Raw genomic sequence first — 44,994 nt, 5'->3', positions numbered from 1 at the left:
CGACGGCGGCCAATGGGCCCAGTGGTTCACCATGCCGGCCGCTGCGGGCCCAATCGTGTTGGCGCTCAACGCCGGTGACCGCGGGCGCGCCGCGGAGGCCGCCTCACCGCGCGACCTGATGGCCACCGCGCTGCCCGTCGCTCGCCGGCTGTTCGGCGATGTCGCGCCGGTGGGGGTCAAGACGTCGAACTGGAGCGCCGACCCATATGCGCGGGGCGCCTACTCCTTTCACGCTCCCGGCTCGGGCCTCGACGACCGCCGTCGGCTGCAGGATCCGGTCAGCGACCGGCTCTACCTGGCGGGCGAGGCCGTCGGCGTCAACAATCCGGGCACCGTGCACGGCGCCCTGGCCAGCGGCCGCTACGCCGCCGAGCAGCTGATGCACCGGTTGGGCCGCTACCGCTAGGAAGCCAGCCCCCGAAACCGCGCCGACGTGTCCCGCTGCGGTTCGTGTTGCCGGGCCGGGCCCGCAACCAGCCGACGGCGGGCCGTCGTCGCGCCTTCGATGTGCGCAAGGGCCGTGGCGACCGAGTCGGCGATCGGCAGCCCGTGGTCGGTGACGATCCGGGTGAGCCGGCGCAGGGCCGCGCCGCTGACGACGACGGACCGCAGCTGGGCCCGGCGATGCTCCTCGTTGAGGACCAGCAGCGCGCGCAGGCCCGAGCCGGCAAGGAAATCCAGGCCGCTGAGGTCGAGCACCAGCGGGGCCTTCAGCCGCGAGAACCGGCGAACGGCCTCGATGATCAGGTGGACGTTCGATGCGTCGACTTCACCGTCGATGCGCAAGACGGTGGCCACGCTGCGGGCGTGAACATGGATTTGCGCTCCGGCGCAATCGATTTGATAACGGCTGCGCGGTTGGCCGAGCAGCGTGGGCGGATGTGTCTGGGGTGTGCGTAGATCGGGTGAAGCGGTCATGGTTGTGCGCCCTTCAGGCTTGATAGTGAGCAGGGCGAGCGACGACGGTGTCCGAGTGGCGCCCGTAGATAACGGCAGCTGGGGACTCAACCTGACCAAAGCCTACCGGCTATGGCGGCCGCCGGCGCACATCGGCGGCCCGGCCCGCCCGCCGTTCGGCCCCGCAATCGGCGGCCGACCAGGGGTTACACCGACGACACGGGGTGAGAAAAAACAACTTTCGGCGTGTTCGCGTCGCAACCGTGGCGCGAAGGTGACGCGCGATGGACGCGGCGGGCCTGACCTGCGCCTTGTCGGCGCGCCGTTACGACTGCGGGGTCATGTGCCGCAGGGTGGTGTGCGGGCTCTGGCCGTACGTCTGGCGATACAGCACCGCGAACCTGCCGGTGTGCGCGAAGCCCCACCGCTGGGCGATTTCGGTGACGGTGGTGTCGGACGGCGCGCCCGCCAGCAACTCTTGATGGGCGCGGTTGAGGCGCACGCGGCGAATGTATTCCGTTGGCGTGGTGGCGAGCTGGCGGCGGAAGAGGTACTGCACCGCCCTGGGCGTCAGATGAACCTTCGCCGCGACGTCGTTGATGCTGATGTCGGCGGCGGCGTGACGATGGATGAAAGACACTGCTTCCCTGAGCGTTTCGGACAACGTCGGCTCGTCGGCCAGATCCTGCTCGGTGACGTTGGACGGGAAACACTCCAGCAGCGCGCCGGCCAGCAGCGGAGCCAGTCCGGCCACGATCAGCGGCTGATGCGCTGTGTCCGGCCCGGCCAAGGTCCCCGCCACATAGTCCAGCGCCCGGTGCCACGCCCGCACGGCCGCGCGCGAGCGTGGGCGCCAGTCCCGGAAGTGGATCTGCTGGGGTAACGGCGTGCGCCAATCCGCGGCGGCCCGGTGCAGCACGTCCGCGGGGATGCTGACCACATCGAAACGTGACCCGTTGCACTGCAGCACGCACGGCATCCCGTGGGCGACGAGCACCGGGAAGTCCACCGTCGCGAGGGGGCCGCCGGCAATGCTCGTCGACCCCGCGCGGGGCTGGATCACCACGACGCCCTCGGAGGCCGGGATCTCCAGCGCGACGCGCCCCTGAAACGTCACGTCGTCCAGCGTCAGCGAGCCGGCTTCGCAGCGGCGGTGGGCGACGGCCGAACCGCCCATCAGCCCGGTGATGCGCCACCCGGGGGTGTAGACGCCGGCAAAGAATCGCCGCGCGGCCTGCGCGTCGACGGTGCGGAACTGGTCGAACCGAATCGCCGAGCCGGGAACGTGTGCCGGCCGTCCGGCATCGCCGGACAGAGCCGGGGCGCCGGGGTCGGCTTGATCCGCGTCGGGCCGTTGACCGATAGCACCGGCGGCCACACCTGGGCCGGCGCTGTCGGTGATGCTCGTCATGGCGGTCATAGTCTGCGGTCCCCCCACGGCTTTCGCGCTGTGATCATTGCATCACCGGACACCGGATGACTGCAAGCGCGCCGGCGTCCAGCGTGGGGATACCTGCCGGTAGATGTTGAGCGTGTCGAGGGCGATCCGGTCCCACGCATAGCGCGACACGGCGCGACTGCGGCCGGCCGCGCCCATGCTCGCACGTTGAAAGCCTTGCGGGAGAAGGTTTCTCAAAGCTGCGGACAGCCCGACGGACGATTCCGGCGACAGCACCAAGCCGGTGACGTTGTCCACCACGGCGTCTTTGAGCACCCCCACTCCAAACGCCACCACCACCACGCCGCTGGCCATCGCCTGCAGCACCGCTGTCGCGCGCGGTGGCCGTCGCGGCGTGCACGCGACCACGTCGGCGGACCTCAGCAGCGTCGACAGCTCGTCACCGGCGACGGTGCCTGCGAACCGAACGCGGTCGTCGACGCCCAGCCTGGCGGCCAACTGTTGCAGCCGGGCCCGCGCCTCGTCGTGCGCCCGGTTGGTGGCGCCGGTCTCCGCGACTACCAACTCGGTGGCGGGAACCCTGCGAAGAGCGCCGATGGCGATATCGAAGCCGTTGTCCGGCAGCGGGTTCGGCGCCAGGCAGAGGACACGATGCAGGTCGGTACGGGCCAGCGCCGGACCGCTCGAGGTGAATCGCTCGACGTCGACACCGCTCGTCAAAGCCGACACCCGGGCACGGCTGCGGCGCAACCGGGTCAGCGCATCGACGTCATCGGAGCTCTCACCGGTCACCCACCTCGCGCTGCGCGCCAGGAGCGGTTCGATGCGGAGCCGTTCACTCTCCGAAGGCGTGCCCCCGGCCGGATCGGTCCCGTTGGTGGCGGCCAGGCCCGGGAAAGTCTGGACGGTCGGGACGTCCCGCCGCCGGGCGGCCAGCTGCGCGGCCAGACCGCCAAGCCACCCGTAGGCGTGCACGACGTCGGGCGCCTCGGCCGCCCACTGGCCGGCGAGGGAACCCGCCCAGTCGCCGACGTAGGGCAGCACGTCCGAGACCGACTTTGCCGCTCGTGGGCCGACGCCCACCGATACGGTGCGGCCGTCGGTGCTGGTACCCGCAGCTCGGCGGCCATTGTGCCGAACGAATCGGGTGACCTCGTGGCCGCGGGCCGCGAGCGCGGCGGACAGTTGCTGTGGGTCGTCGCCGACGATGTCGTCGCCGCTGACGATCGCGATCCTCACCTTCGAACCCCTTCCGTCGCCCTTGGCGTGGGGGCGTACCCGGCCCGATATGGGCGAAACTCGGCGGCGCGGCCGTTTCGCCTGAGGCGCCGCGGTTTCGCATTGTGGACAACCCTTCGGGGCCCGACCCGAACGGATCGCTCGCGGGACTGTGCCGCAGCCGCCGTTTTGGAAGACTAGACGGGTGGCGAGCGACGCGCACCGGCCCGTCGTCGAGCTGGTGGTCCTGCTGGCGTCGGCGGGGGGCCTGGACGCGCTGTCACGGGTATTGGCGGACCTGCCGGCGGAGTTTCCGGCCGCGGTCGTCGTGCAGCAACACCTCGGCGACCACGACAGCGTGTTGCCGGCGATTCTTCGCCGGCAGAGCGGGCGACCGGTCAGCTGGGCGCGCGACGGGCAGGCCCTGGCGCCGGGACAGGTGGTCATCTGCCCACCGGGAATGCAGCTGGAGCTAACCCCGGACGGCCGCTGCCGCCTGCGCGCCATGAAGAGCCTCGGGGTGCGGCGCTTCGACGTGCTGCTGCGGTCGGTCGCCGAGTCGTACGGGCCACGCAGCGTGGCGGCGGTGTTGTCGGGCTCCGGCCAAGACGCGGCTGCGGGCACGGCGGCGATGAAGCGCGCCGGCGCCCTCGTCCTCGCGGAAAGCCCGGACACCGCCCTGTATTCGTCGATGCCGGTGGCGGCGGCGCGGGCCGGGGCCGACCTGGTGTTGCCGATACACCAGATCGGCCGCATGCTGGCGGGCGTCGTCGAGGGGGCGCCGCTGCCCGCGCAGCAGCCCCGCGACAACGGGCGGGTGTCCTGGGGACCCCCAATTCACGGCTCCGGTGCGGACACGCCGGCGCCGGGGCTGTTGCGCGACGAGGTAGTGAACAACGCGGCAGGTCGCGCCGAACTCGCCGCGTCGCGCGCCGCCGAACTCGGCCGCAGACGACGGGACCTGTCCGCGGGATTCGGCGCCACCGCGGAAACGGTGGAGACGGCGCGGCGCAGGGCCGCCGAGTCGCGGCGCCGCGCACAGCTGGCCCACCAGGCGGCCGAGGAAGCGGCCGCCCGTTGGGGGCAGGCAGGCGGCTAGACCACCACCTCCATCAGCAGCAGCGCGCCGCGGACCGTCTCCTCGCCCGACCGAAACGATGTGCACATGATGCGCACCCGGGTGGGCCGGCCCCGCCGGTTGACGGCGTCGACCTCCGTCTCACCGGAGCTGCTGGCGTCCACGAACGCGTTGCCGATCAGCGGCCGCACGGTTTCCAGCGGCAGCCCGATGTCCAGGTTGGTCAGCCTGTTTCCGATCGTCTCCTCCGAGCGCAGCCCCCACAGCTCCTCGCAGCCGCGGTTCCACAGGATCACCTTCATCTCGCGGTCCACCACCACCATTCCCATGCGAACCGAGTCGATCAGCGAATCCAGGAAGTTCTTCGCGTCGTCCAATTCAAGGCTGCGCTCCCGCAGCATGTCGTTGATGGTGTGCAGCTCGTCGTTGGTGGACTGCAGTTCCTCGTTCATGGTCTCGAGTTCTTCGTTGGTGGACTGCAGTTCCTCGTTCGTGGTCTCGAGTTCCTCCACGGTGGACTGCAGTTCCTCGTTGGTGGTCTCGAGTTCCTCGTTGGTGGACTGCAGTTCCTCGTAGGCCGCTTCCAGCTGGCGGTTGGTCTGGACGACCTTGTCCAGCAGGGCGCGCGTCGCGCTCACGTCGAAGAACACGATCGACACGCCGAGCAGCCCGTTCTCGGCGTCGACGAGCGGGTTGACGTGGATCTCGAACCACACGGTCTCGGCGCCCGGCCGCTGCCATTTGACGTCCTGGATCCGCGCCGACCGGCGCTCCACCTTGGCCTGCTCCAGGTAGGCACGCAGCTCCACCGGACGGTAGGACACCTCGAGGTCGCGCAGGAGCCGGCCGATGTCACGGGCCGAGAGCCCGAACAGGGTCTCGGCCTGTTGATTGATCATCGCAACGGTGTCATCGCCGGTGACCACGATCTGAGCCACCGGACTGGCACGAAAAGCCAAGTCGCGCACCGTCGTCAGGTCCGTCAGGTCGACGTTGCGTTCGTAGAACGCCCCGGCGGGGTCGTAGCGCTCGATGCCGGCGTGGCTGCCGATCGCCTTGCGGAAGATTCGGTGTTTGAGGTTCAGCGGGGTGAACCGATCGCCATGGCTGAGCAGCATCTCGGCGTGCCCGAGGAACAGCGTCCCCTGCGGCGCAAGCGCAAAATGCAAGCGGCTTAAGACGGTTCGCTGCGTCTCGGCGTTGAGGTACATCAGCGTGTTGCGGCACACCAGCAGGTCGACGCGGGAGATGGGCGCGTCCTTGACCAGATCGTTGCGGCCGAAGATCACCGCACGGCGCAAGTCCTTGTGAAAGACGTAGCGGCCGTTGACCTGTTCGAAATAGCGGGACAGCAGGTCGGCCGGCACCGACTCCACGGCCTTGGCATCATAGGACGCGGCGCGCGCCTCGGTCAGCGCGTCCTCGTCGATGTCGGTGGCGTAGATCTTGACCCGTTGCCGGAATGCCTCGGGACCCAGCGCCTCGGCCAGCAGCATGGCCAGCGTGTAGGCCTCCTCGCCGGATGCGCAGCCCGCGCTCCACACCCGGATCGGGTCGCCCGGACCGCGCTCGGCCAGCATCCGCGGAATGACTTCGGCGGCGATGTATTCCCAAGCCTCCGGGTCGCGGAGGAAGGCGGTGACGTTGATCAGGATCGTGTTGAACAGCGCCGCGAATTCGTCGGAACTGGCTTGCAGGAAGTCGAGGTATTCCTCGAAAGTGCTATAGCCCGCCTGGTCCATCCGGTGGCGGACCCGGCGCATCAGGGACGTGCGCTTGTAGCCGGTGAAGTCGAAGCCGCGCGAGTCACGCATGTAGCGCAACAGGGCCTCGAAAGCCTCGTCAGTACTGCCGTCCATCCAAGTCCCGTCCGCCTCGCGCGTGGCCGAAGGAATTGAACATTACTCGCGCTGATCAGAGTTGATTCTCGCGACCGACCAACCCCCAGATCGTCTTGCCCGTCGAGGTCGGGGTGGTGCCCCAGACCCGACACAGGGCGGACACGATGGCCAGGCCTGACACGAGCTCGGCGCCGCGTTCGGCGTCCTCGTGCCGGCCCGGCAACCGGTTGCTGCGATCCTCCACCGCGACGGTGACGGCGTCGTCGAAGCTTTCGACGATCAGCACGGGCGCGCTCGTGGTGTGGTCGAGCACGTTCTCCACGAACACGGTGGCCACCGTGGACGCCACGGGGACCACCTCCCGGCAGTCCCATTCGGTGAGCCAATCGCTGACGATCGTGCGGGCCAGGCCGAGGCTGCCGCGTGAACGCGGAAGCTCGGTGCGGGCCCGACGGCGGACCCGTAACGACTGACTGCGCACAGCGTCCAGCGCCGACTCCCGGGTGGGGTGCACCGGCACGTACCGGGTCACGCCGCCGGCGGCGATCGCCCGCCGCGCGTCCGGTGCCGAGCACACCAGCAGGATCGGGACGTCCGGCCAGACGCTGACGTGCCAGCGCGCGCTGGTGAAGACCGTCCAGGCCGACGCCGTCGGCGCGGAGAGCCGGTTGACATCGACGATCACCGCGCTGGGCTCGTCCAGGGCCGCCTTGATCACCGCGTCCCGGAGAGTCCGATACGTGAAGCTGTCCAGCACGCCCGCGACCATCAGCACCGGCACCTCATCTTGCGCCTCGGTGTCGATGCCGACGGCGGACCGCGGTTCAGCCACCGGCCCCACCCCCACGCGGAGCGGTGTTCGACAACCGGTCGCCGAGGACCTTCAGCGCCCGTTCGGCTTCTTCGGCCAGGTCGGTGTAGTGCCGGTTGAGCAGTCCGGGCTCGGTCCGGTCGGCCCGCGTTCGCGCCAATCGGGCCTTTTCCTGAAGGCTGCGCAAGGCGACCCAGAGCGCGCCCTCGACTTCGGCGCCCCGCGCGGCGAGCAACGCGTCGGCCGTCCAGGCGTGACCGACCTGGCAGCGAAAGTTGCCCTCGCTGACGGAAACCAGGGAGCCATTGCAGTCCGGGCAGGTGAAACCCGAGGGCGCGCCCAACTCCTGGGTGTCGAATTCGGTCGAGAATCGCGACATCATGGCAATGCGATTCTCCAATTCCATTGCGGCGTCAGGCTCCATCTCCGCACCCTCTCGCTCTTGGTGCGACAGTTCTTTGAGCAGGGCGCCGATGTCGCAGGCCGCGGCCTGGTGATCCAGCAGGCCGGCGTCACGCGCGTGGGTCGGCATCGCGGGGAACAGCGCGTCCTCGGCTGACTGGCCGATGGTGATGCCGCCGCGCGAGCGGATCGCGGCCAGGCCCAGCACCCCGTCGTCGAGCACCCCGGAGAGCAAAACGCCTACCGCGCGCGCCGAATGCCAGGGCGACCGACCGAAACAACGCGTTGATCGCGGGCCGGTGCCCAGTCTCGGTGGGTCCCTGCGACAGCAGCACGCGGTGGTCGGCGACCAGCAGGTGGTGGTCGGGGCGGGCGACGTAGATGCATCCCGGTTCGAGCCTCGCGCCGTCTTCGGCCGCGACGGCCGGCAGGGGGCCGGAGCGGTCGACGATCCGGGACAGCGCGCTGGGCGCACCGGCCGGGATGTGCAGGGCCATCACGTAGGCGTAGGGAACGTCGGGCGACAACCCCGCGGCCAGCTTCGACAGCGCTTCCACTCCCCCGGCGGAGGCACCGACTGCCACCACACCGCGCAATTCGCCGTCGTCGCTGATCGCTCCGGTCACCACCCTCGACTACCCGCATCAATGGTAGGTAACCCACGCGGCGAGGGATAGATGCGCGTATCGGCCGGTGCGGGCTTCGCGGGCAGGAGTTTTCACCCCGGTCCGGGCGGGCATCCTGACTTGAGCTCTGGTGATCATGGACAGGAGGATGGATGATGCCGAATTCGTCGATCAAGAACGAGAAGTTGTACAAAGACCTCCGCAAGCAGGGCGACTCGAAGGAGAAGGCCGCCCGCATCTCGAATGCGGCCGCGGCCCGGGGCAAGTCCTCGGTCGGGCGCAAGGGCGGCAAGTCGGGCTCGTATCAGGACTGGACCGTCCCGCAGCTCAAGAAGCGCGCGAAAGAACTTGGCATGTCGGGGTATTCGAGCCTGACGAAGGACAAGCTGGTAGCCAAGCTGCGGAATCACTGACCGTCGCGAGCACAGGTGAGGCCGAGCCGCTCGATCAACACCAGGAATGCCACCGCGTAGTCGTTGTCGGCGGTCTGCGCCCTGATCTGATCCCAGTCCAGCTGTTCGCGCACCGCGCGCACGGCGGGCAGCAGCCTGGCGAAGTCGCAGTAATGCTCGCCCAGGGACCGCAGTTGCTGAATCAGCACCATGGTGGGCGGCAGCACGGGCATCCGGATGGCCAGCACGTCGTGCTGCTCGGCGTGGTCCAGGGTCGACGTTTCGACCCGCACGCCGTTGAGGCGGTGCAGGACGTCGACGACCGTTTCGCCGGCGCGCGCCTTGAACAGCCAGTCCTCCGGCGGCCGTTCGACGGCGAAGCCCGCGTCGCTGAGGGTGCCGACGGCGTCGTCCACGTCCGACTCGGCCACCACCAGGTCCACGTCGTGAGTGGGCTCGGGCGCGCCGTAGGCCCACAGTGCGTAGCTGCCGGCCAACGCGAAACGCGGTCCGTTCTCCTTGAGCGCCGAGGCCGCACCCCGCAGCGCCCCCCGCAGCGGCGTGCTGGACGCGGGCGGGTCGACGTGGGTTCCGTGGGTTGTCGTCTCGTGGGCGGTCATCGTGCCTAGGTGATACCCCGCGGGCGAGGGGCGGAACCTGCGCGGACGCGGCGCCGGGAGGGTAAGCCGTTTAAGTTGCGGCCCTTTGGGCAAATCTTACGGTTATGTCAGCCGCCCGGCTCCATGTGCGTGATGCCGCAGCCGCCCCGATCTCCGCCCACGACCAACGGGCGGAGTCGCCGGTGTGTGGGGGCATCGGCGGCCTTCGCGCCCTGGCCTGCGGCGCGGGTGTCGGCCTCGTCGCGCGGTGTGAGCCCGCGGGCAACCACATCCACCGCGACACCGAATCGTCCGTCATCACGTCGGCGCGAACCCGGGCTCGGGCGCCCCACGGGTTCGCTCACCGCCTCAGGCAACTGGGGAGATCGGTGGCGGGTGATTGCGCGTGACGGCGGGATTGGTCAGGCATTGGCTGGAGTCCGGTCGGCTCGAGCTGCCACTGCCCGCCTCCGGGCGCACCGCCGAACGTTGGCAGCGCCTGGCGTCGCTGGCCGAAGAGAACATCGTGGCGGCCAGGGTCGCCGAAGCCCATGCCGACGCCGTCGCGATCCTGCACGAATTGGGCGGTAAACCACCGGAATCCGGTCAACTGTGGGGCGTCTGGGCCGCCGAGTCCCCGGACGCGGTGTTGACGGCGACCGATGTCAACGGCGCGTTCACCCTGACGGGTACCAAGGTGTGGTGCTCGGGCGCCGGGTTCTGCACCCACGCGCTGGTGACCGCCCGGCTCGAGGACGGAACGCCGGGCCTGTTCGCCGTCCAGGTGACGGATCCGGGCGTCAAACCCCTGCCCAGCACCTGGTGGAACGCGGGAATGGCGGGCAGCGACACCCGGCCCGTGCAGTTCACCAACACCCACGCCGTGGCCGTCGGCGACCCGGGCGACTATGTGAACCGGCCCGGCTTCTGGCACGCGGCGATCGGCGTGGCCGCCTGCTGGCTGGGTGGCGCTCGCAGGGTCGCCGATCCCCTGTATCGTTGCGCCGCAAGCGAATCCGCCGACGCCTACTCGTTGGCTCACCTCGGCGCCGTGGACGCCGCGCTGGCCGCGGGCGACGCGATCCTGGCCGTTGCGGCCACCCAGGTCGATTCCGATCCGTTCGACCGGGCCGGCACCGCGCAGCTGCTGGCCCGGCGCGTCCGCTCGGTCGTGGAACACGCGGTCGACGAAGCCATCACCCGCACCGGCCGCGCGCTGGGGCCCGGCCCGCTCTGCCAGGACGGGCGGCACGCCCAGCGCGTCGCCGACCTGAGCATCTACATTCGGCAAAGCCACGCCGAGCGGGACCTCGCCGAGCTGGGGCGGCTGGCGGGCCGACGGCCCTGAGGCGCGACGTGAGAACCGCATCGACCAGCAACCGCGACCGGTTCGCCGCCAAGCCGCTCACCCACGGCGGCACTCCGGCGCCGTTGTGGCTGGCCGCTTTCGAGCGCGGCCCCGTGCCGCCACTGGACTTGGGCGAGTGCCCACGCCTGATCGTCGTCACCCCCCACCCCGACGACGAAACCCTCGGACTGGGCGCGACGATCGCCCAACTGGTCGCGTCGCGCGTCGACGTCCGGGTGGTCTCGGTCAGCGACGGGGGGACGGCCCAGCCCGGTGCGACGCGATCCGGCCGGATTCGTCTGGCGACCACGCGTCGATACGAATTGCGCAGGGCCAGCGACGTTTTAGGCGTCAGTCCGCCCGTCACGCTGGGCCTGCCCGGCGGCGAGCTGGCCGACCACGAGGACGCGATCACCGAGTCGCTCGTCGACATCCTCGCGACCGCCGGTCCCGACACCTGGTGCGCGGCGACCTGGCGGGGAGACGGGCACCCCGATCATGAGGCGGTGGGACGGGCGGCGGCGGCGGCGTGCGCGCGCACTGGCGTCGCGCTGCTCGAATATCCGATTTGGATGTGGCATTGGGCCGCCCCGGCCGATCCGACGGTGCCGTGGGACCGCGCCCGCTCGCTGCCCGCACCCGGCTGGGCCATCAACCGCAAACGCCTTGCGGCGCAGTGCTATCGGAGCAGGCTGGGACCCAGCCGCGCCGGGCGCGCGACCGTCGTGCCGCCATTCGTCCTGCAGCGACTGCTCGCCGTGGGAGAGGTCGTGTTCCGGTGAGAGATCCTAGGCGGTCGTGACCGCCCACCCGGGAAAGTGGGTAGGAGGACCCTATGCGCGTGGCGACCTTCAACATCCTGCACGGCCGCACCGTAGGTGACGGGGTGGAATTACCGCGGCTGCGCGACTGCGTGCGCCGCCTCGATCCCGACGTCCTGAGCCTGCAAGAGGTCGACTGTGATCAGCCGCGCTCCGACCGCGCCGACCTCACCGCGGTGGCGGCCGAAGCCATGGGGGCCGTCGAGCACCGGTTCGTGGCCGCGATCTCCGGCACCCCGGGGGCGACGTGGATGGCCGCCACAGGTCACGAGCAGCCCGGGACGGCGGCCTACGGAATCGCGCTGCTGTCGCGCTACCCGGTGGCGAGCTGGCAGGTGGTGCGGCTGCCCCGCATTCCGATGCGTTTTCCCATGTACCTGCCCGGGCCCAACCGGGTGATGATCGTCGACGAGGAGCCGCGGGCGGCGGTGATCGCGCAGCTGCACACCCCGATGGGCGGGCTGACGGTGGCCAACACGCACCTGTCGTTCGTGCCGGGCTGGAATCGTCGCCAGCTACGCAGGCTGGTGCACGACCTGCGCGGCTTGCCGGGCCCGCGGCTGCTGACCGGCGACCTGAACATGACCCCCAAGACGGTGCGGCGCTGGTCGGGCATGCGGGCGTTGGCCGCCGCCGCGACCTTCCCCGCGGATGCCCCCGACCGCCAGCTCGATCACATCGTGACCGACGACCGCCGCCTGCGCGGCAGCGCCGTCGAGAGCGAGCCCATGGGGATCTCCGACCATCGACCGCTGGTGGTCGAGCTCGCACACGCGTGAAGCACGGCGCTCAGGCCTGGGGACGCCCCGCCCATCCCATCGCGCTCAGCCGGCGGCGGACCCGCTCGATCTCGCCGACCGAGGGCAGCTCGTCGGTGACCCGCGTGATCGCTACCCCGACGTCAACGTTGGTGATCGGACCACGTTCGAGCGCAGCCAATTTCGTCGCAATGGTGGTGACCTCGTCGTCGGACACCCGTCGCGGCAACAGCGCCAGGAGCGGCGCGTATCCGAGCGCTGGCGCACCGCTCGGGTAACCCGCGCGCAAGAACGCGAGAACGCTCGAGACCCGGCCGGTCAAGCCCATCGTCCACCTCGCTAGTCCACCGCACGCTACACACCGGCGGTCGGTTCTAGCCAGGGATAACCCGGCTCGGCGGTTTGAAACCGCGGCGCGGACACGAAAAAGAGGCCCGGCCCCGAGCGGGACCGGACCCCTTCGCCGGCGACTTACTGGTTTTCCTTCTCGCGCTGCTCGGCGGCCTCCGCACCGGCCCGCGCGGACTCGGCTTCGGCCTCCTTCTTGCCCGCGTCGCGCTGAGCGTCGGCCTTGTCCTGCTGGGCCTGACCCTCCTTGACCACGTCGTCGCGACCGAGCACGGCCCCGCCGACTTCCTTGACCTTGCCCTTCACGCCCTCGACGGTGCCCTGAACGGCTTCCTGCGGCCCGCTCTTGCCATCCCCCATGGATCGACCTCCCTTTGGTTACTGTGCAACTCGCCCCTACGGCGTTCCCGCCGGCCGACCCGCCAAACTCTCGTGTCGGTGTGCGCGCGATCACGGGAGAGCGTTTGCCGCCGAATTGGACAGTTTCAACCGGGATCTGCTGGGTAGTTGCTCAGCGACCAACGAAAGGGGGTGAGGGTTCTGACCACGATCGCCGTAATCGGGGCGACCGGTACGGTCGGATCCCGCGTCGTCGCCAGGCTCAAGGCCCGCGACGTCGGGGTCGTTGAGGTTTCCCGCGCTCACAGCGTCGACCTGCTCGACGGGGAGAGCCTATACCGGGCGCTCAAGGGAGCAGATGTCGCGATCGACGTATCCAATCCCGTGCCGGCCGACGGGCAGCCCACCATCACCCAGGCCCTGATTACCGCCTCCCGCAACGTCATGGGTGTCTGCTCCGCGCGGGGGGTCCAGCGCCTGGTGGTGTCGACGATGGCCTGCATCGACGATCCCGTGTTCGACGGGACCCCGTACTACGAGGCCAAGCGCGCGGCGAAACAGATCCTGCTCGACGGTCCGGTCCCGACCACGGTCGTGAAATCCACTCAGTGGTTCGAGTTCGCCACCGGCGCCGCGGGGCCGGTCAATCGTGACGGGGACGAGGTGATCGTCGAGGACTGGTTGATCCAGCCCATCGCCGCCGACACCGTCGCCGACGTACTCGTCGAGACGGCGCTGGGACAGACGCCTACGCCGCGCAGCATCACCGGTCCGGACGCCATCCGGCTGCCCCAACTGACATCGAAAGTCCTTGACCGGCAAGGTGACAGCCGTTCCGTACGCGTAGTACCGCCGCCCGTTCCCGCGCTCGCCACGGGAGCGTTGCTGGCGTCCGATCAGGCGATCGTCCTCGGTCCCGACGTCGAGACTTGGTTGAGTTCGCTCCCCCCAGCCGGTGCCGACGGTCACGCGAAGGACGGCGGTGACGGCGCGCACGCGTCGGTGGACCGGCCGGATTTCTCCCGCATCTGAGCGGCGTCCCAGGGCCGGGACAGTGCCGATTTCAGGTCACGATTCCGTCACGATGTCGATTACGGTTCCTTAAGAATCACGGTGTGGTCTTAAGAATTCTCAACGTTGCCAACGGGAATTGACCATTCGCTTAGTGAACGATCACGTTCCCTGGCCGTATTGATGGATTTTGCCTTCCGCGTTCGTCGCGAGCGAACCCGGCACCTTTCGACTTCCGCTACTTTGGTTTTCGAGGATCGGGAGCCTCTGTCGAGAACCAATTCGCAATTTCTGTAAGGACACACTGATCATGAAAATCAGCAGTATTGTCGCGCGCCGGCGACTGGCCGGCATCAGTGCCGGCTGCCTGCTCGGGGGGATCACCATGGGCGTCGTCGCACCGTCCGCGGCCGCGGCGCCCGACTGCAGCCCCGGCGGAGTCAACGCCACCGTCTCGTCCGTGCGGGGCTCGGCCGAGCAGTACCTGGCGGCACATCCGGGCGCCAACCAGGTGGTCACGGCCGCCTACGGCCAGCCGCGTCCGGAGGCCGCGGCGAACCTGCGGGGCTACTTCACGGCGCATCCGCAGGAGTACTACGACCTGCGCGGCATCCTGGCGCCGATCGGCGACACCGAACGGCAGTGCAACGTCTCGGCCCTGCCGCCGACCCTGGAGTCGGCCTACCAGGAGTTCATGGCCGGCTGAGCTGCGCCGCGATCCGCCGAACGGCCCGCCACGACGCTGTGGCGGGCCGTTTCGTCGCGACGTGTGAACGGCAACCGCGACGGGTAATTGTCCAGTCAGCGAACGTAACTGGAGGAAAATGATGCGGCTGCGTCGCAGCGTTCTCAACAAGCCGGGCATCGCGCGCAAGCGCCGCGGGAAAGGCTTCGCGTATTACGGGCCCGACGGCGAACTGCTGGCCGACCCGCAAACCCTACAGCGCATCAAGGATCTGGTCATTCCGCCGGCCTGGAAAAACGTGTGGATCTCCCCGCACCCGAACGGACACATTCAGGCCGTCGGCGTCGACGCCGCCGGCCGCCGCCAGTACCTCTACCACAGCGCATGGCAACAGGAACGCGCCGAGGAGAAGTTCGACCGCGTCCTGGAACTGTCCACCCGGTTGCCACAGTGGCGCGCCGTTATCGAAAAAGACCTGACGCGCGGCGGGCTGACCCGCAATCGGGTGCTGGCGCTGGCGTCGCGCCTGCTGGATCGCGGGTATTTCCGCGCCGGCGGAGAGCAGTATGCCGAGGAGAACGAGTCGTACGGCCTGGCGACCCTGCAGTGCGATCACGTAGTGGTCCGGCGCGATGCGGTCCAATTCGACTTTCCCGCCAAGAGCGGTGTGCGCCGCACCGTGGAGATCGAGGATCCCCAGGTGGTCCGCGCGGTGCGCGCGCTGACGCGCCGGCCCGAACGAACCGAACGACTCCTGGTGTGCCGCACCGCGTCCGGCTGGGTCGAGTTGCGGTCCGACGACCTCAATGCCCGATTCAAGGAACTCGTCGGCGACGAATACACCGTCAAGGACCTGCGGACCTGGCACGGAACCGTGCTGGCGGCAACGGCGTTCGCCGACGCGGACCCGGCCGTTTCCCGGCGGGTGGCCAAACGCGTGGAATCCACCGTCATGAAGGAGGTTGCCGAGGAGCTGGGCAACACCCCGGCGGTGGCCCGCGGGTCCTACGTCGACCCGCGCGTGGTGACCGGGTATGAACAGGGGCTCACGATCGCCGCGGCCACGCGGCGCGCCGAACGCGCCCGCGACCCCGACGCCGCCCAGGAGATCCTCGACAAGGCCACGCGCAATCTGATCCGGCGAGTGGCCAAGGGCCACACCGCATCCGGATCGTCCGCGCTGCTCAAGAGCGCGTGACCCGAGCGCGGGCCGAGCTGCCCCTTGCTGCCTGCGGAAAAACGGACGAATAACGGCGCCGATCTTGGGTATGCCCGTCGTGTGGGAAGTGCCCTGGCGGCTCAGTCACGCCAGGTTGCGGTCGAAACAGACGGCCGCGGGCGATCGCAGCAAACCACGCGCCACCGTGTCTCCTGCGTGCCCGGCGTACCTAGCGAACATCACGGAAAACCGTCTGTCTAGGAGGAACATCAATGGCCAAGCAAGAGGTCTCGGACTACCTGTTGGAGCGATTGCGGGCATGGGGCATCGAGCACGTGTTCGCCTACCCCGGTGATGGCATCAACGGGTTACTCGCCGCGTGGGGTCGCGCCGACAACAAGCCCAAATTCATCCAGTCGCGCCACGAGGAGATGAGCGCCTTCGAGGCGGTCGGCTACGCGAAATTCACCGGCCGGGTCGGCGTGTGCGCGGCCACGTCGGGGCCGGGCGCGATCCATCTGCTCAACGGCCTCTACGACGCCAAACTCGACCACGTTCCGGTGGTGGCCATCGTCGGGCAGACCAACCGCACCGCCATGGGCGGCAACTACCAGCAGGAGGTCGACCTGCTGAACCTGTTCAAGGACGTCGCCAGCGACTACGTCCAAATGGTCACCGTCCCAGAGCAATTGCCCAACGTGCTGGATCGCGCGATCCGGATCGCGATGACCCAGCGGGCGCCCACGGCGTTGATCATCCCCAGCGACGTGCAGGAGCTGCCGTACTCGCCGCCAGAGCACGCGTTCAAGATGGTGCCCTCCAGCCTGGGCATCGAATACCCCGAAATCGCCCCCGACGACGCGGCCATCACACGCGCGGCCGAGATCCTCAATGCGGGCAAGAAGGTGGCCATCCTGGCGGGCACCGGTGCGCGCGGAGCGCACGAAGAGCTGGCCCAGGTCGCCGACCTCCTCGGGGCCGGGGCGGCCAAGGCGCTGCTGGGCAAAGACGTGCTGTCGGACGAATTGCCTTGGGTCACCGGCTCTATCGGCCTGCTGGGCACGCGGCCGAGCTACGAGCTGATGCGGGACTGCGACACGCTGCTCACGGTGGGATCCAGCTTCCCCTACACGCAGTTCCTGCCCGATTTCGGGCAGGCCCGCGCGGTGCAGATCGACGTCGACGGCCGGCTCATCGGGATGCGCTACCCCTACGAGGTCAACCTGGTGGCCGACGCGAAAACCGCGCTGCGGGCGCTGATTCCGCACCTGCGCCGCAAGGAGGACCGGTCATGGCGGGAAGGGATCGAGAAGAACGTAGCGCGCTGGTGGGAGACGATGGACATGGAAGCGCACGTCAGCGCCGACCCCATCAACCCGATGCGGCTGTACTCCGAGCTCTCCCCCAAGCTGCCCGACGACGCCATCGTGACGGCCGACTCCGGCTCGGCGGCCAACTGGTATGCCCGCAATCTGCGCTTCCGCGGCAACATGCGGGGTTCGCTGTCCGGCACGCTGGCCACCATGGGACCGGGTGTGCCGTACGCGATCGGCGCCAAATTCGGCCACCCGCGCCGGCCCGTCATCGCGTTCGTCGGCGACGGCGCCATGCAGATGAACGGCATGGCCGAGCTGATCACCATCAAACGGTACTGGCAGGAGTGGGCGGATCCACGGCTGATCATCGCGATCCTGCACAACAACGACCTCAACCAGGTCACCTGGGAGATGCGCGCCATGGCAGGGTCGCCGAAATTTCATGAATCCCAAGCGCTTCCGGATGTCGACTTCGCCGCGTTCGCGGCCAGCCTGGGCCTCAACGCGATGGCCATCAAGGACCCGGATCAGCTCGAGGGCGCGTGGGGCAACGCGTTGTCGGCCGACCGACCCACCGTGCTGGACGTCTTCACCGACCCCGACATGCCGCCCATCCCGCCGCATGCCACCTGGGAGCAGTTCAAGTCGTCCGCCGCCGCGGTGCTCTCCGGCGACGAGGACCGCAGGGGCTTCATCAAGGTCGGCCTGAAGACCAAGGCGCAGGAGTTCATGCCGCACAGGAAGGGATGAGCGTCAGCGGCCGGCGACGATCCCGGCACGCGCGCTGCGCAGGTCGTCGACGAAGAGCCGGTAGGACTCGATGTGCCGGTCGCTGCGATCGCGCAACACCGCCGACGGGTGGACCGTCGCCACCACGACGGGCTCGGGCTCCAGGTCGACCAGGGAGTCCGGTAGCGACACCCGCCGGCCGCGCTGGGCGGAGACCCGAAACGTCGCTCCCAGAAGGGATTGCGCGGCGGTCGCGCCCAGGCAGACGATCACCCGCGGCCGCACGGCCTCGATCTCGGCGATGAGCCACGGCCGGCAGGCCACCACCTCGGTGCGGCCGGGCTTCTGGTGGATCCGTCGCTTGCCGCTCTTGCGGCTGAACTTGAAGTGTTTGACCGCGTTGGTCACGTACGCCAGCCCCGGAGCGATGCCGGCGTCTTCGAGGGCCCGGTCGAGCAGCCGCCCGGCCGGACCGACGAACGGCTCGCCCGCGAGGTCCTCCTGGTCGCCCGGCTGCTCGCCCACCAGCATGATGGGCGCTCCGGGGTCTCCGCGACCGAACACCGTCTGAGTGGCGTCGGCGAAAAGCGGGCAGCCGCGGCAGCATTCGGCCGCCGCCCGCAGCGCCTCCAGCCCGCGTTCGGCGGGCAGGTAACGGTCGGCGCCGGGGGTCTTGGCGGCGGTCATGGTTTTTCCTCAGCGCGGGACGGGGTGTCCCCACTCCCCCTCGAGTGGGGACACCCCGTGAGTCGTGCTAGCCCTTGCCGACGATGGCGTCGCGGGCGCGGTCCAGCATCGCCGCGAACGGTCCGGCGGCGAGGTTGGCCGCCTGCGACTCGACACCGGCGTGCGGGCGGGTCGGCGCGATCGCCTCGGCGAGTTTGGCCGCGCGGCCCATCCGTTCGAGCTCGTCGTCGCTCAGCTCCTGTCCGAGCTTGGAGAACTCGTCGTGCTCCTCGTGCTCGGCGTGCTCGACGACCGCGTCACGCAGTTGCGTCAGCATGCTGGTGAACTCCGCGCTGTCGACGTCGAGCTTCTCCAGCTTCTGCAGGACGGTCTTGGCCTCGTGCTCTTCGTGAAGCCGCTCGTCGACCACCGCGGCGCCGTCGGAGAGCTTCCGCTTGGCGCGCGGGTGCACGATCTCCTCCTCGGCCGTCTCGTGGACGGCCAGCAGTCGCCGGAGTTCGACGAACGCCTTCTCACGTTCTTTCCCCGAAGCCGCCAACGTCTCGGCGAACAACGACTTGATCTGCTGGTGTTGACTGACGAGAAAGTCGACCACATCGGTGGGCGACTTGATGGCGCTCTGAGCCATGGTGTCCTTCCCCTGATTCGGCGCGCGGGCTGTTGCGCGCTTTCTTTCGGCTACCCGAGGAAATCCGCCACCAAACGGGTACGGCCGCCCACCAGCGGGTAGTTCCTCACCAAGTCGCGAAAGGCAACCCGCGAAAGGGAGGACGCCTATGGCCGGCCGTGTCCGCACCCGGGCGGCGATCCTGGGCGCGCTCGTCGTCACGGCGGGGTGCGCCGCGCCCGGCGCATCGTTGGAAAGCGCCCCCGACGTCGTGCTGTGGTCGGTCGCGGCGCCCTTGCGCGCGCCGGTGTGGTCGTATCGCGCGCACGCCCTTGTCGCGCTCACCGCCGATCACCGGCTTGCCGAGGTGAGCGCCGGTGACCACCCGGGCGCCGCCGACACCCGGTTCTCGGCGCCCATGGCGGCCGGACGCAACCTGCAGATCAGCCAGAAAGACGATCGCATCGTGTTCGTGCCGCAGCCCGACCGCGGCCGGGTCGCCGAGGTCGACCTCCAAAGCCTGCGCCAGATCGGCGATTTCGATGCCGGACCCGCCCCGGCGTATCTGTCTGAGGACGCCGGGTTGCGGACGCTGCTGGCGCTGTCGTCGGACGGGAAGTCGGTGACGCCGGTGGACCAATACGGCTTGCGCAAACTGCCCACCGCCGGAATCACCGGTGATCGCGCGGACAGCATCGACGGCGCCAACCGCGGCCGCGAGATCGAATACCACGCCTATGCGCCGTCGGGAATCCGCCATTACCAAGGGTATTCGTCTCCCGCCGAAGAGCGCGGGTCGCTGCCCATGAACGTCGCCGTCTCGGCGGGCGACGGCGCCGCGGTGACCCGCAGCTACGTGGCCGGGCCCGACGACAGCACGCTGTACGCGGTGGACTCGCGCCGCGGCGGTGAGGGCCTGGCGGTGCTGGCCAGCACCCGGCTGCCGTCCCCCATCCGGGAACTGGGCACCGACGACACCCGGCTCTACGCCGCCACCGACCACGAGCTGGTGGTGCTCGAGACCGCCAGCTTCACCGGCTTCCCGACCCGGAGCATCCCCGTCATCCGCGTCATCGGCTACCGGGCCGGACTGCCGCCGGCGGCCCAGTCGGCGGCGCTGTCGGGCATGGCGATCGGGCCGCATCGAGTGTACCTGACCTTGGCCGACAGGCCCTACGTGGTCAGCGTGGCCAAACCGCGCCTGTGATCGGCTACATTGCGGGCAGGTTCGGCCGGTAAGGAGGCGCTGGCGTGACCGACCCGCAGGACCGGTATTGGCAGAACCCGTACACCTACGACCCACTGGGCCGGGTGCCGCCGACCCCGCCGCCGTTGGAACCGCCGCCGCTCCCGCCGCCGGCCCCCGCCCCGCCGTACCGACCGCCCGTCAACGTGCTGGCGACGCTGTCGCTGGTGTTCGCGTTCGTGTTCGCGCCGGTCGGCGCGATCCTGGGACACGCGGGGCTGGCGCAGATCCGCCGCACCGGCGAGCCCGGCCGGGACCGCGCCCGGGCGGGGCTGGCGCTGTCGTACGCGTTCATCGCCGTCGGCGTCGCCGCCCTGGTCGCGTGGGCCACCCTGGGCCCCGCCCCGTCCCCGCAGACCGCCGCGCCCGCGACCACCTCCTCGGGCCCGGTGACCCCCGCCGGCCCGGGTCCGGTCACACCGGACGCCCTGGCGGCGCTGCTGCCGGGCGCCGACGCCCTGAAGAACCTCACGACCGACCAGAACCTCGAGGCGGGCCAGACCTGGAACAACCCGGGCCGTCCGGGCGCGGCGGGGGCCATCGACCGGCCCGAATGCTGGGGCAGCATCGCCCCGGGCACACCGGACGCCTACACCGGCGACGTGGCCGGATACCACGCGGCGGAGTACCGCGACACGCACACCTTCCTCAAGTCGACCCAGGTCATCGAGGCGGTCGTGGCCTTCCGCGACCCGGCTGCGGCGCAGTCGCAGCTCGCGGCGCTGCTGTCGGGATGGCGCCGCTGCAGCGGCCTGACCGTGACGCTGACACCGCCCAGCGGGGAGGCGCTCCCCTTTGCGGTGGGCGCGCCCGCCGATGCGGGCAACGGCATCACCACGCTGGACCTGACACCCCGGGGCCTGCAAATCCGCTCGGCCCGGGCGATCGCGGCCAAGGCCAACGTGATCGTCGACCTGATGGTCTCCTGCAGCGGCACGTCGGACGCCGAGCAGCCGCGGCTGGCCGGGGTGGGCATCGCCACCTACGTGCTGGGCAAGATCCCTGGCTAGGGTGGGCGCATGAAGTATCTCGACGTCGACGGAGTGGGACGGGTCAGCCGGATCGGCTTGGGCACCTGGCAGTTCGGGTCACGGGAATGGGGCTACGGCGAGGGTTACGCCTCGGGCGCCGCGCGTGACATCGTGCGCCGCGCGCTCGCCCTGGGGGTGACGCTGTTCGACACCGCCGAGGTGTACGGGCTGGGCAAGAGCGAGCGGATCCTCGGCGAGGCGCTCGGCGACGAACGCGCCGACGTCGCGGTGGCCAGCAAGATCATGCCGGTCGCGCCGTTCCCGGCGGTGGTCAAGCAGCGCGAGCGCGCCAGCGCGCGACGGCTGGGCCTGGACCGCATCCCGCTCTACCAGATCCACCAGTCCAATCCACTGGTCCCCGACACCGTGATCATGCCGGGCATGCGCGACCTGCTCGAGGGCGGCAAGATCGGCGCGGTCGGCGTCTCCAACTACTCGCTGGAGCGGTGGCGGAAGGCCGACGCCGCGCTCGGCCGGCCGGTCGTCAGCAACCAGGTTCACTTCTCGCTGGCGCACGCGGGGCCGCTGGAGGACCTGGTGCCCTTCGCCGAGCGGGAGAACCGCATCGTGATCGCCTACAGCCCGCTCGAGCAGGGACTGCTCGGCGGCAAATACGGCCTGGACAACCGTCCCGGTGGCGTCCGGGCGCTCAACGCGCTGTTCGGCACGGAGAACCTGCGCCGCGTCGAGCCGCTGTTGCAGACGCTGCGCGACGTGGCGACCACCGTCGGCGCCAAACCGGCTCAGGTGGCGCTGGCCTGGCTGATCAGTTATCCGGGGGTCGTCGCGATCCCCGGCGCGTCCAGCGTCGAGCAGCTCGAATTCAACGTCGCCGCAGCCGACATCGAACTGCCGCCGGACGCCCGTGAGGCGCTCACCGGGGCGGCCCGCGCCTTCCGGCCGGTCTCGGCCGGGCGTTTCCTGACCGACCTGGTCCGGGAGAAGCTGGGCCGCTAGTTTCGCGCCGAGATTGCCGTCAGGGCCGTGGCCAGGCCCTCGAGAACAGCCACCACGGCAATCTCGGCGCGGACGCGCGAACGCGCGGACCCGCGGACGCGCGGACGCGCAGACCCGCAGACCCGCTAGGACTGCGCGGAATCGGCGAACACCGCGGGGCTCGCGGGCGCGCCCCTGGCCACCACCACCGGCATCGAGGTCGCGGCGTTGGTCCGCAGGATGGTGTGCACCACGTCGATGAGGTCCTCGACCGGCATCAGCTTGCCGGGCATGCAGCCGCGGGAGGCCCACAGCGGCACGGCCTTCATCGCGAGGTCCATGTCCCAGCCGATGTTCATTCCCGTGGCCGCGTCCCCTTCGCCACCCGGGCATTCGCCGACGATGAGCGTGGTGAAGCCGATGTCGGGGTGTTCGGCCCGCCACGCGTCGACCATCCGCTCGAGGGCCGCCTTGCTGACGCCGTACGCGCCCAGGCCCGGCCACGGCGGCCCGAACGTGCCGGCGTCGGAGGACAGGTACACCGCCTTGCCCGCCGAGACCGTCAGGTGCGGCACCGCCGCGGCCGTCACCAACGCCGCGCCGACGACGTTGGTGTCGAAGATGCGCCGCCAGGTCGCGGCGTCGGTGTCGACCATGCGGACCAGCGGGCCGACGGCGGGGGTGTAGACGACGTTGTCGATACCGCCCAGGGCGTCGGCGGCGGCGGCGATCGCCGACCGACACGACGCCTCGTCGGTGACGTCGCATTCGATGGCGATCGCGCCCGGGCCGGCGTCCCTGGCCGCCGCCTCGATGCGTTCGCGGCGCCGGGCCAACAGCGCGACCTGATCGCCGCGCTGGGCGAGGCCCACGCCGATGCAGCGACCGAGTCCACTCGAGGCGCCGACCACCACTGTCCTTGACATATTTGCCCTCTCTTGTAACGTGCTGCCGTCGGCAAGAACCTACCGGACATCGCCCGTCACGCGGTGAGGGTTGGGCCACTCAAATCCGGACGACGGTGTTCCGGTCACCTTGCTTGGCCCGATACATGGCCGTGTCCGCCCGGGCCGTGATCGTGTCAACGGACTCGCCGGGCAACGCGAGCGTGGCGCCGATGCTCAGCGTCGTGGACAAGACCTTTCCGGATGTCTGGATGGGTTCGGCGGCACGGCAGCGAATCTTGTCCGCGATCCGGGCGAGCTCGTCGCTGCTGTGGATGTCGGGCAGGAGGACGAGGATCTCGTCACCCCCCATCCGGCCCACCGTGTCCCCCCCGCGCACACTTGCGCGGATCCTGGTGGCGAGGGTGGTGAGCACACCGTCGCCGACGCCGTGGCCCCAGGTGTCGTTGATTTCCTTGAAGCGGTCGACGTCGCAGAAGAGGACCCCGACGTATGTCCCGAGGGGCCGCGGTTTCTGCAGCGCGGCCTCGAGCCGGCTGATGGTCTCGGCCCGATTCATCAGGCCGGTGAGGGTGTCGAACCGTGCCATCCGTTCTAGCCGCCGCTCCGCCTGGACCTGGTCGTCGATGATGCGCACCGCGGCGATCAGACCGTCGGTGTTGCCCTCGTCGTCGACATACGGTTTGCCGTGGCCCTCGACCCAGTGGTACTTGCCGTCGGCGGAGCGCACCCGGAACCGTTGCAGGACCGATTCGCCGCCGGCGACCCTCTGCAGGGCGGCGGTGACCGTCTCGAGATCTTGCGGATGAATGTGCCGGTCGAAATCCGAGCCGGTCCAGCCCTCGGCCGGCCGGCCCAGGGCGGCCTCCACGGACGGCGAAACCCACGCGACCTCGCCGTCCCGCACGTGCACGACGATGTCCACCGCGTTGTCGGCGATGAGGCGGTAGCGCGCCTCAGCGTCGGCGCGTTGCTTGCTGACCAGCTCCTTCTCGATCAGCAGTTTCTGCTCGCGCTGGATGAAGTAGAACGTGATCGCCCCGACGACGGCCGTGCCCAGCATTATCGAAAAGGTCCAGTCCGCGTGCTCGCCCAGATGAAGCCGCAGGAAGAAGGGCCGCGACAGCGCGACGACGACCGGAAGGGCGGCCAGCAGAACCGCCAACCGCAGCAGCGTCTTCTTGTCGGGTCGGGCGAGCAGCCAGGCGACCGGAGACCGGTCGGGACGTGCCAGCGTCGTCGCGGCGGCGAGCAGCAGCAGGGCCACGGCCGTCATGAGCGCCTGGCCGGTCGACGGCGAGAAGCCCACCAGCGCCAACGCGCCGAACAGGTAGGCCCCGACCGTGACGGACGGGATAAGCGCGCCGGCCACCATGCACGCGGGCCAGACCACGCGGGTACCGCGATCCACGCGAATCAGCGCCGCGGCCGCCGCCAGGGGCAGGACCGACGACGTCGTCTGCGCGCTGGGACGCCCCGGCCACGTCTGTTGCGACGTGCGTATCGCGTCGGAGAACCACACCAGGTCCAGGCCGGTCGACGGCCCACCGACCACGTACTCCACGGTGGTGATGGCTGCAAAGGCACCCACCACCAGGGCGAAGCCCCGCCCGGCCCAGACCCGCCCGCGCGACGGGCGGCCCGACTGCAACAGGATCGCCGCAGCCAGCCCTAGCAGCCACAACGCCGTCCACGGCATCATCTGCGGCCAGGCCGGATCGATCCGGGTCAGCCAGTCGATGCCGGCCGCCCAGCCCACCCACGTCATGGCCGCAAGGGCAAATACCACCAGCAGGGCGATCCGCCTGCACCAGGCCACGTCGTTCAGGCACGCGTCGGGGCTCGACCTTTCCATCGGCTGCCCCTTCCTCCCCCCACCGGCGGCGCAACCGACAGTGTGCGGGAAGGGGCGTCCGGCGGCGGAGGGCACAAGGTAACCAACCTGTGGGCGAAAGGTCACCGATGGTGCACGATCGCCGGCCGCACCGCCGGTGCGGGTCAGCCTCCGTCGGGCGCCTGCAAGACCACGGCGGTGTGCGCGTCCACGGTGAAGGTGCCTCCCCCGGGCACTTCCTCCGCGGGCGTCTCCTCGTCGGGCCCGGTGAACACCACGAGCTGCCATGCGGCGCCGAATTCCTTTGGCGGCAGTGTGAATTCGATCGCCTCGTAATGGGCGTTGAAACACAACAGGAACGAGTCGTCGAGCACCCGTTGCCCCCGGGGGTCCCGGTCGGGGATGCCGTGCCCGTTGAGGAACACCGCGACGGATTTCGCAAACCCCGCGCCCCAGTCCTCCTCGGTCATCTCGGTGCCCTCCGGGGTGAACCAGGCGATGTCGGGCAGCCCGTCCTGGCCGCGGCGGCCCAGCGGCTTGCCGGAAAAGAAGCGGCGCCTGCGGAAGACCGGGTGGTTGGCGCGCAGCGCCGATACCACCCGGGTGAACTCCAGCAGGCCGTTGTCGGCATTCGCCCAGTCGATCCAGGTGAGCTCGTTGTCCTGGCAGTAGCCGTTGTTGTTGCCGTTCTGGGTGCGGCCCAGCTCGTCGCCGTGGCAGATCATCGGCACACCCTGCGACAGCAGCAGCGTGGTGAGGAAGTTGCGCTGCTGGCGGGCCCGCAGGGCGTTGACGCCCTCGTCGTCGGTGGGACCCTCCGCGCCGCAGTTCCATGACCGGTTGTGGCTTTCGCCGTCGTTGTTGTCCTCGCCGTTGGCCTCGTTGTGCTTTTCGTTGTAGGACACCAGGTCGCGCAGCGTGAAGCCGTCGTGGGCGATGACGAAGTTGATCGAGGCGACCGGCCGGCGCGCGGTGTGCTCGTACAGGTCGGCGGACCCGGTCAGCCGGTAGGCGAACTCGTCGAGCGTGGACGGCTCCCCGCGCCAGAAGTCGCGGACGGCGTCGCGGTACTTGCCGTTCCATTCCGTCCACTGCGGCGGGAAGTTGCCGACCTGGTATCCGCCCGGCCCGACGTCCCAGGGTTCGGCGATCAGCTTGACCTGACTGACTGTCGGATCCTGTTGCACGAGTTCGAAAAACGCCGCGAGGCGATCCACGTCGTAGAACTCTCGGGCCAGCGTCGCCGCCAGGTCGAACCGGAAGCCGTCGACGTGCATCTCGAGCACCCAGTAGCGCAGCGAGTCCATGATCAGCTGCAGCGCGTGCGGGTGCCCGACGTTGAGGCTGTTGCCCGTGCCGGTGTAGTCCATGTAGTAGCGCTTGTCGTCGTCGACCAGCCGGTAGTAGGCGGCGTTGTCGATCCCCCGCATCGACAGTGTCGGGCCCATGTGGTTGCCCTCGGCGGTGTGGTTGTAGACGACGTCGAGGATGACCTCGATCCCGGCCTCGTGCAGGGCCCGCACCATCGCCTTGAACTCCTGCACCTGCCCGCCGGGAGAGGTGGCGCTGGAGTACTTGAAGTCGGGCGCGAAGAACCCGATCGTGTTGTAGCCCCAGTAATTCGAGAGGCCTTTGTCGACCAGGGTGGAGTCGTTGGCGAAATGGTGCACCGGCATCAGCTCGATGGCGGTGACCCCGAGGCTCTTGAGGTGCTCGATGATCACCGGGTGGGCCACGCCGGCGTACGTGCCACGCAGCTGCTCGGGGATGTCCGGGTGGGTCTGCGTCAGGCCCTTGACGTGCGCCTCGTAGATGACCGTGTCGGCGTACTGGTGGTCCGGCGGCCGGTCGTTGCCCCAGTCGAAGTAGGGGTTGATCACCACCGACTTCGGCATGAAGGCGGCGGAGTCGTCGTCGTTGCGGCTGTCCGGGTCGCCAAAGTTGTAGCTGAACAGGGCCTGGTCCCACTCGAACGAGCCGTCGATGGCCTTCGAGTAGGGGTCCACCAGCAGCTTGTTCGGGTTGCACCGCAGACCGTTCTGCGGATCGTACGGTCCGTGGATGCGGTAGCCGTAACGTTGGCCGGGCTCGATGTTGGGGATGTAGGCGTGCCAGACGAATCCGTCGACCTCGGGCAGTGTGACCCGGCTCTCGGTGCCGTCGGCGTCGAACAGGCACAACTCCACCCGTTCGGCCACTTCGCTGAACACGGCGAAATTGGTGCCCGCACCGTCGTAGGTCGCGCCCAGGGGATAGGCCCGGCCCGGCCACACCTCTCCGGTGGGCGTGGGGGCGGGCGTTTCTGCGGAGGTCATGGCGCAATCAATACCCTACCCGCGGCACCCCCAAACGGCCGCTCGGAAGGGGTTGCACCCCAAGGTTTTTCACGGCTTGAGGATGACCTTGACCGCCCCGTCCTGCTTCTTCTGGAAGATCTCGTACGCGTGCGGGGCCGCGTCGAGCGGCAGCACGTGGGAGGCGAAGGTGTCGAGACCGAGGGGGTCGTCGTCGGTGAGCAGCGGCATGATGTCGTCAACCCACCTCTTCACGTTCGCCTGGCCCATCCGCAGCGTCACCTGCTTGTCGAACAGGGTGAGCATCGGCAGCGGGTCCGCCATCCCGCCGTACACCCCGATCAGCGATATCGTGCCGCCGCGACGCACGATATCGATGGCGGAATACAGCGCACTGAGCCGGTCCACCCCGGCGGTCTGCATGAGCCGCTTGGCGAAGACGTCCGGCAGCATTCCGGTGGCCTGCTGGGCCAGCCGGGCCGCCGGGGAACCGTGCGCTTCCATGCCCACCGCGTCGATGACCGAGTCGGAGCCCCGCCCGTCGGTCAGGTCCCGGATCGCGTCGCCCAGCGAGGAATCCAGGCGCCCCAGGTCGATGGTGTGGATGCCGCGTTGCGCGGCGCGTCCCAGGCGTTCGGCCACCAGGTCGACGGCGAACACCCGGTAGCCCAGATGATGTGCGATGCGCGCGGCCATGTCGCCGATGGGCCCCAGGCCGAGCACGGTCACCGTGCCGCCGTCCGGGATGTCGGCGTAGGCCACCGCCTGCCACGCGGTGGGCAGCACGTCGGACAGGTAGACGAATCGCGAATCCGGCGGTCCCACAGGGACTTTGATGTGGGTGAACTGCGCCTGAGGGACGCGCAGCAGCTCGGCTTGGCCGCCGGGGATTTCGCCGTAGAGCTCCGAGTAGCCGAACAGTGCCGCGCCCATGCCCTGCTCGCGCACCTGGGTCGTCTCGCATTGGGTGTAGAGCTGGTGGTCGCACATGTAGCAACTGCCACAAGAGATTTGGAACGGGATGACGACCCGGTCCCCGACCCGCAGGTCGCCCGCTTCGTCGCCGACCTCCCGCACGATTCCCATGGGTTCGTGCCCCAGGATGTCTCCGGGCTTCATGAACGCCCCGAGGATCTCATACAGATGCAGATCTGATCCGCAGATATTGGTCGACGTGACCTCGATGATGGCGTCGGTGGGCCTCTCGATCTTGGGGTCGGGCACCGATTCCACCCGCACGTCGCGCTTGCCGTGCCACGTAACAGCTTTCATGTGGATGGCACATACCCGTCTGGGCAGGCGCGAAACTCCGGCCCATGCGGCCCGCTAGTCGTGACAGCGTTTGAGTGGATGTTCGCTCTCGATGAGTCCCCGGGCGATGTCGATGAGCCTGGTGTTGGACTGTTGCGAGAGCCGGGTGAGCAGTTCGAACGCCTCGATGGCATCGAGGTTGAAGCGCTCCATGATGATTCCCTTGGCCTGACCGATCATGTCCCGCGATGCCAGTGCGCTGCGGAACTGGTCCTGGCGGCGCAGCATCGACCACGCCAGCGCGATGTGCGTGGCGTAAACGGCGCCGAGCTCCAGCGAGTCGTCGGGAAACGCGTGCGGGGCGTCGGCGTAGAAGTTGAGCGCGGCCATGCTGCCACGGTCGACGAACAACTCGTAGGACAGGATGGATCGAATCGGGGTCTGCTCCAGCGCGTGCCGCCGATAGCGCGGCCACCGCTCCTCTTCGCTGAGGTCCTCGACGTGCATCACGTGGTGACGCCAGGCGGCCTCCACACACGGCCCCTCCGCGTATCGGTTCTGGATCTCGTCCAACAGGACCGGGTAACGGTGCGTGGCGGCCACATTGGTGACGGACTTGCTGCGCTCGGCGAGGGTGATCCCGGCGTACTGCGAGCCCGCCACGTGCAGAACGCCGTTGCCGATGAGCTCGTTCAACCCCGCCGCGGTATCGATTTCCCGGCGTTCGAGGTTGGACACCATCTCGGCGAGCTGGGCGACGACCACCGCACTGCCGTTGTGCATAGCATCCCCCTTCGCAGGCCCCCCGGGCGACCGCTCTGGGGGCGTATGTGGGCACGCTTCGTTTCGAGAGCCAAGCCTCGCGTGTTCGATCGTTGGAAATGTGAGTTCGGTGTGTCAACCCACCAAGCGAAGTCTATAAGCCAATTAGCGAAGCGCAAGCTCCAAGCGCCGATCGCCCGAGCTGCGTCCGACGCCACCATTGCATACGCGGAATACGCTGGTAATGAACGTTTTTCGCGACCATCACCCAGTTCGCCCGCCACCGCCGTCGGCCTCGACGTGCCGGTCGCGCGATCCCGCGGGGGCATCAACCGGTGGGCGGTGTCGCTGGCCTACCTGACCGACGCGCTGTTCGCGGCCAGCGAGGGCATCCCGATGCCCAAGACCGGCTCAGCGCCGGTCAGCCTTCGGCCGACTGCTGGGCCTTCGCGTAGGCCAGCTGCAGGAAGTCGGCGCCGGCCAGCACCGTGAAGACGCCCGCGATCAGGCGGGTGAATCGCGGCGCGAACACCAGGCCGATCGCGAAGCCGGTCGCCACCCACATGTCCAGGCAGAATGGACAGGTCAGCAGCTCCCCCAGGCTGTGCCGGAGCGGGCTTTCGTCGCGGACCTCCTCCATGACCTCCGCCGGCCCGCCGGTGCCCGCGTAGCGCGTGAACGGCGCGCGCAACGGGCTGGTCACCGCGTCCTTGGTCAGGGTCCGGGAGAGCTTGTGGGTGCCCAGGGTGATCGTGACCAGGTCCTGGATTCGCCAGCGACTCGGTAGCGTGCGCCCGCTGAGCAGCGCGGCGGCGGTCGCGACGGCCACCACGACGCCGTAGATCGCCAGCACCGCCACGTAGCCGCCCAGCGGCCGGGGCGCCTCGCCGCGATACGCGTCCGCTTCGCGCCGTGCGCCGTCGACCACCTGGGCCTTGGCCTCCGCCACGTCTCCCATTGCATCTCCTTCAACTCAGGGGCACAGCAGGCTGGGTACCCGGTGGCGGTGGGCGCAATCGGCGGACCGCGGGGCCGGTCAGGCGCCCTGATCGCCGGAGGCGGCGCCGGTGAACTTCGTGCCCCTGACGGCCTTGCGCAGCGTCCGGTTGGTGGACCGCAGGTCGGTGTTGGCCGCCGAGAGCGACGCGTTGTGGTCCTCGAGGTCGAGGATGCGGGCGATCCCGGCCAGGTTGACGCCGGCGTCGACGAGCTCACTGATGCGCTTGAGCCGGGCCAGGTCGGCGGCGCTGTAGCGCCGGGTACCGCCGTTGCTGCGCGCCGGCGTGACCAGCCCGTGGCGTTCGTAGAGGCGCAACGACTGCACCGCGATGCCCGAAAGCTCGGCGGCCACCGAGATGCCGTACACGCCGTGATCGGGCGCCGGGGCGCCGGAATCGCCGCGTTGGTCGGTCATCACGCGTCTCCTCGAAGCTGGCTGGCTCGGAAAATTTATTTATCACACTTGCACCATTGTGTCGACAGTGCTATATAAAATCTATGTCATTAGACATAGGTAATTGCCGCACCACAGCCTAGATTGGAGTGAGAGGTGACCACCATGCTGATGCGTAGCGACCCCTTCCGTGACCTCGACCGGTTTACCCAGCAGGCGTTCGGCACGGCCGCCCGGCCGGCGGTGATGCCGATGGACGCCTGGCGCCAGGGCGAGGAGTTCGTCGTCGAGTTCGACCTCCCGGGCATCAAGGTCGACTCACTCGACATCGACATCGAGCGCAACGTGGTGACCGTGCGCGCCGAGCGGCCCGGCCTGGACCCCAACCGCGAGATGCTGGCCACCGAGCGGCCGCGCGGGGTGTTCAGTCGGCAACTGGTCCTCGGTGAGAACCTCGATACCGACAAGATCGAGGCGTCCTACCGCGAAGGCGTTCTGCGACTGCGCATTCCGGTCGCCGAACGGGCCAAGCCGCGCAAGATCACCGTCGAGCACGGCGGCGCGCAGACGGCCATCGACGACAACGCCAAGCAGCACGAGGTCATCAACGCCTGACCGGGGCGGGCGGCGGCCCGGGTCCGTGCCGGGCGCACCGGCCGCCGCCCCACCCCGGCTCGACTGCCCCTAAGGGAGACCAGGTGCGACATGAAGTGGGAACTCGACGGCCAAACGGCTGACGTCGAACGGGCGTTGGCCGGCGGTGCCGCACAACCGGCCGGCTGGTTTCGCTTCTACTTCGCCGACCAGCGCTGGGAGTGGTCGGAGCAGGTCCAACGGATGCACGGGTACGAGCCCGGCACCGTCACCCCCACCACCGAACTGGTGCTCTCGCACAAGCATCCGGACGATCGCGGGCAGGTCGCGGCCACCATCGATCAGATCGTCAACACCCGCCAGGCGTTCAGCACCCGCCATCGCATCATCGACACCGCCGGCAACGTGCGCCAGGTCGTCGTGGTGGGCGACCGATTCTTCGACGACGACGGCGACGTCGTCGGAACGCAGGGCTTCTATATCGACGTCTCACCGGGGGCGGGACAGGCGAACGAGGAGCTTGTCAGCGCCAGGCTGGCCGAGATCAGCGAGAACCGGGCCGGCATCGAACAGGCCAAGGGCATGCTGATGCTGGTCTACGGCATCGGCGAAAGCGCGGCCTTCGAGTTGCTCAAATGGCTTTCGCAGGAAGCGAATATCAAGCTGCGGCCGCTCGCCGAGCAGATCGCCCAAGACTTCCGCGGCGCCGGCCTGCCCCCCAACACCCAAGCGCAGTTCGACCACCTGATGCTCACCGCGCATCAACGCATCGCCCGCGCCGACGGGTCATGACGACTTGCGGTGCCGGCCACGGGCGGCGGCGACGAGATGGCCCATGCCCTTCTCGATGCCGGCGGCGAGGGTATCGATGTCCGGGGCGGTGTCGTAGTCGGCGGTGATGCCGAAGACGAAGGTGTCGGCGTAGCTGAGCATCGCGATGCCGGTGCGCACCTGCAGCGCGATCGGCGGAATCGGCAGCAGCTCCAGCACCCGGCGGCCCATCAGCCGCTGCCGGCCGCGCGGCCCGGGCACGTTGGTCGCCAACGCGACCACCGCCCGCTGGGGCAACCGCGAGAGCAACCGAATCGCCCACGCGGACAACGCAAACGGGGTGCGATTGGCCGCCACCACCACCGCGCTGCCGCCCTCGCTCTGGCCACTCGCCTTGGCGCGGGCAAGTCGGTCGTGCACGAGCTTGAGCTGCTGCAGTGGATCGGGCTCGTCGACCGGCAGCAACGGCAGCATCGCCGAGACGCGGTTGCCCGCGACATGGAAATGGTCGACCGCACGCACCGAGACGGGAACCAGGGTGCGCAGGGAATCCGGGCCGGGCTGCTCCCCGCGCGCCAGCAAGACGGCCCGATAGCTGTGCGTGATCGCGGCCAGCGCAACGTCGTTCAGCGTGACGTCGAATGCCCGGGCGACCTTGTTCATGTCGGCCAAACCGACGCGTGCGGCACTGTACCGCCGCAGCGTGGTGACCGACCCGTGCAGTGACGACTCCGGGGCGGGGTGCAGCAGACCGGCCGCCAGCTCGGCCACCCCGATCGCCGCGTGTTCGGCCGCGGCCACCGCGCCGAACGCGCTTCGACCGAGGCCGCCGACCCAGCTCAAGGGGTTGAGGCTGACCTTCGGCGCGTCAGAAGGCGCGGGCTTTTTCGCGGCGCCGACGTCGGCGGCAAAGGTGTCCCCGTCGCCCTCGTCGCTGAACTTCGCCAACAGCTGGGTCGTCGCGATGCCGTCGGCGATGCAGTGGTGAATCTTGGTCAGCACCGCCCACCGGCCCTTGCTGAGCCCCTCGATGATCCAGCATTCCCACAGCGGGCGCTCCCGATCGAGCCGGTGTTCCATCAGCGTGGCGATCATCTCGAACAGCTCCGCGTCGCCGCCGGGGTGCGGCAGCGCGACCCGGTGCAGGTGGCGCGCGAGGTCGAAGCGGGGGTCGTCCACCCATTCCGGCGGCCGCAGGTCGAGCGGGTGGGTGCGCAGGACCTGCCGGCAGCGCGGGATCGTCTCGACCCGTTTGGCGAACGACGCGGCGAACTCTTTGTACGTCGGGGCCGGTCCCTCCACGATCGACACCCCGCCCACCGCCAGGCTGACGTGGGGATCGGAGTCTTCGACCTCCAGGAAACCGGCGTCCAGGGCGGTCAATTGCTCCATGGTGCTACCTTCCGCGCCGCAATGCCCTGCTGGCAGGGCCGTAAGTCCCCAACTACTGAGGTCAAACGGCGGCTGTGGCGGCGCGCCCCCGGCCATATCGTGAGGGGGTGACGGGAAAGCAATTGAGCAGCGAGGCAGATGCTTTCGCCGCCTCGTCCCGCACCGACCTGACCGCACTGCCCGACCCTCTGCACGGGCGCCACGCACGGGCCCGGTCCGCGAACGCCGCCCGATCGACGTCGATCTGCTGCCGCATCTACGACGCGTATTGATGCCCCCCCGGAGGAAGAACACCATGAGCGATTTCACCTACGTCCGCTTCTTCGAAGAGATCGGCATCTCCGACGTCCCGCTGGTCGGCGGGAAGAATGCCTCGCTGGGCGAGATGTTCCAGAAGCTGACCGGACAGGGCGTACGGGTCCCGCATGGGTTCGCGATCACTGCCGAGGCCTACCGGCACGTGCTGGACAGCGCCGGCGCGTGGGACGCGCTGCACGCCGCGCTCGACGACCTGGACCCCGACGACGTCACCGCGCTGGCACGCAGGGGCAAGCGGGCCCGCGAAATCGTCTACGGCGCAGGGCTTCCCCCGGAGCTCGCCGCCGAGATCACGGCGGCCTACCGTCAGCTTCAGGAGGAATACGGCGAAGACGTCAGCCTGGCCGTGCGCAGCTCGGCGACCGCCGAGGACCTGCCGACAGCCAGCTTCGCCGGCCAGCAGGAGACCTTCCTCAACATCAAGGGCACCGAAAGCCTGCTGGACGCCTGCCGCCGGTGTTTCGCCAGCCTGTTCACCGACCGGGCCATCCACTACCGGATCGACCAGGACTTCGACCACTTCAAGGTGGCGCTGTCGATCGGCGTCATGAAGATGGTGCGCTCCGACCTCGCCTCGTCGGGCGTGATGTTCACCCTGGACACCGAATCCGGCTTCCACGACGTCGTATTCATCACCGGCGCCTACGGGCTCGGCGAGAACGTGGTCCAGGGCGCCGTCGACCCCGACGAGTTCTACGTCCACAAGCCGACGTATCAGGCCGGCCACCGGGCGGTGCTGCGCCGGCTGATCGGGGACAAGGCGGTCAAGATGATCTTCGTCGAGGGCGAGACGAAGAACACCACCCGCAACATCCCCACGCCGAGGGCCGACCGGGCCCGGTTCTGCGTCACCGACGACGACGTCCTCGAGCTCGCCGGCTACGCCCTCGCCATCGAGGGCCACTACGGGCGGCCGATGGACATCGAATGGGCCAAGGACGGTCTCGACGGGCGGCTCTACATCGTCCAGGCGCGCCCCGAGACCGCGGCTTCCCAGCGCAGCCAGACGGTGATCGAAAGCTACGTGCTCGAGGGCAAGGGTGCCGAACGCAAGGAGGTACTGGCCGAGGGCCGCTCGGTCGGCGAGAAGGTCGCCACGGGCATCGCCAGGCGGATGGACAACCTCGGAAAGCTGTCGGAGTTCCAGCCCGGCGACGTGCTGGTCGCCGACGTCACCACGCCCGACTGGGAACCCATCATGAAGATCGCCGCGGCCATCGTCACCAACCGCGGCGGGCGCACCTGCCACGCGGCGATCATCGCCCGCGAGCTCGGCATCCCCGCCGTCGTCGGCGCGGGTGACGCCACCACGCGCGTTCCCGACGGCGAGGTGGTCACGGTGTCGTGCGTGGAGGGCGACACCGGCCGGGTTTACCGCGGCGAGTTGAACTTTCGCGTCGATCGCACCGAGGTGTCCGACCAGGAGCGCCCGCACACCGAGATCATGCTCAACCTCGGCAACCCGGATCTGGCGTTCAAGACGTCGTTTCTGCCGAACGACGGCGTGGGGCTGGCCCGGATGGAGTTCATCATCAACGAGTACATCCGGGTGCACCCGCTGGCGCTGCTCCACCCCGACCGGGTGAACGATCCCGAGGCCCGGCGGACCATCGAAACGCTGACGTACGCCTATTCCGACGGCGCCGAATTCTTCGTGGAGCGCCTGTCGGAAGGGATCGGCACCATCGCCGCCGCCTTCTGGCCCAAGCCCGTCGTCGTGCGGATGTCGGACTTCAAGACCAACGAGTACGCCAGCCTGGTCGGCGGTAGCGACTTCGAGGCCACCGAGAGCAACCCGATGATCGGCTTCCGTGGCGCGTCGCGCTATGCGCACCCTGCCTACGCCGAGGGATTCGCGCTGGAGTGCCGGGCGATGAAGCGGGTGCGCGAACAGATGGGGCTGACCAACGTCGTGCTGATGTTGCCGTTCGTGCGCCGGGTGGCCGAGGCGGACCTCGTCCTGGCGGAGATGGCCAAGCACGGTCTGCGCCGAGGTGAGAACGGGCTCAAGGTGTACGCGATGTGCGAGATCCCCAACAACGTCATCCTCATCGACGAGTTCGCCAAGCGCTTCGACGGGTTCTCCATCGGGTCCAACGACCTCACCCAGCTGACCCTCGGCGTCGATCGAGACAGCGAGATCGTGGCCTTCGACTACGACGAACGCGACGAGGGCGTCAAGGAGCTGATCCGCCTGGCCGTGGAGGGCTGCCGCCGCAACGGGATTCACTCCGGGTTGTGCGGTCAGGCGCCGTCGGACTACCCCGACATGGCCGAGTTCCTGGTTCGCTGCGGCATCGACTCGATCAGCCTGAACCCCGACGTGGTGGTCAAGACCACCCGGCAGATCCTGGACCTCGAGCGTGCGGTGCAACTGCAGTGATCGAGGGTGACTGAGCGCAATTTCGCTTGACGTGGTTGTGGGCTATCGCCCCGTGACCCGGGGTGGCTGGCGATAGAGGGCGGCGCCGGCGACGACGTCGGCCCCGGCCGCGACGAACAGGACCCGCGCGCCAGCCGGCAACCGCTCGGCCCGCTGCCCGAACGCGGCGACCAGGGCGGCGGTATGCATGCGTTCGTCGTCGGCGACGCTGATCGCCTCGACCGGCACGCCCAGCCGGGCGCCCAGCGCCGTGCGGTATCCGGGCCGGGCGGGGGCGGCGACGATCGCGTCGAGGTCGGACAACCGCACCGACTGCTCGGCAAGGCACGCCGACACCGCCCGCCCGGCCGCCGCGGCGAACCGCTCGTCCATCGCCGCCGACTCGGAAAAGCGCAGAACGTTGCGAGAATCGGCGAAACCAACTGTGGCGCTGAAGGTTTCGTCGCCGACTTCGCTCGGGTCGTTCACCCAGGAGACGCGGCTGAGGCCGTAGTCGTCGTCGGACCAGCCACACAGCATCGCCGCGCCGGCGGCAGAGAACCCGAAGTGCTCGCTCATCCCGTGCCCGGGATCGGCGTCGCTGGCGACCACCAGCGCGCGCCGGATGGCGCGGCTGCGCATGAACCCGTCGACGATCTGCAGCGCCGTCAGCAGCCCGCACGTGCCGTTGGCGATGTCGAAGGAGAAGGTGCCGTGGGCTCCGGCGTGCGGGTCCTCGGGGTTGGCGCCGATGTCGTCCTGGATCAGCGCGGCGAGCGCCGGCTCACCGAGGTTGCGGTCGCGGTAAATGCCGGCGTTGACGACGAGGTCGAGGTCTTTAGCCTCGCATCCGGCCCGCTTCAGGCAGTCCTTGGCGGCGACGACGGCCAGGTGCAACGCGCTGTGGCGTCCCCGCAGCCGCGGATGCGAGACGTCGATCCGATCAATCACCGTGCCCATAGCGGCTCACCACATCCTCGTCCAGGGTCATCAAGACCACACCGATCTCCAACCCGGAGGCCAACGCCAGCAACGCGATTCGCTCACCGGGTCTGATCCGCCCGGCCTCGAGTTCCTCGACGAGCGCCACCGTGTGGGTCGTGGAGGCGGTGTTTCCGTAGCGGTCGACGGTGATCACCGCGTCGTGGCGCGGGCTGTCGCCGAACACCTCCGACATCCGGGCCATTCCCTTGCGGATGGCGCGCGCGGACGTCTGGTGGGTGATGACGTGGTCGATGTCGTGGATCGAAAGACCGACGGTGTCAAGCACTTCGCTCAACAGCAGCGGGGTGTTCGCGATCGCGGCCTTCTGGATGGCGCGGGAGTTGGTGAACATCCGCGCGCCCGGGTCGTCCCCCTGCGGATACGCCAGGCAGAGCCGGCTGTAGTCGGCGACGGTGGTGAAGCCCGCCAGGGCGATGCCGGCCGAACCGGCCGGCGCCCGCTCGAGCAGCAGCGCCGCGCCGGCATCGCCCAGGGTCAGGCAGGCCAGCTCCTTGCTCATGATGTTGCGAATGTGCCGGGCGGCGTTGTTGCTGAGCTGCGAGATGTACTCGCCGCTGACGACGAGCCCGCGCTCGACGACACCCTGACGGATCCAGTTGTTCAAAATCGTTACGCCCGTGAGCATTCCGGCGCACGCGTTGGACACGTCGAACGTCATCGCGTTCACCGCCCCGATCCCGCGCGCCACGGCGCTGCTCATGGTGGGCTCGAGCCACTGGGTCAGCCCGTCGCGGAACTTGGTGATGCTGCAGCTGATCACCACGTCCAGCGCCGCCGGATCCTGCTGCGCGGTGGCCAGGCAGTTCAGCGCCGCCGAGCTGGCCAGGGTGTAGGAATCCTCGTCGCCCACCGACACCCGCCGTTCGCGGATCCCGGTCAGCCGTTCCAGGTCGATGTGGGTGCGGTGGCGGGTGGACGCCATGAGCTCGTCGGTCGTCAGGTGGGTTCCGGGCAGATGCCGGCCCGCGGCCGCGACCCGCGCCACGAAGGGGGCCTCACCGCCCTTCCCCGTTGTTTCCATCACCAGCCAGTGCCGAGTCATCGATGGCACCTCCTTGGCTTCGTCCTTGCCGTAGTCCTGGGCATGTCCGGTCACCCACGCATCTGGAGGACTTCGGTCACCGGACGCCGGGAGGTGGGTTTCTCGTGCGGGTCCTTGGCCGGTGACCGGCCGACCCGGATCAGCAGCTGCGGCTGGCCGGAGCCACCGGTGATCTGCCTGATGATGTCGCGGCTCAGCGACATCTCCGTCATGTGGGTCAGCGTGCAGGTGGCCATGCCGGCCAACGTGCATTCGAGCAGCACCGCCGACAGCGCCTCACCGCAGCGCAGCACTTCGGCCGGCGCATCGTCGTGATGGGTGGACAGGACCACGATCTTGGAGTGGTCCGCCTCGATCGCGGCGCGGCGGCGGCCCCCGCCCGCCGGCGGGAACACGCGGGCGATGTCGACGCGTGCGGCCTCGGAACTGGACAGCAGGGCGCTTTCGGGCACGTGGTCGGCGTTCGCTTCGAAGGGCGACGTCCACCAACGCAATTCGGTCAGGTAGGACGTATCGCTTCGGCGCAACTGCTCGGTGAGCCGCGACGCCTCAGCCAGCCTCGGCCGCTCGTCGTCGTCGACCACGTCCAGCGACACGTCGTACGGGGTCACCGCGCGGCTCAGAACCGAATGCAGCGTGGGCCAGGCGGTCGGTGCGCCCAGGGGCAGCCGGTCGGTGCGGCGGCGAAGGATCGCGTCGGCCCGCTGCCGGCATTGCGCCGTCACGTTCTCCGCGGGCAGAAAGCCCACACTCGCGAGGTGATCCGGTCTGCCCGCGGTGGGAAAACGTTCGGTGACGCTTTCCCAGCCCGCGGCGGCCATGGCGACCCGCAGGTGGTCGAGGACGGCGCCGCAGCTCAGGATCAGCTCCCGGCCGGTGTGGTCCGTGGCGTGCATCGCGTGGCGCGGGTCGGCCCACAGGTGCAGCCTCGTGCCGTCGGCCACCCACTGCCAGGGCTGGCTGTTGTGCAGCGAAGGCGCGCGGCACGCGAGCGCCACCGCGTCCCGGATGACCTGCTCGGTCGGCACTTTCGCGTCCATCTCCACCATTTCGTCGACTTCGGTAAGGCAAACTGTATGCCCGTGTGGCGGGTGCGGGCAGGGCCGTTGGTCCCCGGCGGCCGGGACGTTGGCACCTCCTGAGGGCTGTTACGTCGCGCACACCCAGAGGTCGTGCGCCTCGCGAGCGACGAGGTCCGGGTGCCGCGACGTGTCGATCCGGTGCGCGCCGTCCCAGTCGGAGTGCCCGGCGGCCAGGGCGGCGGCGATCTCCGGGGTCACCTCCGAATTGCCCGCGGGCCTGGTCCTGATCCGGTCGGCCGCCACGTCGGCGGTCGCCGAGCACACGAATTCGACCAGCGCCGAATGCGTCTCGGTGGCCAGCCGGTGAGCCGCCTCCCGCGTCCGCGGGGCGCGCCAGGTGCCATCGAGGATCACCGAGTGCCCCTCGCCCAGCAACTGCCGCGCGCGGCGGAGGGTGGTCTCGTAGACCACCGCGACCTGGTCGGGACTATAGAGCCCGGCGTTCAGCACGCCGGGCTCACCGGCGATGGCGCCCGAGTCCCGAAGCTCCCGGCGCACGTCGTCGGTGGAAATAAGCTGCGCCCCAAACGATTCGGCCAGGCCGCGGGCCACGGTGGACTTTCCGGTGCCCGGGTTGCCGCCGACGAGCGCAAGCCGAACGGTGCCGCTCTGCAGGTGCCGGGTGGCGATGGCCAGGTGGTGGGCGGCGTCGTCGGACGCGCCCGGGCTGCCCTGCCAAACCCGGACGCAGTCCACCTTCGCGCGCACCACGGCCCGGTAGGCGATGTAGAAGTCGGACAGCGCCGGCGGCGTCGCCCGGCCCGCATGCGCGGCGTAGCGTTGCAGGAAGTAGTCGGCGAAGTCCTTGCGGCCCAGGAACTCCAGGTCCATCGCGAGGAAGGCGGCGTCGTCGATGCAATCCACGTAACGCAGTTCGTCGTCGAACTCCAGGCAGTCCAGCAGCGCCGGTTTTCCGTCGACCCAGAAGATGTCGTCGGCGAGCAGGTCGCCGTGCCCGTCGACGATGCACCCCTCGCGGATGCGCCGCGCGAACAGCGGCGCGCGCCCGGCGACGAACTGGGCCAGCAGGCGCTGCACGCGAGCTACCTCATTTTCAGCTATACCCGAAATCGGTTGGTTCGCATACCGTTCCAGTTCGGACAGGTTCTCCCGCCAGCGCCCCTCGATCGCGGCGGCCTCGCCCTGGGCGTCGATCCGCTCGCCGCGCTCGGCGCGTTCGTGGAAGCGGGCCAACACGGCCGCGACCGCGTCCAGCACGCGGTGCACGGACTCTCCGGTGTCGTGGGCCACCAGGTACGCGAGGCGGTCCTCGTCGCGGTAGCGCCGCATGACCACCACCGGCTCGGCCGGCCCGCCGAGCGGGTCGATGAGGTGGGCGACGCCGAGGTAGCTCTCGGGCGAGAGCCGGCTGTTGAGTTCGACCTCCCGGCGGCAGGCGTGCTCGCGCTGCTGCGGCGCGCGGAAGTCGAGAAAGTCGGTCAGCACCGGCTTCTTGGCCTTGTATGCGCGGTCGCCGGCGAGAATGACGACGCCCGTGTGGGTTTCGTGCAGATCCAGATACGGCACGGCGGCGGCGCGACCCTAGGACGGCCGCGCGACGATCACCGGCATCCGGACCGAGTGGACGACGGCGTTGCTGACCGAGCCCAGCAACATGCCGGACAGGCCACCGCGGCCGTGACTGCCCACGACGACGAGTTGGGCCGATTCCGATTGCTCGATGAGCTGGCGGGCCGGGCGGTCGGCGACGACGACCCGTTGCACGGTGACGTCGGGATAGCGTTCCTGCCAGCCGGCCAATTGCTCGGCCAGGCTCCGTTCGGCTTCGCCCCGCACCGCCGACCAATCCACCCCGGGCAGTTCGAAGACGTCGACGTCGCTCCATGCGTGCAGCGCCGTCAGCTGGACACCGCGACGCGACGCTTCGTCGAACGCGACGCCCACCGCGGCCTCCGAGGCGGGTGAGCCGTCGACGCCCACGAGCACCGGGGCCTGCTGCGGATGCTCCATGAGCGGGTCTTCGTCGCGGATCACCGCGACCGGGCAGCGCGCGCTGCGCACCACGCTGCCGCTCACCGAGCCCAACAACAGCCTGCCCAGCGCCCCGCGGCCGTTGCTGCCCACGACGACCATCTCGGCCTCTTTGGACATCTCGACCAGGGTGGGCACCGGGGGCGCGCACCTGAGCTCGCTGCGGACGTCGACCTTGCGGTCGGTGGTGACGGCCTCCTCGGCGATCTTGACGGCCTGCTCAAGGACCTCGCGGCCTTGCTCCTCCTGCCACACCGCCACCCCGGTCGACAAGGGCAGGGCCGGATACATCGGCACGGTGGCGTTCACCATGTGGACCACGGTCAGCGGGACGTGCCGCAGGGCGGCGTCCCGGGCCGCCCAACAGACGGCGGCGTTGGAGGCCGGCGATCCGTCGATTCCGACGACGATGCCATGGCGGTTTGCGAGTGCGGACATGATCTTCTCCCTCTCCTCGCCCAAAACGCTATGGCGCGAACCATCGTCGGGCATGAGGCTTTAGTCACCAACCGCATGGCCATGAGGCCCCGCTGCGTCGACGGCCCTTGACCGCCGCACGCGCTATGGCATCCTCACCAGCGTGAGCGAACGGCCAGTCACTGTCGACAAGCGCTACCACGACGCGGTGATCCTGGGGCTCGACTGTGTTGTCGCACAGATTGCACCGGACGCGGCCGAGGCCCGCGATTCGACGGCCGGATTCCTGCAGCGGCTGCGCGACACCGGCGTCGCCACCGCCGTCTACTCGTCCACCCGCGACTGCGCGGCCCTGTTGCGCGCCGCGGGAATCGAGGAACTCGTCGGCGTCGCCGTCGGCGCGCTCGATACCGCCGAGCAAGCCGACGCGGCGCTGAGCATGACCGTGACGCGCCTGGGCGTGCGCCCGGTGCGCTGTGTCCTGATCGACTGCGACGAGGCGGGCGTGGCGGCCGCCCGGGACGCGGGCTTCGGCTTGGTCATCGGCCTGGAGCGCAACGGGGGAGGCGACGGACTGCTGTCGTGCGGGGCGGACACCGTCTCCGCCGACCTGGCGGAGATCTCGCTGCGACGCGGGGGCTCCCCCTTGTCGACCATCGCCGACGCGATGGGCGTCTACAGCCAGATCAAAGAACTGGTGGCCAGCCGGCGGCCGGCCGTTTTCCTGCACTTCGACGGCACGCTGGCGGAGATCGCCGCCCACCCGGAGTCTGTCGCGCTGGTCGAGGGCGCTCGCGAAGCGCTGCGTGCGCTGGCCACGCAGTGCCCTGTTGCGGTGATCAGCGGCCGCGATCTGGGCGACCTTCGCGAACGCGTGCAGGTCGACGGGATCTGGTACGCGGGCAGTCACGGCTTCGAGCTGGTCGCACCCGACGGCACCCACCACGAGAACGCCGCCGCCGGCGAGGCCGCGGGCGCCCTGGAGCGCGCGGCCGACCGGCTGGCACAGCTGCTCAGCGACGTCTCCGGGATCTACGTGGAGCGCAAGCGGTTTGCCGTCGCCATTCATTACCGCAACGTCGACCCGCGGGAGGTCGACCGCGTGATCGCCACGGCACGAAAATGCGGGCGATCCGAATGCCTGCGGATCGCCATGGGCCGCAAGGTCATAGAGCTTCGGCCCGTCCTGGACTCGGACAAGGGCAGAACCCTGCGCGGAATCCTCGAACAGATCCAGGACGCCGGCTCCGGCACCATGCTGCCGATCTACGTCGGCGACGACATCAGCGACGAGGACGCCTTCGACGCGGTGCAGTTCGACGGGGTCGGAATCGCGTTGCGGCACAACGAGGACGGGGACCGCACATCTGCCGCGCTGTTCAGCCTCGCCGACCCGCCCGCAGTGTGCGACTTCGTCCGCCGGCTGGCCGACGATCTGCACGATGCGGCCGCCGCGCCGCACGATCCGTGGGAAATCGTCTACGAGGGCTATGACCCCGCATACGAGCGGCTGCGCGAAACGCTGTGCACCGTCGGCAATGGCTACGTCGCCACCCGCGGCTGCGCACCGGAGGCAACCGCCACCGAGGCGCACTACCCGGGAACCTATGCGGCCGGGGTCTACAACACGTTGACCGACCGGATCGCCGGCCGGACCGTCGAGAACGAGAGCCTGGTCAACCTGCCCAACTGGTTGTCGCTGACGTTCCGGATCAACGGCGGTCCGTGGTTTCACATCGACGACACCAAGGTGTTGTCCTACCGGCAGACGTTCGACCTGCGGCACGCGACGCTGACCCGCGCGCTGCGATTCACCGACGCCGCGGGGCAGATCACGAGGATGACCCAAGAACGGTTCGCCTCGATGGACCAGCCGCACGTGCTCGCCATGCGGACCATCATCGCGGCCGAGAACTGGTCGGGCACAGTGGAATTCCGGTCACTGCTGGACGGCGGCGTGCGCAACACCATGGTGGAGCGCTACCGCTCGCTGTCGAGCACACACCTCGCATCGCCGGTGATCGACGAATCCGCGGAGGACGCGGTCATATTGCGCACCGAAACGACGCAGTCCCGCATCGCCATCGCGGTGGCCGCGCGCAGCACCGTGTGGTGCGGCAACGCACGCGCCGACGCGCACTACACACTCGTGCGGGAAGCCGGCCGCGGTGGTCACGACATCCAGGTGACACTCGCCGCGGGGCAATCTGTCACCTGCGAGAAGATCGCGACCATCTTCACCGGCCGGGACGGCGCGATCTCGGAACCGGCGAGCACCGCCCAGCTGCACCTCGACGCCGCGGACCGCTACGCCGAGCTGCACCGTCAGCACGCCCGCGCCTGGGACCGGCTGTGGGAACAATGCGCCATCGGCCTGACCGACGGTCCCGACGCGCTGCGCATCCTCCGGCTGCACCTGGTGCACCTGCTGCAGACGCTGTCGCCGCACACCGCCGAGCTCGACGCCGGGGTGCCCGCGCGGGGCCTGCACGGCGAGGCATACCGCGGGCATGTCTTCTGGGACTCGCTTTTCGTCTCCCCGGTGCTGAGCGTCCGCATGCCCAACGTGGCGCGCTCCCTGCTGCTCTACCGCTACCGGCGGCTGCCCGAGGCCCGCCGGGCGGCGCGCAGGGCCGGCTACCGGGGCGCGATGTATCCGTGGCAGTCCGGCAGCGACGGGCGCGAGGTGAGCCAGGAGCTGCACCTCAATCCGCAGTCCGGCCGGTGGAACCCGGACGCCAGCGCCCGCGCCCACCATGTGGGCCTGGCCATCGCCTACAACACGTGGCAGCACTACCAGGTGACCGGTGACCGGCAATTCCTGGTCGACTACGGCGCGGAGATGCTGGTCGAGATCGCCCGGTTCTGGGTGGGGCTCGCCGGGTTCGACGAGAACCGCGGCCGCTACACGATCAACGGCATCATCGGCCCCGACGAGTTCCATTCGGGCTACCCGGGCAAGGAGTACGACGGGATCGACAACAACGCCTACACCAACGTCATGGCGGTCTGGACGATCCTGCGGGCGATGGACGCCCTGGACCTGCTTCCGCTGCGCGACCGCCTCGACCTGGTCGGCAAGGTCGACCTCAAGAGCGACGAGCTGGGCCGCTGGGAGCACGTGACGCCGCCGATAGCCCTCCCAGTCCAGCTCGGCCAATTGGGAATAGCCTTCGAACTGGCTGATGACGTTGTCGTGGAAGGGGACGTACATCCGGCGCGTCACGTGCTCCCAGCGGCCCAGCTCGTCGCTCTTGAGGTCGACCTTGCCGACCAGGTCGAGGCGGTCGCGCAGC

General features: G+C 69.3%; 41 protein-coding genes and 3 pseudogenes. 18 read left to right on the top strand and 26 right to left on the bottom strand.

The window, feature by feature from the left end; genetic code table 11:
* The coding region (locus A5692_RS13865; RefSeq protein WP_197514455.1) for an FAD-dependent oxidoreductase at positions 1–406 on the top strand (406 nt) is incomplete at its 5' end.
* Here the strand turns inward: A5692_RS13865 and A5692_RS13860 are convergent.
* The 3 genes from A5692_RS13860 to A5692_RS13850 form a co-directional block, all read right to left on the bottom strand.
* Complete coding sequence (locus tag A5692_RS13860) at positions 403–918, bottom strand: STAS domain-containing protein (protein ID WP_082962688.1); 516 nt, start codon at positions 916–918, stop codon at positions 403–405. The genes A5692_RS13865 and A5692_RS13860 overlap by 4 nt on opposite strands.
* 304 nt (positions 919–1,222) lie before the next feature.
* Positions 1,223–2,317 carry an AraC family transcriptional regulator gene (locus A5692_RS13855; RefSeq protein WP_068056861.1) on the bottom strand — a complete coding sequence of 365 codons (1,095 nt, stop codon included), beginning with the start codon at positions 2,315–2,317 and terminating at the stop codon, positions 1,223–1,225.
* Between the two features lie 42 nt (positions 2,318–2,359).
* Entirely contained in the window at positions 2,360–3,535 is a 1,176-nt protein-coding gene (locus tag A5692_RS13850) for a glycosyltransferase (protein ID WP_068056860.1), read from the bottom strand.
* Between the two features lie 184 nt (positions 3,536–3,719).
* On the opposite strand from A5692_RS13850, the gene A5692_RS13845 reads away from it, so the two are divergent.
* Positions 3,720–4,613, top strand: a complete 894-nt coding sequence (locus A5692_RS13845; protein ID WP_082962687.1) for a chemotaxis protein CheB — start codon at positions 3,720–3,722, stop codon at positions 4,611–4,613.
* On the opposite strand, the gene A5692_RS13840 is transcribed toward A5692_RS13845, so the two are convergent.
* The 3 genes and pseudogenes from A5692_RS13840 to A5692_RS13830 form a co-directional block, all read right to left on the bottom strand.
* Positions 4,610–6,451 (bottom strand): CheR family methyltransferase, encoded by a 1,842-nt coding sequence (locus A5692_RS13840; RefSeq protein WP_068056858.1) that lies wholly within the window; start codon positions 6,449–6,451, stop codon positions 4,610–4,612. The genes A5692_RS13845 and A5692_RS13840 overlap by 4 nt on opposite strands.
* Before the next feature lie 55 nt (positions 6,452–6,506).
* Complete coding sequence (locus A5692_RS13835; RefSeq protein ID WP_068056868.1) at positions 6,507–7,265, bottom strand: STAS domain-containing protein; 759 nt, start codon at positions 7,263–7,265, stop codon at positions 6,507–6,509.
* Positions 7,258–8,272: pseudogene (locus A5692_RS13830) on the bottom strand (chemotaxis protein CheB). Before A5692_RS13830 ends, A5692_RS13835 begins: the two are co-directional and overlap by 8 nt.
* Before the next feature lie 155 nt (positions 8,273–8,427).
* Between A5692_RS13830 and A5692_RS13825 the strand changes: the two are divergent.
* Positions 8,428–8,685, top strand: coding sequence for a hypothetical protein (locus A5692_RS13825; RefSeq protein WP_007168278.1), 258 nt, complete (start codon positions 8,428–8,430; stop codon positions 8,683–8,685).
* Here A5692_RS13825 and A5692_RS13820 read toward each other — a convergent pair.
* Both A5692_RS13820 and A5692_RS29085 read right to left on the bottom strand, forming a co-directional pair.
* Positions 8,679–9,284 (bottom strand): nucleotidyltransferase family protein, encoded by a 606-nt coding sequence (locus tag A5692_RS13820; protein WP_068056857.1) that lies wholly within the window; start codon positions 9,282–9,284, stop codon positions 8,679–8,681. The two genes, A5692_RS13825 and A5692_RS13820, sit on opposite strands and share 7 nt — an antisense overlap.
* Before the next feature lie 107 nt (positions 9,285–9,391).
* The gene (locus A5692_RS29085) at positions 9,392–9,628 is read right to left on the bottom strand and encodes a hypothetical protein (RefSeq protein WP_156766077.1); all 237 of its coding nucleotides are present in this window, start codon (positions 9,626–9,628) and stop codon (positions 9,392–9,394) included.
* 41 nt (positions 9,629–9,669) lie between these two features.
* Between A5692_RS29085 and A5692_RS13815 the strand changes: the two genes are divergently transcribed.
* Genes A5692_RS13815 through A5692_RS13805 form a run of 3 tightly spaced genes read left to right on the top strand, consistent with a single transcriptional unit; the run spans position 9,670 to position 12,211 of the window.
* Positions 9,670–10,611 (top strand): acyl-CoA dehydrogenase family protein, encoded by a 942-nt coding sequence (locus A5692_RS13815; protein WP_068056856.1) that lies wholly within the window; start codon positions 9,670–9,672, stop codon positions 10,609–10,611.
* Between the two features lie 8 nt (positions 10,612–10,619).
* Positions 10,620–11,393 (top strand): PIG-L deacetylase family protein, encoded by a 774-nt coding sequence (locus tag A5692_RS13810; protein ID WP_068056855.1) that lies wholly within the window; start codon positions 10,620–10,622, stop codon positions 11,391–11,393.
* Between the two features lie 53 nt (positions 11,394–11,446).
* Positions 11,447–12,211 carry an endonuclease/exonuclease/phosphatase family protein gene (locus A5692_RS13805; RefSeq protein WP_068056854.1) on the top strand — a complete coding sequence of 255 codons (765 nt, stop codon included), beginning with the start codon at positions 11,447–11,449 and terminating at the stop codon, positions 12,209–12,211.
* A gap of 10 nt (positions 12,212–12,221) precedes the next feature.
* On the opposite strand, the gene A5692_RS13800 is transcribed toward A5692_RS13805, so the two are convergent.
* Both A5692_RS13800 and A5692_RS13795 read right to left on the bottom strand, forming a co-directional pair.
* Positions 12,222–12,518 carry a DUF3349 domain-containing protein gene (locus A5692_RS13800; protein ID WP_068056853.1) on the bottom strand — a complete coding sequence of 99 codons (297 nt, stop codon included), beginning with the start codon at positions 12,516–12,518 and terminating at the stop codon, positions 12,222–12,224.
* A 143-nt stretch (positions 12,519–12,661) separates the two neighbouring features.
* Positions 12,662–12,898 carry a general stress protein CsbD gene (locus tag A5692_RS13795; protein WP_068056852.1) on the bottom strand — a complete coding sequence of 79 codons (237 nt, stop codon included), beginning with the start codon at positions 12,896–12,898 and terminating at the stop codon, positions 12,662–12,664.
* Between the two features lie 171 nt (positions 12,899–13,069).
* Between A5692_RS13795 and A5692_RS13790 the strand changes: the two genes are divergently transcribed.
* The 4 genes from A5692_RS13790 to A5692_RS13775 all read left to right on the top strand — a co-directional run bounded on the left by A5692_RS13790 (position 13,070) and on the right by A5692_RS13775 (position 17,798).
* Positions 13,070–13,909 carry an SDR family oxidoreductase gene (locus A5692_RS13790; protein WP_068056851.1) on the top strand — a complete coding sequence of 280 codons (840 nt, stop codon included), beginning with the start codon at positions 13,070–13,072 and terminating at the stop codon, positions 13,907–13,909.
* A 289-nt stretch (positions 13,910–14,198) separates the two neighbouring features.
* The gene (locus tag A5692_RS13785; protein ID WP_068056850.1) at positions 14,199–14,594 is read left to right on the top strand and encodes a heme-binding protein; all 396 of its coding nucleotides are present in this window, start codon (positions 14,199–14,201) and stop codon (positions 14,592–14,594) included.
* Positions 14,595–14,715: 121 nt separating this feature from the next.
* On the top strand, positions 14,716–15,771 hold the full coding sequence (locus A5692_RS13780) for a DNA topoisomerase IB (RefSeq protein WP_068056867.1): 1,056 nt from the start codon (positions 14,716–14,718) through the stop codon (positions 15,769–15,771).
* A 233-nt stretch (positions 15,772–16,004) separates the two neighbouring features.
* The gene (locus A5692_RS13775; protein WP_068056849.1) at positions 16,005–17,798 is read left to right on the top strand and encodes a thiamine pyrophosphate-requiring protein; all 1,794 of its coding nucleotides are present in this window, start codon (positions 16,005–16,007) and stop codon (positions 17,796–17,798) included.
* A 3-nt stretch (positions 17,799–17,801) separates the two neighbouring features.
* Here the strand turns inward: A5692_RS13775 and A5692_RS13770 are convergent, their stop codons facing one another.
* Both A5692_RS13770 and A5692_RS13765 read right to left on the bottom strand, forming a co-directional pair.
* Positions 17,802–18,464: a UdgX family uracil-DNA binding protein gene (locus A5692_RS13770; protein WP_068056848.1), complete on the bottom strand. Its 663-nt coding sequence runs from the start codon at positions 18,462–18,464 to the stop codon at positions 17,802–17,804.
* 67 nt (positions 18,465–18,531) lie between these two features.
* Entirely contained in the window at positions 18,532–19,092 is a 561-nt protein-coding gene (locus A5692_RS13765; protein WP_068056846.1) for a hemerythrin domain-containing protein, read from the bottom strand.
* Between the two features lie 148 nt (positions 19,093–19,240).
* On the opposite strand from A5692_RS13765, the gene A5692_RS13760 reads away from it, so the two are divergent.
* Genes A5692_RS13760 through A5692_RS13750 form a run of 3 tightly spaced genes read left to right on the top strand, consistent with a single transcriptional unit; the run spans position 19,241 to position 22,305 of the window.
* Positions 19,241–20,278 (top strand): hypothetical protein, encoded by a 1,038-nt coding sequence (locus A5692_RS13760; protein ID WP_068056845.1) that lies wholly within the window; start codon positions 19,241–19,243, stop codon positions 20,276–20,278.
* A 44-nt stretch (positions 20,279–20,322) separates the two neighbouring features.
* Complete coding sequence (locus tag A5692_RS13755; protein WP_068056844.1) at positions 20,323–21,327, top strand: sensor domain-containing protein; 1,005 nt, start codon at positions 20,323–20,325, stop codon at positions 21,325–21,327.
* Positions 21,328–21,336: 9 nt separating this feature from the next.
* Positions 21,337–22,305: an aldo/keto reductase gene (locus A5692_RS13750; protein WP_068056842.1), complete on the top strand. Its 969-nt coding sequence runs from the start codon at positions 21,337–21,339 to the stop codon at positions 22,303–22,305.
* Between the two features lie 125 nt (positions 22,306–22,430).
* Here A5692_RS13750 and A5692_RS13745 read toward each other — a convergent pair whose 3' ends face one another.
* The 7 genes from A5692_RS13745 to A5692_RS13715 all read right to left on the bottom strand — a co-directional run bounded on the left by A5692_RS13745 (position 22,431) and on the right by A5692_RS13715 (position 30,744).
* Positions 22,431–23,198 (bottom strand): SDR family oxidoreductase, encoded by a 768-nt coding sequence (locus A5692_RS13745; RefSeq protein WP_082962685.1) that lies wholly within the window; start codon positions 23,196–23,198, stop codon positions 22,431–22,433.
* 91 nt (positions 23,199–23,289) lie between these two features.
* Positions 23,290–25,044, bottom strand: coding sequence for a diguanylate cyclase domain-containing protein (locus tag A5692_RS13740; RefSeq protein ID WP_068056838.1), 1,755 nt, complete (start codon positions 25,042–25,044; stop codon positions 23,290–23,292).
* A gap of 143 nt (positions 25,045–25,187) precedes the next feature.
* The gene (gene glgX / locus A5692_RS13735) at positions 25,188–27,338 is read right to left on the bottom strand and encodes a glycogen debranching protein GlgX (RefSeq protein ID WP_068056836.1); all 2,151 of its coding nucleotides are present in this window, start codon (positions 27,336–27,338) and stop codon (positions 25,188–25,190) included.
* 69 nt (positions 27,339–27,407) lie between these two features.
* A complete protein-coding gene (locus A5692_RS13730) occupies positions 27,408–28,589 on the bottom strand; it encodes a zinc-dependent alcohol dehydrogenase (protein ID WP_068056834.1) in 1,182 nt (393 codons plus the stop codon).
* Positions 28,590–28,643: 54 nt separating this feature from the next.
* Positions 28,644–29,351 carry a GAF and ANTAR domain-containing protein gene (locus A5692_RS13725; RefSeq protein ID WP_068056832.1) on the bottom strand — a complete coding sequence of 236 codons (708 nt, stop codon included), beginning with the start codon at positions 29,349–29,351 and terminating at the stop codon, positions 28,644–28,646.
* A gap of 400 nt (positions 29,352–29,751) precedes the next feature.
* Positions 29,752–30,288, bottom strand: coding sequence for a DUF1360 domain-containing protein (locus A5692_RS13720; RefSeq protein ID WP_068056830.1), 537 nt, complete (start codon positions 30,286–30,288; stop codon positions 29,752–29,754).
* A 78-nt stretch (positions 30,289–30,366) separates the two neighbouring features.
* Positions 30,367–30,744 (bottom strand): helix-turn-helix transcriptional regulator, encoded by a 378-nt coding sequence (locus A5692_RS13715; protein ID WP_068056828.1) that lies wholly within the window; start codon positions 30,742–30,744, stop codon positions 30,367–30,369.
* Positions 30,745–30,888: 144 nt separating this feature from the next.
* Between A5692_RS13715 and A5692_RS13710 the strand changes: the two genes are divergently transcribed.
* Together A5692_RS13710 and A5692_RS13705 are read left to right on the top strand one after the other, a co-directional pair.
* Positions 30,889–31,338 carry an Hsp20/alpha crystallin family protein gene (locus A5692_RS13710; protein WP_068056866.1) on the top strand — a complete coding sequence of 150 codons (450 nt, stop codon included), beginning with the start codon at positions 30,889–30,891 and terminating at the stop codon, positions 31,336–31,338.
* 90 nt (positions 31,339–31,428) lie between these two features.
* The gene (locus A5692_RS13705; protein ID WP_068056824.1) at positions 31,429–32,109 is read left to right on the top strand and encodes a PAS and ANTAR domain-containing protein; all 681 of its coding nucleotides are present in this window, start codon (positions 31,429–31,431) and stop codon (positions 32,107–32,109) included.
* Here the strand turns inward: A5692_RS13705 and A5692_RS13700 are convergent.
* The gene (locus A5692_RS13700) at positions 32,104–33,480 is read right to left on the bottom strand and encodes a wax ester/triacylglycerol synthase family O-acyltransferase (RefSeq protein ID WP_068056822.1); all 1,377 of its coding nucleotides are present in this window, start codon (positions 33,478–33,480) and stop codon (positions 32,104–32,106) included. The genes A5692_RS13705 and A5692_RS13700 overlap by 6 nt on opposite strands.
* Before the next feature lie 107 nt (positions 33,481–33,587).
* On the opposite strand from A5692_RS13700, the gene A5692_RS29080 reads away from it, so the two are divergent.
* Both A5692_RS29080 and ppsA read left to right on the top strand, forming a co-directional pair.
* Positions 33,588–33,752, top strand: coding sequence for a hypothetical protein (locus tag A5692_RS29080; RefSeq protein ID WP_156766076.1), 165 nt, complete (start codon positions 33,588–33,590; stop codon positions 33,750–33,752).
* Positions 33,753–33,775: 23 nt separating this feature from the next.
* Positions 33,776–36,181, top strand: a complete 2,406-nt coding sequence (ppsA, locus tag A5692_RS13695) for a phosphoenolpyruvate synthase (protein ID WP_068056820.1) — start codon at positions 33,776–33,778, stop codon at positions 36,179–36,181.
* Positions 36,182–36,223: 42 nt separating this feature from the next.
* Here ppsA and A5692_RS13690 read toward each other — a convergent pair whose 3' ends face one another.
* From A5692_RS13690 to A5692_RS13670, 5 genes are all read right to left on the bottom strand, one after another.
* Complete coding sequence (locus tag A5692_RS13690) at positions 36,224–37,120, bottom strand: 3-oxoacyl-ACP synthase (RefSeq protein ID WP_068056816.1); 897 nt, start codon at positions 37,118–37,120, stop codon at positions 36,224–36,226.
* On the bottom strand, positions 37,104–38,207 hold the full coding sequence (locus A5692_RS13685) for a 3-oxoacyl-ACP synthase III family protein (protein ID WP_068056865.1): 1,104 nt from the start codon (positions 38,205–38,207) through the stop codon (positions 37,104–37,106). Before A5692_RS13685 ends, A5692_RS13690 begins: the two co-directional genes overlap by 17 nt.
* 50 nt (positions 38,208–38,257) lie before the next feature.
* The gene (locus A5692_RS13680) at positions 38,258–39,256 is read right to left on the bottom strand and encodes an NAD(P)H nitroreductase (RefSeq protein WP_082962683.1); all 999 of its coding nucleotides are present in this window, start codon (positions 39,254–39,256) and stop codon (positions 38,258–38,260) included.
* 99 nt (positions 39,257–39,355) lie between these two features.
* Positions 39,356–40,816 carry a bifunctional aminoglycoside phosphotransferase/ATP-binding protein gene (locus A5692_RS13675; protein WP_156766075.1) on the bottom strand — a complete coding sequence of 487 codons (1,461 nt, stop codon included), beginning with the start codon at positions 40,814–40,816 and terminating at the stop codon, positions 39,356–39,358.
* A gap of 15 nt (positions 40,817–40,831) precedes the next feature.
* Complete coding sequence (locus A5692_RS13670) at positions 40,832–41,719, bottom strand: universal stress protein (RefSeq protein WP_068056862.1); 888 nt, start codon at positions 41,717–41,719, stop codon at positions 40,832–40,834.
* A 418-nt stretch (positions 41,720–42,137) separates the two neighbouring features.
* Here A5692_RS13670 and otsB point away from each other — a divergent pair.
* Positions 42,138–44,786, top strand: a pseudogene (gene otsB / locus A5692_RS13665) (trehalose-phosphatase); the annotation flags it as partial.
* A gap of 6 nt (positions 44,787–44,792) precedes the next feature.
* On the opposite strand, the pseudogene A5692_RS30410 reads toward otsB, so the two are convergent.
* Positions 44,793–44,994: pseudogene (locus tag A5692_RS30410) on the bottom strand (hypothetical protein); the annotation flags it as partial.

The organism is Mycobacterium sp. E342 (assembly GCF_001667665.1).
Lineage (GTDB): Bacteria > Actinomycetota > Actinomycetes > Mycobacteriales > Mycobacteriaceae > Mycobacterium.
This window is presented reverse-complemented; position numbering and strand designations above follow the sequence as displayed.

What these genes read in the sequence shown, in the direction of transcription:
- A5692_RS13860 (WP_082962688.1), bottom strand. Translation starts at nt 918, where the DNA reads ATGACCGCTTCACCCGATCTACGCACACCCCAGACACATCCGCCCACG.
- A5692_RS13855 (WP_068056861.1), bottom strand. Translation starts at nt 2,317, where the DNA reads ATGACCGCCATGACGAGCATCACCGACAGCGCCGGCCCAGGTGTGGCC.
- A5692_RS13840 (WP_068056858.1), bottom strand. Translation starts at nt 6,451, where the DNA reads ATGGACGGCAGTACTGACGAGGCTTTCGAGGCCCTGTTGCGCTACATG.
- A5692_RS13825 (WP_007168278.1), top strand. Translation starts at nt 8,428, where the DNA reads ATGCCGAATTCGTCGATCAAGAACGAGAAGTTGTACAAAGACCTCCGC.
- A5692_RS13820 (WP_068056857.1), bottom strand. Translation starts at nt 9,284, where the DNA reads ATGACCGCCCACGAGACGACAACCCACGGAACCCACGTCGACCCGCCC.
- A5692_RS13805 (WP_068056854.1), top strand. Translation starts at nt 11,447, where the DNA reads ATGCGCGTGGCGACCTTCAACATCCTGCACGGCCGCACCGTAGGTGAC.
- A5692_RS13800 (WP_068056853.1), bottom strand. Translation starts at nt 12,518, where the DNA reads ATGGGCTTGACCGGCCGGGTCTCGAGCGTTCTCGCGTTCTTGCGCGCG.
- A5692_RS13795 (WP_068056852.1), bottom strand. Translation starts at nt 12,898, where the DNA reads ATGGGGGATGGCAAGAGCGGGCCGCAGGAAGCCGTTCAGGGCACCGTC.
- A5692_RS13785 (WP_068056850.1), top strand. Translation starts at nt 14,199, where the DNA reads ATGAAAATCAGCAGTATTGTCGCGCGCCGGCGACTGGCCGGCATCAGT.
- A5692_RS13780 (WP_068056867.1), top strand. Translation starts at nt 14,716, where the DNA reads ATGCGGCTGCGTCGCAGCGTTCTCAACAAGCCGGGCATCGCGCGCAAG.
- A5692_RS13775 (WP_068056849.1), top strand. Translation starts at nt 16,005, where the DNA reads ATGGCCAAGCAAGAGGTCTCGGACTACCTGTTGGAGCGATTGCGGGCA.
- A5692_RS13770 (WP_068056848.1), bottom strand. Translation starts at nt 18,464, where the DNA reads ATGACCGCCGCCAAGACCCCCGGCGCCGACCGTTACCTGCCCGCCGAA.
- A5692_RS13765 (WP_068056846.1), bottom strand. Translation starts at nt 19,092, where the DNA reads ATGGCTCAGAGCGCCATCAAGTCGCCCACCGATGTGGTCGACTTTCTC.
- A5692_RS13760 (WP_068056845.1), top strand. Translation starts at nt 19,241, where the DNA reads ATGGCCGGCCGTGTCCGCACCCGGGCGGCGATCCTGGGCGCGCTCGTC.
- A5692_RS13750 (WP_068056842.1), top strand. Translation starts at nt 21,337, where the DNA reads ATGAAGTATCTCGACGTCGACGGAGTGGGACGGGTCAGCCGGATCGGC.
- A5692_RS13740 (WP_068056838.1), bottom strand. Translation starts at nt 25,044, where the DNA reads ATGGAAAGGTCGAGCCCCGACGCGTGCCTGAACGACGTGGCCTGGTGC.
- glgX (WP_068056836.1), bottom strand. Translation starts at nt 27,338, where the DNA reads ATGACCTCCGCAGAAACGCCCGCCCCCACGCCCACCGGAGAGGTGTGG.
- A5692_RS13730 (WP_068056834.1), bottom strand. Translation starts at nt 28,589, where the DNA reads ATGAAAGCTGTTACGTGGCACGGCAAGCGCGACGTGCGGGTGGAATCG.
- A5692_RS13725 (WP_068056832.1), bottom strand. Translation starts at nt 29,351, where the DNA reads ATGCACAACGGCAGTGCGGTGGTCGTCGCCCAGCTCGCCGAGATGGTG.
- A5692_RS13720 (WP_068056830.1), bottom strand. Translation starts at nt 30,288, where the DNA reads ATGGGAGACGTGGCGGAGGCCAAGGCCCAGGTGGTCGACGGCGCACGG.
- A5692_RS13715 (WP_068056828.1), bottom strand. Translation starts at nt 30,744, where the DNA reads ATGACCGACCAACGCGGCGATTCCGGCGCCCCGGCGCCCGATCACGGC.
- A5692_RS13710 (WP_068056866.1), top strand. Translation starts at nt 30,889, where the DNA reads ATGCTGATGCGTAGCGACCCCTTCCGTGACCTCGACCGGTTTACCCAG.
- A5692_RS13705 (WP_068056824.1), top strand. Translation starts at nt 31,429, where the DNA reads ATGAAGTGGGAACTCGACGGCCAAACGGCTGACGTCGAACGGGCGTTG.
- A5692_RS13700 (WP_068056822.1), bottom strand. Translation starts at nt 33,480, where the DNA reads ATGGAGCAATTGACCGCCCTGGACGCCGGTTTCCTGGAGGTCGAAGAC.
- ppsA (WP_068056820.1), top strand. Translation starts at nt 33,776, where the DNA reads ATGAGCGATTTCACCTACGTCCGCTTCTTCGAAGAGATCGGCATCTCC.
- A5692_RS13690 (WP_068056816.1), bottom strand. Translation starts at nt 37,120, where the DNA reads ATGGGCACGGTGATTGATCGGATCGACGTCTCGCATCCGCGGCTGCGG.
- A5692_RS13685 (WP_068056865.1), bottom strand. Translation starts at nt 38,207, where the DNA reads ATGACTCGGCACTGGCTGGTGATGGAAACAACGGGGAAGGGCGGTGAG.
- A5692_RS13680 (WP_082962683.1), bottom strand. Translation starts at nt 39,256, where the DNA reads ATGGTGGAGATGGACGCGAAAGTGCCGACCGAGCAGGTCATCCGGGAC.
- A5692_RS13670 (WP_068056862.1), bottom strand. Translation starts at nt 41,719, where the DNA reads ATGTCCGCACTCGCAAACCGCCATGGCATCGTCGTCGGAATCGACGGA.